Below are 57,671 nucleotides of genomic sequence, written 5' to 3'. Positions count from 1 at the left end.
CCTCCCGATTCCGGAGCATAATTCCCTTCGAAGAGACAATTCTTTAGTGTATACTCTGCAGTGAGCCAAAATAGAATAGCTCCTCCCCTTTTAACTTGAGCAGAATTAGTATCAAGACCTGCTATGTTATTGCGGAACGATGAGTTAGAGATTGTAACATCATGCGCATCTAGAGTACTGAGTGCAGCCCCCCTACCTCCACTTTCATTCCCTAAGAACAGGGAGGAATCTATAGACAAATAGCCCGCCTCTAAGCGAATGCCTCCTGACCAACCACCTCCATTTGAAATAGCGTATGTGGCAGCCCGATTTCTGACGAAAGTACAATTACGAATGAATAAAGAGTCCACTCCATTGCTGTAAATAGCACCTCCTCTACCGTCTCCACTCACACGATTATTCCTGAAATGAACATCATCTAATTCTAGTCTAGCTATGTCCAACGCCATAATGGCTCCGCCATGCGAGTTGAATACTAATGGATTAGATGAATACTTTTTACAGTCTTCTATTACCATATCACTTAACTTCAACTCCGTAGTTAAGGAGCCAGCCGTACCATCAACAAAAAACGCCTGTGAAGTATCTTGTCCATTAATGATTAATGTATCTCCATTATTTAGATAACCATTAATCGTCAGACTATGCAGTATAGGTATTGCATATTCCAAATTGAGCGTAGCATTGCCATTGGCAAAAAGCGCTGGCGAGAAATCAATCACATCTCCAGGCTGGCTATTGAGCACTTCATTACGCAATGAGCCCGGGCCAGCATTGTTGAGATTAGTAACAGTTTGGGCTGTGATAGATGCAGTGGCAAACAAAGCCACAATTGAGAGAAATAGATTCTTCATTAGAGAGTATCAGGAGATTACTCCTCAAAGTTAGGGATATCTACACCGATTCCACCCAACCCCACTTGTACATCCCTTAGACTATCCCACCAAAAAATGCCCCGTCATCACGACGAGGCATTTAACCAAATCAAATAGCACACGTAGTGCCCAACCAATTATCCATCTTGCGTACGGATATGTGGGCAAGTAGCAAATATTATTTTACAATTCGTATAACCAAATGGACGTATTTACGACCAAACGTAAAACAATGTTTGACAAGTTTGTTGAAGAGTCAAATCACATATGTCAAACCCGTCCAAAATCATTATCGGTGAACGGATTAAGTCCATTGTAGAAGAGCGCGGAATGAAAATTTCGCACTTCGCCAAGATGATTAATCGAACCCGACAAAACGTCCACAACATCTTTGGCCGACATACCATTGATACCGAACTCCTGATGGAAATATCGCGCTGTCTCAACCACGATTTCTTCTCGGAGTATTCAAAGGTTCTGCTCGATGGCGACGATGTCAAAGCCGCAGATCAAACCATAACCTACTCAGGAGAAAAGGACGGAAACCACATACACATTCACTTGCCTAAAGGCCCCCAATCTGAGGAAGACAAGGCCAACATCATCGAGGCCATCCAACTTGGAATATCTGCAAAAAGGAAGAAGGCCGATTAGGTGTAATCGACCTTCTAAAGAGACGGGGTACTTTTACCCCTGCGCAAGAGAAATTATTCCTACACAGTCGTAGGCATACGTTTAACACCCACCGACCAACGTAAACTCCGAATCAAAACCCGGTCGTTTACGCGGTTTCTAGTCGACCTGTCTGGCTTGGTCTGTTTGGTCATCATGGTGGTTGTCTTTGAGAACTTTAACTACTCAAATGTACCAATTGAATGGATGCACAAACTGAGCTGAAAACCCTTTATGGCTGATTTTCAGCGTTTTGCAAAATAAAAATACGTAGAAATACGTACGCTTTTTCGTATTTAATGAAGGCTAAATATCCATCTGGATGATGCCTTCACGAAGCGCACAGAGCACAAGACCAATCGTCTTCTTGGTCTCGAATTTTTGATGCAAGTGCGAGATGTGCTTCTCCACCGTACGAGGCGAAATACTCAACTTCTGAGCCATCTCCGCCGCCGTATATTCCCTACTGAGGAGGTTCAATATCTCAACCTCGCGTTCTGTCACCCCATTAAACCTGGAGTTGTTTCTTCGCCTACGCGCTCTAAAGCTGTTCTGAAACAACGATTGCGAAACCTTCGCATTCAAGTAATGCCCCGTTTCACGAACCGTGTGTATGGCTTTTTCAACCTCCGTCGGATCTGCATTCTTCAACAAGAAACCACGTCCGCCAGCCCTAATAAACTCTACGATTATGTCGTTATCATCGTGCTGCGAAAGCCCAATAACGCCAACCTCAGGGTAGTATTCCCCGATTTTCGAAACGGCCTCAATGCCATCCATCTTCGGCATTCGGATATCGGTAACCACAATGTCGCAAGGGGTGCTTTCCAACAAACTCAACAATTGGACTCCGTCTTCAGCCTCTGCAACAACCTCAATGTTGATTAGGTCGTTCAGCAGACTCACAAGCGCGGCTCTCACGAGCTGCTGGTCTTCGGCAAGAATGACTTTGATCTTCTCTGTAGACATGTCGAGTTAGGTGTTCAATGGGACAGTTACACTCAAAGATACCCCCTTTCCGGGAGATGAACTCAGATTTGCCGTGCCGCCTAGGTATTCTGCACGGGAATTGACGTTTCGGGTACCCAGGCCGCTTTCAACCTCATTCATATCGAAGCCCACACCATTGTCTCTAAGGTTCATGTAGATATGATGTCCGTCGGCTTGCACGGAAATATCTAGCTTCGAGGCCTCCGCATACTTTATGGTATTCTGAATAAACTCCTGAACGATGCGGTACAACGCCAAATCCCGATCGATGTCTTTGTACTCCCACTCCTCTGGGGCGTTGAAATCGATTCGAAGCTCCCCAGCCTTCTCCACCTTGTCGAACAAATCATCTAGAGCATCAAGCAATCCGAAACGCTCGAGCACGGGCGGCATCAATTCTCTACTGATTCCGCGCAGCTCTTGTATGGTGTGGTCGATAGATTCAACCGCGTTTGAAATGTTCTCACCCTCTTCGCGTACGAGCGACATGCGCACGACGGTCAATTGTGCATTGATGTGGTCGTGCAGTTCCTCGGCAATTTTCTTTCGTTCGCGTTCACCGCCCTGAATGGAAGCTTCGAGCATTTTTTGCTTTTCTTCAAGAGCAATTTTCGCCTTTTCTTTCTCTGCCTGAATGACTCTTTTGCGGGAAACATTGAGGGCATAGAAAGCAGAAAAGACCACGATGAGAAGAATTAAAACGCCTCCCAAAGTGAGAAATAGAAATTCTATGAGGTCTGAGGAATCTTCCAAAGTGGTTTGAGGTTGGTTTTGTTGATGACGTAGAGGTAGCTAACTATCAAGGCAAAGTATCCTACCACATGAAGAAAGTCTAGTCCTAGATCAATAGACCGACGCATTAACTGATCTTCAATTTGAATAGTGAAGTATCTAATATTCCAATTGGCATAGCCAGCGGCAAAGTAAAAAATCCAAGTCCTGTTGAGTATTGAAATGTACTTGCTCAAGCCAGCGTCGCTTCTGACGACATTGTCTAACTCAAGCATAATCGCAACACCTAAAGCTGCCGGTGCTGCTATTCCAAAGATAAATGTCGTACTCATGATATTGGTTCTGTCAACGCCGTGAATGAACCATACGAATGATAAACAAGCTATCAAGGTGAGTGCAGTAACAGCGAAAGCTACACGAAACAAGGAACGAGTATGAATAAGTAATCCAAAAGTGGCAAAACTTACGAGAAGCGCCACGATAGGATATAAAAATCCTATGATAATCGACCAGCTACCGGAAGCAACCAAGTAGTTCCCGTAAACGTCAAAGCCAATAGAAACAAGAATCGGGAGGATTAACATCCCCCCAATATTCTTGTGCATGTGGTATTGAAATACTGGCAAAAGCAACAAGCTTATCCGCAGTACATTCTTAACCTCAATTAAGAACCGATATGACGCTTCTATGTCCAAGTTGGACTTAGCTACCTAAGGTGTCATCTCCGCAATCAGAAGGACATCTCGTACCATAATCCAAGCACATGTCGTCACCTGCACCATAGTAGTTGTTCCCAGCAGAGTCGCAGCCTACTAAAACAGTACAAAGTGAAAAGTCTTCATTCATACCAAAATAGACACGTACGGCCGTAATTGTACCTTCGGGAGCTGCTCCTTTTAGCTGTTCTATCATTGTAAGGTCGTAGAGCATCGCTTGACAAGCATTCGTCGTCTTCGTTGGATTTGCTTTAAATCTGTCAACCAAAGCTTTCGCCTCGGCTTTTGAAATCATAGAGCCATTAGCCATTAGAGGTAATTTTAAATTTTAGGATAGGTTTTCTAACCGAAGCTAAGGAAATTGACCGACTCACACCGGGTTATCACAAAACAAAAAAGCTCCGCCTTTTCAGACGGAGCTTTTGTTTCAGTGGGCCCAGCAGGACTTGAACCCGCGACCAATTGATTATGAGTCAACTGCTCTAACCAGCTGAGCTATGGGCCCATTTTCGTGTCGGCAAAAATAGGCCTTTTGTCCAGATTTCAATGCATTCTCATTAACCTTCTACAGTTCCGAGAACAATCAACTTTTCTAAGGTAGGCGATACCGAACCTCCTTCAGGCTCCAAAGTGATGGCGAATGCATCCGCAGCTCCTGCTGATTTCATTCTTGCCAAGCCTTCCGAATCATCCAGCGGCAACATGCCCTGGTCTATCGGTTGCCCGTCTACTAAAGTCCACAGTTGGTACTGACTTCCCTCCGGAACTGCTGGCATGTCTACAGACTCCAACAGTACATCCTGTGTTTCTGGGTTCCAGTAGACCAACACCTGAGCTGCTTGGTCACCCGTTGCATTCAGGGTAATTCGCTCCGTTCCTGGATCCGTGAGGATTTCCAAGTTTGAGGCAAGCGCGCTATTCCTAGCTGACAGACTCTCAATCTCCTCCTGAGCAAGCCCCTTCTCTGTGGTAAGTTCTAATATCTCTCCTTCTTGTGTGTTGGCTTTGGTGAGCGCATTCATATACAATCCGCCAAGTCCAATAATCACTACAAGTGATGCTGCAATTCCCCAAGGGAAGTTGCGCTTAGTGCTGTGCTCCTGTGCTACTGCTGGTTCTTCATCGTGAACCACCTGCATTACAGGCTTTTCTGCCACCGGCGCCAAGTCAGCCTCGTCGCGCTCTGGCAAGTTCTCCAAGATTCTGGATTTCAAATCTTGTGGAGGGGTTACAGCGTCGACCATGACCGCATCCGCGAGCTCGTCTTCTATCGTAGCGATGTAAGACGCAATCTCAGGATAGATCTTCGACAGGCACTGAACCTCCCGCTGTTCCTGTTCGGACGTCATTCCGAGGACAAAGTCCTCCAGAATACCAGACCCTATGTATTGTTTAATATCCACCGCTAGTTCCTAATATTTTTCTCAAATCATTCAAAGCCCTACGAGCTCTAGTTTTTACCGTACCTAATGGAATCTCGAGTTCCTTGGAAATCTCATCTTGAGTGTAGCCACCGAAGTAGGCCAATTCCAGTATTTCTCGTTCCTCCTTCCTCAACTGCTTCATGTGCTTCCGCAGTCCGATCGCATCCGTCGATAGCTCCTGTGAACTATTTGTTTCGATGATGTGCGATACGCGTTCATCTCCATTTATTTCATACTTCACGGCCTTAGACCGCAAATAATCAATAGATGTGTTGCGCACGATGTTTAACATCCAAGTGAACAGTCTGCCTTTCGACGGGTCATACTGCGCACCCTTTTTCCAGATCTTGATGAAAGCATCCTGTAAAACATCCTGTGCAGCTGTTTCATCTTGGACGACCTTCAGACATACTCCGTATAGAGCCCCAGAGTAATGGTCATATAAATATTCCATCACACCTCGATCTCCGGCCCGGAGCATACCCACGATCTCTTCTTCACTCTTTCGGGTTTCTCTGGCCATAGCCATTGTCGAATAATTCGTTTGTTGCAATGTGCTCATAGCTGTATCATCTACGGCCACATTGCGGTATTTGGTTTTCCAAGGAAAGGAAATTTTACCACATTTGTTCGGTAAAGCAGAATCGATTCTCTGCTATCACCCGAAAACACTGACATTCCCATGAAAGAAAATATTCTCATCGACCTCGGAGGAATCCTCATCGACCTAGATTTCAACGCGATGCACGACGCTTTTGAAGCGTTGGGTGTACGCGAAGAGCCCGCGAAATCCGACCTCCAGAAGTATGAAACAGGGAAAATGTCAACGGCTGACTTCTACTCACTTTGGCAGACCTCTAACTGGGTCATGAAGTCCGATATCAACCATGCTTGGAACGCGCTTCTTCTCGACATTCCGGAAGAACGAATCGCACTTTTAAAGAAGCTTTCGCGCAAACACCGTCTCTATCTCGTAAGCAATACAAACGAGCTTCATATCAACGCCATTAAGTCACAAATGGGAATCTTCGGGTGGAATCAATTCTCCAAACTGTTCGAAAAGATGTACTTCAGTCACGAAGTCGGCAACCGCAAGCCCAATAAGGCCTTCTTCGAATCCATTCTAAAAGATGCCGGGCTAAGTGCAGAGGATTGCTCTTTCATTGACGACACCAAAGAGCACGTAGATGCAGCCGCTAAACTCGGTATGGACGCACATTATGTAAATCTGGAAGAGGAGACTATCCTCGATCTTGACATAGCTCGATGAGCACGCCATTTGTGCTTTTTGGATGCAGAAAAGCTACCAACTTGTTGTCAGCACCCTCCTTTGGCTCGTCGCTCAACAAGGTGAAGCCCTCACCTTTCAAGCGCGCCATTTCGGCTCTAATGTCCTCAACGGCAAAGGCAACGTGATGCAGGCCTTCCCCCTTTTTCTCCACGTACTTCGCTATGGGTGAATCGGGCTTTGTGGCTTCTAAAAGCTCTACTTTATTGGGACCTGTTTGAAAAAAGGATGTGATTACGCCCTCGCGCTCAACTTCTTCTCGCTTATAAGGCTTCGTGCCGAGGAGTGCGGTGAAGAGTTCTTCGGATTTCTCCAAGTCTTTAACTGCAATTCCCAAGTGCTCGATTTTATCTAGTCCCATCTTTAGTAGTTTATCTCGTTATGCGAAAGATTGCATGTTCACCAAGTTCGCGTAAGCTCCGTCTTTCGACATGAGTTCGTCGTGTGTTCCACGCTCAACGATTTCTCCATCTTGCATCACCAAGATTTCGTCGGCATGCTGTATAGTGCTTAAGCGGTGTGCAATGATGAGCGATGTTCGGTTCGACATCAACTTGTTCAGGGCATCTTGAACGACGCGCTCGCTCTCCGTATCCAATGCTGATGTAGCTTCATCCAGAATAAGGATCGGCGGATCTTCGAGTACGGCGCGGGCGATACTCATTCGCTGGCGCTGGCCGCCAGACAATTTACCGCCTCCTTCGCCAACATTCGTGTCATATCCCTCCTCCATCTTATCGATGAATTCGGTTGCATTCGCCACTTCTGCAGCCTTTCTGATCTCATCATCTGTCGCATCTGGCTTGCCCAATGCGATGTTGGTGCGAATGGAATCATTGAATAGAATGGATTCTTGATTCACAATTCCCATAATCCCGCGTAGGTCGTTCAGCTTCGCATCGCGTATATCTAGCCCATCAATCTTAATGCTACCGGAAGTAACATCCCAAAAGCGCGGAATCAAATTCGAGATGGTGGTCTTCCCCGAGCCCGATGCTCCCACTAGGGCTATGGTTTTGCCCTTTTCGAGATCAAAATTGATGTTCTTCAACACATCGGGACCATCTGCACTGTATCGGAAAGTGACGTTTTCGAGGGAAATCTTATCCTTGAATTCACCGATGTTCACGGCGCCGTCCGACTCAGTAATCGGATTGTGCGCATCTAATATTTCAATAATTCTTTCCGCCGAAGCCGATCCTTTCTGCACGTTATTCAAAGCAGTAGTGAAACTCTTGATAGCGGGGATAATCTGATAGAACAGACCGAGGTAACCTATCAACTCACTCCCAGTAAGTCCGATGCTATTCGTGCTCACGTTATCTCCCAAAATAATCTGCCCTCCATACCAAAGAATAAGGAACATGACCGTTGCCCCCAAGAACTCGTTGATCGGGGAGCCAAGGTCCTTTCTGCGAAGCGCGGAGTTCATCGTTCTCGTGTACTCACCCGACGTGTGCTGGAATCTTCCGTCTTGCGTGCCCTCCGCTCTAAACGCCTTTATGATTCGAAGTCCAGAAAGTGTCTCTTCAAAAATGGAAAGGAGATGTCCGAGTTGGCTTTGCGCTTTTGTGGATTTGCGCTTCAGCGTTTTCCCTACCCACGCCATCATAACACCAGCTATGGGCAGAACGATAAACATGAAGAGGGTGAGTTTTGGACTCAAGAAGATTAGAATGGCGAGGGTTCCGATAATCATCAGGGGATCGCGGACCATCATTTCTAAGGAGGTGAGGAAGCTCCACTGGAGTTCGGTAACATCGGAACTCATGCGGGCTAGTGTGTCACCTTTTCGCTTTTCAGTAAAGTAAGAAATAGGCAGCTCTAATGCCTTGCGGTGAACCGCCACGCGGATGTCATGAATCACCCCGTTTCTGAGTGGTGCAAGTACCCAGAGTGCCAAATAGCGGAATAGGTTCTTGAAGAAGAACATAATTCCACCTACCACACAAATGTAGGCGAGCACCTTGGCTTCGCCTTGGGTGGCGAGAAGCTGACCGAATTCATAGTAGGCCAATTGCTTGATATCAGAGATCCAAGCGGATATTTCGAAGAAGGAATGGATTTCCTCCGGACGTTCTACAACAGGCGCCTCCGTGCCGAAAAGTATTTGGAGAAGTGGAATGATTACACCGATGGATCCGAAAGAAAAGAGGATCATCAAGATGTTGAAAAGTGCATTCACATAAGCTCTCCAAACGTACGGCTTCGCAAAACGGAGAATGCGCAAATAATTTTTCATTGCGGCAAAGGTAAGGGATAGCCAGATAGCTAACGTTCAATCCGTACCTTTGCTTACATGGAAAGTACACGACAAAAAAAGATAGCCCGCTTGCTAGAGCGAGACTTCGGAGAAATCTTCCAGCAACTAGGTAAGAATCACTTTCCTGGCGCACTGCTTTCAGTGACCAAGGTTCGTGTTACTCCCGACCTCGGTATTGCGAGAGTTTACATCTCCATGTTTCCTGTGAACGACAAGGAAACGATGATTGATTGGGTTCGTGACAACAGCGCATCCATCCGCAACGATCTTGCCCAAAGAGCACGTCATCAACTTCGCATCATTCCAGAACTTGAGTTTTATATTGATGATACCTTGGATTACCAGGAGAACATTGACAAGCTCCTGCGCGGCGAAGGTGACAATCCGATAAAGTGAACCTACCGTTTCACATCGCGAGGCGGTATCTCTTTGCCAAAAAGTCTACCAACGCAGTAAACTGGATCACCGGCATATCCGCCCTAGGTGTTCTGGTTGGAACCGCCGCGATGGTGGTCGTCCTCTCCGCCTTTGCCGGCTTAGACAATCTCGTCCGAAGCTTTTACACTTCGTTCGATCCCGACATCAAAATCACACCCGCGGAGGGCAAGTTCGCCGTTTGGAACGACTCACTAGAGAGCATCGTTTTCAGCTTTGATTATGTTGAAACGACGAGCCAAGTGGTCGAAGACAAGGCGCTCTTTCGATTCCGCGAGCGAGAATATATCGCTCAAATCAAGGGCGTGGATGCCAACTATCAAGCTGTCTCCCAAATCGACTCCTTCATCATTCGCGGAAAATACCTCAATCCGGAGTCGGCAGATCCAACCGCCGTATTTGGCTCCGGTGTGGCAAGTTTTATCGGATTGAGAAGTCTTGAAACGATGGACCCAGTGCATGTTTATGTGCCGAAAATGGGCTCGGTAGACCGAATCAATCCCATGGGAAATGTTCGTTTTCAATTGATCTACCCGTCTGGCTTCTTTCAAATTCAACCTGAATTCGACACCAAGTATGTATTCGTTTCTCAGTCCTACGCCCAGCGTCTTTTCGGTTTAAACCCCGACAAAGTTTCAGGCATCGAAATTCGCCTTGCCCCTAAAACCGACCTCGAAGATGCGGTGGAGGATCTTCAAGAAAAGATGGGGGAAGAATGGGTGGTGAAGAATAGAGATGACCTTCAGGTTTCGATTTTCAAGGTTCTCAAATCGGAAGGGCTCATCACCTTCTTGGTACTCACATTTATATTGATTGTAGCCAGCTTCGGGATCTTATCTTCGGTGAACATTCTCATCCTTGAGAAGCGGAAAGATCTTCACACGCTCTGGAGTATGGGTGCGACCGAAAAGCTGCTGCGTCGGATTTTCATGGCCGAAGGCCTGTTGATCTCCCTTGGTGGAGCATCTATAGGCTTCATCTTAGGATTGGTGATCGTCCTGCTGCAAAAGCACGTGGGACTGCTCGCTATGGGCAGTGGCTACATTGTAGAATACTATCCGGTAGAGATTCGCATGGCAGACATGCTACAGATACTCGCCACAATTCTCATTGTGGGTTTGAGCATCAGTTGGCTTGCAGTACGTCGCTTGAAAGTATCGGGACTGTCGCAGAATTAAATCACGGGTTCGCCTACATAGCCCTCTTCGATTTCTCGTAGAATGGCGAATACGTTTTCCGCATCATCCTCAGTAACCAAGCGAGTTCGGTACTCTTTGAAGTTCGGCAAACCTTTGAAATAGCTGGTGTAATGTCGACGCGTTTCATTGATGGCTAGGCGTTCGCCCTTCCAGTCCAATGACATCTCAAAGTGTTTTCTAGCAACGGCTACGCGTTCCGCGATGGTAGGCTTTGGCAGATGTTCTCCGGTCTTCATATAGTGCTTCATCTCATTGAACACCCAAGGATATCCAATAGAAGCGCGACCAATCATAATTCCGTCCACACCGTATCTGTTTCGATACTCAACCGCCTTTTCGGGTGTGTCGATATCGCCATTCCCAAATACAGGAATATTCATGCGCGGGTTGTTCTTCACATCGGCGATGAGTGACCAATCGGCCTCGCCCTTGTACATCTGCTTACGCGTTCTACCGTGAATTGAAATCGCTTTGATTCCCACATCTTGAAGACGTTCGGCCACATCGACGATGTACTTGGTATTCTCATCCCAACCGAGACGAGTTTTTACGGTAACCGGCTTGTCTACCGCCTTTACGATTTCGGCGGTCATTGACACCATTTTAGGAATATCGCGAAGGATACCGGCTCCAGCACCCTTGCAAGAAACCTTCTTCACGGGACAGCCATAGTTGATATCGAGGATATCTGGATTGGCTTCCGCGGCGATTGACGCAGCTTCGCGCATGTTGTCTATATCGTATCCAAAGATTTGAATTCCGATTGGACGTTCGTATTCGAAGATGTCGAGCTTTTGAACACTCTTGGCCGCATCTCGAATCAAGCCTTCGCTCGAGATGAATTCGGTATACATCACGTCAGCTCCATGCTGCTTGCATAGCGCACGAAAAGGCGGGTCACTTACATCCTCCATCGGAGCCAACAAGAAGGGGAATTCTCCCACTTCAACATTCCCTATTTTTACTGCGTCGCTCATGCGGCAAAAGTACGAAAACCTCTGAGCACTAAAATGTTTCGAAAAATCATACAAGCTTCGCCTCCGAATATTCAGGTCTTCCTCGCCTTCACATTCGGCTTGGCTTCCAATCTAATCGTCCTTTCAAGTCTGACTTCATTTCCCGACACAGTAGAAATGAACCTGCTTCGTCAGGCTTTGGGGATGATTACCATCTTCCTAATGCCAGCCCTCATGCTTTTGAATTTGAGGGGGGAAACTCCAAATGAGGCATGGCGACTAATGCCTCGTGCAGATTGGAGGCTAATCTTGCCCGCAGTACTCGTAATGCCACTGTTTATGGATATTGGCGAGTGGCTTTATGTTGAAATAAGCTCGTGGACAAATGTCCCCGAGTGGTGGGTGAGTATGCGTGAGGCGAGCTCGGCGAGTGGAGGTTTCTTCACGGATGTCCTCAATGGCCCCAATTGGGTAGTTGGTTTGGGTGCCTTGCTCATAGTAGTTATCGGTCCAATTGCGGAAGAATTCTTTTTTAGAGGAACCGTTCAGCGCTTGATGACCGCTCAAATTGGCGGAACGAAATCCATCTTGTTAACGGCATTCTTCTTTGCCATGATGCACTTGCAGGTGGATCAATTCGCATCCATTTTCACACTGGGGCTTGTGCTGGGATATCTTTACGATCGCACGCAGTCGTTGTGGACGACCATTGTAGCCCATGTCGTATTTAATGGGGTTTCCTATGCGGTTGAGTTGGGATGGATTGGCTGGCATTCGCCATTATACTTGGCGTTTATTACTGCCGTCTTGGGTGTTGGGGCGTTGCTCATGGCGCGGTCGCTACCGCCGACCCCAGTTCTACCTGAGCCTCCGAAACAATCATGGGATACGAGCGAAGAATAATCTCTTGCACATCGCCCTTTAGGTCATCGAATTCGACACCATACTCTCGCACGGCCATTTCATTGCGCAGCTCGTTGTACGCGGCTGCAATTTCATTTTGAACGGATATATAGGTAGCGTAGGAAGCGTTGCGGTCGGAGGTAATGGAAACTACAGCCTTCTTTGGTGAATCACTCAGGTTCTCCAGGCCATCGCCTTGGCAATAGGTGCAAGTCCCGAGCTTGTTATTGTCTACGAAGGTTTTCACTAGACTTCTCAGGCCATCGAGTTCGAGGTACTCTTGATTTACCATCAGGTCGCCTTTGGAGTTGACGAAAATGGGGAGGATGTTATGATCTGCTATAGGAGCGGTGGGCGTCTCATTGGAAAGCTGAGGAAGCTTCCGTTGCATGCCTACTTCGGATTGCATGGTGGTAACGAGGAGAAAGAAAACGAGGAGCAGGAATGCGATATCCGCGGTGGAGCCTGCGTTGAATGAAGAGGAGCGTCGAGATTTCATAACAGTACATATTTCTGTTACAAGTGCAACTCCTATTCCAAAGGGTGGTCAATCTATACGGATAGAAATAAAAAAGGCCACCAAATTGCTTTGGTGGCCTGTATATGAATGAGAAGAGTTCTTACAAATTACTCTCGATCATACCGGCAGCATCGATGGCTGGCATGGTAGAGTAATTGATCTTCAAGGCTTGTGCCTTTCTCAATTCTTGTTTGATGTCAGAAATCAATCCCATTTTCACCTCGCCGTCGGCTTTGATGGAAACGGTCATAAGCGGCTGTTCTGCTTCGTTAATTTCTTCTCTGGCAACAACAACGAACGTTTGAACGTCATCTACAGTACCTAACTGATCGTCGAGCTGTACACGTGGTTCGGTTCCGTAGAGCGTTTCGTCTCTCGGCGTACCTACGTAGATGTAGGTAACGAGGTCTTTGCGTTCTAGCTTCTGAATTTCTGTTGCTTGTGGTTTATTCACGGCAACTTTCAGAGTCACTTCTCGCATGGTAGTAGCCACCATGAAGAAGAAGAGAAGCATGAAGACGATATCCGGGAGTGACGCTGTTGAAACGGCCGGAGTTTCTCTGACTTTATCCTTTTTAATGTGTGACATGTCTATCCTCCGATTTGAACAGGTTCAGCTTCTGAGATAATTTGCGGATACACATCGGCGATGAAGTCGCGCTGCTCTTCGGTGAGGTCGGCAACCGACTTCCCAAATTTGCGTTGAGACAAACCTTCGCGAAGGTCGTTGTATGCTGCAATTAGCTCATTCGTTACAGTTACATACGTCTTGTAGGACGTACCACGGTCGCTCGACACCGAGATAATCGCCTTGCCGGGATTATCGGATGATGTCGGGTCATTGAAACCTTGACATTCTTCGCAAGAACCGTCGCCATTGTTGTCGATGAAATTCATCGCTGCTTCGCGGAGTTCGGTAAGTTCCATGTACTCCTGCTCAACCAACAAATCGTTGTTAGCGTTGACAACGACTTCGAAGATATTCTTCTTCTTAATCTTGTTGTCTTGCTCGGTTTGCTCCTCGTCGATTGGAGGAAGCTTACGGTTCAAGCCCTTATCAATGTCCATGGTGGTTGTCACCAAGAAGAAAATAAGTAGCAAGAACGCGATGTCGGCCATAGAGCCGGCATTGATTTCTGCGATTTCGCGTTTTTTCCTTGCCATGTCTTATTTACTTAATGATTCGAGCCACTGCTGAGTACAATACAGACACTAGGGTCAGAAGACCGATGATGTAGAATGCATTGAGACCTGCAGAGACATAATAAGCTGTTTCTTCGTCAGTATCGAACATTTCGTGGTTGCTGCCGTCCGCCATGGCGAAAGCGACGATAACCACTACTGCTAGGGTTCCGATTCCGATGAGTGCGTTGCGCAATCCGGCTGGATTGACAACCATATTACCCGCGGCTGCGGCGAGTGCTAGAACAGCGGCCACAATGAGTACACCGAGTGTAATCATCACGGAAGTTTCCACTGGACCAGCGAGTTCAGCATCTTCAGCTCCCGCAAAGGTGAGAACTGGGATGACGCCTACTACGCCCACCACAAGTGCAACAATCATCGAAATCAATTTTGTATTTGATTTCATGATTACTTGGTGTTTTTCTTGTGGAAATCGATCATTAGGTCAAGGAAAGAAATGGAAGCATCTTCCATTTTGTTTACGATGCCGTCAATCATCGCAACGATCAAGTTGTAGAAAATCTGGAGGATGATGGCAACGATCAAACCGAATACGGTTGTAAGGAGTGCCACCTTAATACCACCTGCTACCAATGAAGGGTTGATATCACCCGCTGCTTCAATCGCATCGAATGCCTGGATCATACCGATTACCGTACCCATGAACCCGAGCATCGGAGCCAAAGCGATAAATAGGGAAATCCAAGAAACACCTTTGTCGAGCTTACCTTGCTCAACTGAAGCTACAGAGATGATAGACTTGTCTACCATTTCGATACCCTCGTCGTAGTGATCCAAACCTTCGTAGAAGATAGTGGCAACTGGACCACGCTCTCCGCGGCAAACTTCTTTAGCGGCTTCAACACCACCTGAGTTCAACGCCTCTTCTACCTTGCGGAGAAGTTTCTCGTTGTTTGAAATTGAGAAGGTCAAGTAAAGGATACGCTCGATTACGATAGCAAGACCGAGAATCAAGGCAACCAATACGATGCCCATAAAGCCAGCACCACCTTCAATAAAATATTTGCGGAAAACCTGAGTGTAGGTCAAGTCTTCTGCCATCTCCTCCGTCGCAGCTGCTTCGGCAGGTTCGGAAGCTTCTTCTGTAGCCTCTTCAGCAGCAGCTGTCGAGTCAGTAGTCATTTCCGTAGTTGCTGCCTCTGCTTGCATCGCAGTGTCAGCGTCATTTTGAGCGTTAGCCGTACCGAAGCTCAAGACTCCAGCAAGTACCAACAATGAAAGTACTCTTCTCATTTCAACGTTGATTTAGTATTCAAGTACAAATTAGGGTTTAAAAAGAACTCAGCGGAGAGAGAGGGATTCGAACCCTCGATACGCGTAAACGTATACGCACTTTCCAGGCGCGCTCCTTCAGCCACTCGGACACCTCTCCTATTAAACGACATTTCCACATGGTTCAAACCTGTGGAAATTCGGCGCCAAAATACAAAAAATACGTGGCGTTCAAACCTTAAATCGAACGTTCTCCACAAAGAGATTGCTCAAATTTGTCGCGGAATTCCGAACCTCTCCAACCTTCACCCAAAAGTACCATGCTTTTAGTCAAGGCCGCTTCCAAGGTCATATCCCCGCCACTTATCACGCCAAGTCGGGCCAAATGCGCACCGGCAGCATATTTCCATTGATCCACGCCACCCGCCTTACACTGTGTAACGTTAATGACAACCGTCCCGTTGGAAATTGCCTCACTTATCGCTTCAGCCAACCATGGATCCATCGGTGCATTGCCCGCTCCAAACGTGTGCAGTATCACTCCTTTCCTATTGCCCCTCAGCAACGTATGCTCAATGATGTCTCTATCTAAACCCGGGTAGAAGTGAAGCACCGAAATATTTGTCTCAAGCTCCTTGTGAACCTTCAAAGGCTCTTTCGCTCCTCGCCAAATTCGGTCGTTGTAAATGTGCAAATCCACTCCCGATTCAGCTAGAACAGGGTAATTCGGACTATCATACGCGTCGAAACTCTGAGAGCTGTATTTATACAATCGATTGCCCCTGTGCAGGGTGTATTCAAAATAAACCGCCACTTCTGGAATGACCGGTTTGCCCTCATTATCACGCGCTGAAGCAAGTTCCATTGCCGTAATGATGTTTTCTCTGGCGTCACTGCGCAACATACCAATCGGAAGCTGAGCACCAGTTAAGATCACAGGCTTGGCTACGTTCTCCAACAAGAAACTCAAAGCTGAGGAGGTATAGGCCATGGTGTCCGATCCGTGCAGCAACACAAATCCATCGTACTGATCGTAGTTACTTCCAATGATTTCGGCCATTTCCAACCAATGATGGGGCTTCATCAAGGAAGAATCAATCGGATGTTCAAAGGATCTCGTATCGATTTCACAATTCAATTGTCCGAGCTCCGGAACCTGCTCAAGCAAGTTCTCAAAATTGAATGGCTCGAGCTCACCTCCTGCTCCACGTACCATTCCAATGGTTCCACCGGTATATATCAGCAATATTCTGGTCATGGAAGTCGGAATAACTTTTCTGCGTTCAACGTCGTTTGCTCTGCCACCTCTTTGACCGTCATTCCCATCAACTCGGCAACACGCTGGGCCACTATCGGCACATAGCTGCTCTCATTTCTCTTTCCGCGGTAAGGAACTGGCGCCAAGTACGGGCTATCTGTTTCCAGTATAATTACATCTTTTGAAACATGTGGCAGAACTTTATCTAGACCGCCGTTTTTAAAGGTAGCAACACCGCCAATCCCCAAGTGCATTCCGAGGTCTAAGCAGCGATTCGCCTGTTCTATATTTCCCGTAAAGCAATGCAGGACGCCTTTCAAATTCCCATTTTGCTTTCGCTCCAACGACTCAAAGATCTCGTCAAACGAATCGCGCGCGTGGATGACGATGGGTTTATCGAATTCTAATGCGATGTCTATCTGTTCCTCAAAGGCTTCAACTTGCCAGTCGAGTTTATCTTTTTCCCAGTACAGGTCAATCCCAATCTCACCCACCGCCACAAAGCGGTCGGCTGATTTCTCAAACCAACTTCTTACGGTATCGAGTTGAGCCCTTCGATCTTCGCCAACATGGGTTGGATGAATTCCCATCATGGGAAATGCTCGACCTGGATAATCCTCAACCATCTTCATCATGCGGTCGATGGTATCTACATCAATATTGGGAAGTAAAACTCGTTCCACTCCGGCAACGCGGGCGCGCTCCATCATCTCGGCTCTATCTTCATCAAACTGTTTGTGAAACAGGTGCGTGTGCGTGTCGATGTACTGCATGCGAGCAAAGGTCGAAATAATCTTCACCGAAAAAAGGCAAATAATGCACATCAACGCATAAAACCGCATCCTCATCAAATTCTGTTGAAACTTTATGAGTTTAAATCTTTAACTTAGAAATCAAATCAACTAGCCGAAATGATGAAAAAGACTCTCTTGATATTGTTTTCCACAGTTAGCCTGGGACTATTTGGTCAGAATATTGACTATGAATTTTTGACTAACGGTGGCGCATTGGACGATGTGAACAACTGGGGTGAGGTTGGAAACAATTCGAACCATCCCGTTTCTTTCGCCCTCACTACAGATACCTGGGACATGAATGGCCTTAATGGAATTCTGAACAATTCGCTTTCTATTGCGGGTACCTTTTTAAATTCTTCGGTTACAACGAGTACGTTAACACTATCAGCCAACCTGGATTTCCAAGGAGACGTACAAAATGGAGATAAGTTTACCGGTTCTTACACCAGCGTGAATTATTACTACACTACTAATTCGGTCGATATTCTTCCAGGCACATATTCCTCGGCTTTAGCTCTTCAGACAGGTGTTTCAGGAGTGGCTCAAGGCAACATCACAGTTTCTTTAGATTTAGAGTTGTTTTCTGGGAGTGAGTTAGACATGCAGACATTTACACTCGCAACGAATCGTTCAAATTTGATTGGTGGGGCTGTAAATGGTACGATTAAAACTCAGAACACAACGGCCAGTCCTATTTCTCTCTCGTCAGGTTCATGGATGTCAGCCATTGAGTTTAACGCTCCAGGCAATCAGACAGTACCATCTGGGGAGTACGAAGGTGGTTTAACATTATCTACTGCTGGAACGAAAACTGCTTCGGGTGACATAACTGTTCACACATCTTTAGATGTCGATGCGGTATTCGACATGTCAACTCATCAACTTTTGGATGGAAGCGCAGCTTTTACGGTTAGTGGAACTTCGGCTATTCGAACTCAATCTACAGACAACCCTCCTATCCCTTCAAGTAAGACTTGGGGGACGGTTATCTTCAATGCGTCTTCCGGAGGCCCACAGTACATACCTGGTGGCACGTATGACAATATTGGTGATGCCAGCAATGTCGCAACGGTTTCACACGAAGCTCTAGGAAATATCACAATTAATGATGCATGGCTAGATGTAGGTACGGATATAGACATGGGAACATTTCAGGTGTTAACTGACGGAGATGGATTCTCAGCAACATCTATTGGCACTTACACCATCTCTACACAAAATACCTCCAGCAATCCCATTCCAGACAATATTTCTTGGGGTAACGGTTGTACGATAAATTTCAATTCTTCGGTAGCAGACCAAACCATTCCACCAGGAACGTATTACAACTTGCAATGTGAGAGTAGCTCATCTGGCACACCTCGACACAAAACAACGAGTGGCGCAATTACAGTAAATAACGGTTTAATTATCCTTGGAAGTGATTCTTACTTGGTTCTCAATCATGTATTGACAGACGGCGGAACATTTGGAACTTCGAGCACCGGCACTTACGGAACGCTTGAGATTGGGTCAAGCTCTCCGGCAGGTGCATTCCCCTCTAACAAAACTTGGTACTGTGGGGTGTTTATAGATCAAGCTAGTTATTCTATTCCCGCTTTGACGCTTGTTGATAATGATTTGACCATAGGAGAAAGCTGTAGCTTGGGCGGAAATGTGACCTTCTCTGGCGCAGGTGATTTAGAATTAGGAACCGGATCTGCAGTCACACTCGACTGTGGAAGTAACACAATTGATTTTGGTTCAGGCGGGGCATCGGTGCTCGCTACGTTTGGATCTGGCTCAGTTGTACGAACCTCTGCCACGACCCCTTTTTCAGGAACCATTCTCTTCGGAAGTGGAGTGACACCATCATTTTACGGGAACAACAGCCAGGTCATCCCCGCTGGAACGTATCGTCGAGGTGTGACGCTCGAAGCAAGTACAGGCACTAAAACTCTAAGCGGAAATATTGCATTGGATGGCACCACGACAATCAATACAAACACCGTACTCGCTTGCAGCACTTTCCAGGTTACCGAAGATGACGTAAACAACATTGACTTCATCATTGCTGGGTCTGGGTCGTTCACGACAGACAACACTTCTACGACTCCATTCCCAGCTGATAAAGATTGGTCTTCACTTTCAGAAGTGACGTACCGATCGAGTTCTACTTCACTAGTAGGCGGAACCTATTCGAGCATCTCTATCACAGGATCTGCCAGAACGCTTACCACACAAGGAAATGTCAATATGTCGAGCATTCTCTTTGTCTCTACGAGCAACGCCATTGAAATTGACATAGCAAAGAACACTTACATCAACTGTGAAGGGGTTACAAACACCACTGGAGTTACAGTTGTGAATTTGAAAGCGGATTCCGATGGGTATGGACAACTTAAATGTCGTTCAGTATCTAACAGCGGTACTTCATTAGACTTTACTAAAGAGCAGTACGTAGACCTTTCTACTGCCCGATATTTCCACATGGGATTACCGCTGACGGGAAGTTCGCTAGACGAGTTGAACAACAGCTCGATCATGGTTGGCAATGGCGGTTCGGCTGCTCAAGTAACGACTTGGTATTGGGATGCCTCAACGTCATCTTGGACAGCGGCAGATATTAGCGCAAGCACAACAAACACCCTAGCTTCTAGAGGACAAGCCATTTTTGCTGGAACAACAGGTGATGGAACATTTTTGAGATCAGGTTCGGGAATTATAGACGCAAGCGGGGATGCGGTTGCTGATAACATCACGTATTCATTGGACTACCACGACGGACAAACCTCAAACAATGGACAAGGGGGCTCGGTATCATTCGTTGGTGGATCTGGCGTGAGTGCAACGCAAGGATGGAATTTCGTTTCAAATCCATACCTAGGAAACTACGATTGGCAGGATCAAACGCTACCATCGAATATCTCAAGCGCGATTTATCAATGGGATGGCTCTCAGTGGTTCAGTTACAATACTGGATCACAAACGGGAGATTCTGACGCGAGGTATATTTCCCCGGGCAAGGGATTCTGGATTCAAGCCACAGCAGCTCCAGGTAATCTTGCCTTAGACACCTCCAACATAGATGTCACGGGAAGCTCAAGTTTCTGGAAAGCTCCAGCGGATGGTGTTACACTCACCTTCACAGAAACGAATTCGATGAAGAGCGATAACTCCTATGTGAATTTCATCGCTAATTCAACGCCTGGATTCGACCCAGGCTTGGATGCTTTGAAACTCGTTAATTCGGACAATATTCCTTCCAATTGGATTGAAATGAACTCGAGTGAACACCTCTCTATATGTTCATCCCCCGTTTCAGTCACTAGCTTCCCTGTATCGTTCAGCGATTCGGATAACAATGAGATGATTACCGTTTCTCTTGATTATGCAAATCTAAAATCGTTTACAACAGTTGAAATTGAAGATATCAAAACGGGAAATCGAGTAGAATTGACGAACAATGGTTCATACAGCTTTGTCAATGATATAGGCTATCCGGAACAGAGGTTCATTCTACATTTCTCTGGAAGTACCGTTAATCTTGAAGACGAAGCTGAGGCTCAAAACAGCGTAGCCAATTTCGATGCATACTTCTCAAATGAATCATTTGGAGTATTTGTTGGGGAAGAGTTGATGTATAAAAACTTGACTGTTTCGATTTCTGATTTGACAGGAAAGATGCTGCAGTCTTATACCTTCTCTGTTTCTGAGTCGAATCCGATTCTATTGCACGCACCGTCTATACCAAGCGGAGTTTATGTAATCACATTCACGCAGGAAGGCGAGTTCCTTCAGGCAATTAAATCGATTAAGCCATGAAGTTGAAGACCTTCTCTATACTATCAATGTTCATCCTTTTTGGATTCGTTGCATATGCTCAACCCGGTAATCCGTCCACCCCAGCACCTCTTGGCTTCACAGAGCTTCTAATTGGAGCTGGGTTGGTATATGGAGGCTTTAAAATGAAGAAGAAATCCAATCGATTCTAAAGATCACGGTACAACAAACGAAGCCGCGGCAACGGTCATCTGATTCAAATTAGGATAGACCGTCATTCCCAAATTTGGATCTTCATATTCGTTTGTCCAATACGAGTTGCCATAGCATCTTACATATACCGTTTGGCCTGACTGAAATCCCATAGTTTCCAGAGCACTTTTCCGCAAATTCAGGTTATAAGGAGCAATCTGCGCCTCGATTACCCCCAGAACATTGCTCCATTCGTTATTCGAAACTGTGGAACTTGTGCTAAAGAAATAGGTGAGATACCTCGGGTTTCCATTAGAAGCCGAAGGATTCATCGTTGTAGCAACGGTAACTACCGTATCCACCACGCTAGTGGACAAATTTGTGATGGACGTTGTTGAAAGTTGGCTTAAAGAAGGATTCGGACTTATAAAAGTGACTGCGGCACTGTGATCTATTCCAAATCGTTTGAACGTTCCGTACCCACTCTTCTCAAAAACCAAATCCACCGACCCAAAAGGCACGTCTGTGAATTCATATTTTCCATCGATGTCGGTCGTGGTAGTGAAGTTCGTACCTGTAATACTTACGGTCATCCCATCGTCGTCGGCAGGCTGTGGACCTTCAAGATACAAGTTCACTTCACCCGAGATGTTTCCTTTAGTAGGTGTAGGGTTTGGTGTAGGGTCATCGTCTCTAGAACATGAGGCAAAAACCAGCGCTAAAACAAGTGAGTATCCAACAATCTTCATACGTGCAGTTTTTTAGTGATGTATTAACAAGGTACGATTTTATAGAATTGGATGTACATTGAACTCATGTCCCTTTCCCGACTTCGAAAAGCCGTCTTCATTCCAAGTTTCGCCATCGTGGCCTTTGCTGCAGTCTACAGTCTAGTGCAACCCAGCGCGTTCGTCGCCACCATGCAGAAGCTAAATGCAATTATTCTAAACACATTTGATTGGCTCTTCAGCTCAGCTGCCCTTTTCTTTCTATTGATTGTAGTCGTTTTGTACTTCTCGCCAGCAGGCAGAGTCCGAGTTGGAGGCAGCAAAGCCAAACCTCAACTGACAAAGTTCAGGTGGTTTGCCATTACCTTATCCACCACGATCGCTTCCGGAATTCTTTTCTGGGGTCCCATGGAACCCTTGTACCACTACCATCAGCCTCCACCGGGACTGCACATCACGCCTGCAACTCCAGAAGCAGCCGATTTCGCCATGTCGACCATGTTCATGCATTGGTCATTCATCCCGTATGGAATATACACCCTTGCAGCAGTGGCTTTTGCCATTGGCTATTACAACTTAAAGGGACCATTTGGATTATCGTCATTACTGCGCCCACTAGCTGGAGTGAAAGCCGATAAGCTCGGGAACATTCTGAATGTACTCGCACTTTTCGCTTTGGTAGCGGGAATGGCCGCAAGCTTAGGAGCTGGAATTCTCGTCCTCTCGGGCGGTGTAACTCAACTTACTTCAATTCGTTCCTCGCCATTACTTTTCGGAGTCATTACCATTTTGGTCGTTCTTGCCTTCACAATTTCTGCTACAAGCGGTCTCCAAAAGGGAATTCGGATTCTGTCCACCTGGAACGTTCGTATCTTCATCCTAATAGCTGGGGCGATGCTCTTGCTCGGACCAACAACCGAGATACTCAGGCTCACGGGCAGGGGTGTATCAGAATTCATAACGACTTTCCCAGAGCGGAGTATGATTGGTTTCAGTAGCGAGAATCGTGAATGGGCGGGCGACTGGACCATATTCTACTGGGCAAATTGGCTAGCCTGGACACCCATTACGGCGGTATTTTTAGGCAGGATTTCGCAAGGCAGAACGATACGGGAGGTCATACGATTCAACCTGCTCTATCCCTCACTTTTTGGAATACTCTGGATGGGCATATTTAGCGGTAGCGCACTGGTTTCTGCAAGCGGTTCCGACACGCTTTGGAACATATTAGATTCTGGTGGAAACGCCGGAGAAATCATCTTCGCCCTCTTCGAGCTCTTGCCTATCGCGCAAGTGTTGAGCGTCATCTACCTCATTACATCGTTTTTGTCGTACGTCACGGCCGCTGACAGCAATACTTCGGCTATGTCGGGCATTAGCTCAACAGGAATTTCTCCCCAAAATCAAGAGCCGCCTAAATGGATTCAAGTAACCTGGGGGGCACTGATTGGCATCATTGCCTGGGTGATGATCTCGTTTGGAGGTGGAGAAGACGCGACGGGTTTGGACGGTATTCGGATGCTGTCGAATCTTGGTGGGTTGCCCTCCCTCTTCACAATGATTGCCGTGAGCATCGGCATCGTGTTCTTCATCATCAGAAACAAAAAAAGAGCGACTGAATAGCCGCTCTTTTCCTTGTGTTGGGAATATCGTTTAATAGTAAACGCCCCGATCTTGAACTACGCGTTCGCGGTCGTGGAGCTTAATTTCCTTCATGGCATCTTCAATAATTTCATCAATATCGCTGATGCTCTCGTTGTACGTTTCTCCATTGGTTGCAATGGCATACTCCGTATCGAGCTCCTCTTTGTCTTCAACTACGACGTAAAGTAGGTTCCACAGCTTGTCATCATCATTCCTTCCACGGAAGAAGAACACTTCGGCTGGGAATGGTTTGATATCAATCTTCTCGCTTCGGATGAATGAGATGGTGTCATAACTGCGGTAATAGTTGTTGGCCATGATACTCTTCGCTAGCGCGTCTCTCGAACGATACTGCTCGTCAAGCACATCCAACTTATCCTCTTCAATCAAATATGGGAAGATGTCGTACAGCGCCTTTGGATCCTTTGCAATGTAATTCCAACTTGAATCAGGCACGTCTACATACCCATCGGTTAGCATGAGCATATCGGCCAATATTCGCTTGTTTCTGATGCGCTGAAGTTTCAAATAATGCTCTTGAACGTCTTCATTATCAGCAAAAGGCGAGAGCAAGTTTGAATATACCTCAAGGTCACCATTCATGCTTGCAGGTCGACCATATGCGCTTCTCATTTCATCTGCCGCATGTTGCTTCTTGAGTTCTACTTTCGCGAAGAGCAACAGTGTTTCATATTTATACTGATAATCTGCTCCCTCAACATATCCACTGTCGAGTAAGGTGCTGAGCAACTCGTAGATCTCGCCACGGTAATCTTCAAAATCGGCAAGGGTCATGATATCTGGGTAAATCGACTTAGCCAATTCGAGTGAATCATTGAAACCTGCAAAGAGACTTGAATAGGTATATGAACTTGTGGTAAACGGTGGTTCGTCCAGTATGAGCTGGTTGAATTTGTCGACCCCTTCCTGCATGTTAAACTCGAGGAGGCAATCCAGAATGGAGAACAGATATGCGGATGAATCGAGCTTCTCGTAATAGAATTCGCCCAAGAACTCGATGTGATCTACTCTATTCGCTTCAAGATCAGGAAGCTGATGAAGCAACTGCAATCTTGCCGTACGATCGAAGCCTTCTTGCGTATAATTCTGAACGTATTCCTTGATATAGTCAGCGTCTTCATCTTTGAAATCAACGACGTATACAGACTTGCTAGCCTCAAACACATCCACACTATCGCGACTCTCGAGCGCCGCGAAGAACAGGTCGGATTTACTTTCGGTAATAGGGGTTCCAATTAGGGTGTCGCCTGCTGAGGCGAAGCTATTCAAGGCTGCGGAAGCGAATTGAGATTGATACCCTAGAGAGTCCGACATCGCGTACAGGCTATACACAGCGGAATTCTCTAGAATCATGCGTACTTCTATGAGTCGGCGTGTATTTGTATCGGTCAATGTAAACGCTGCCATCTCCATCAGGTATCCATCGCGCTCCTCACGCGAAAGGATGGAATCTTTTAGGATGACTAATCCCTTGTCCTCGATGAAATCTTCCTTCTTATCTTCCCAGAACTCCTCCGTACTTTCGAATGAACCGTACTTATGAAGAGTGCGCATGCTCACGAGCAATTGCTCTCCGGTTGGAGGATAAGTGAGCATCTTCTCTGTATACTCACCGGTGAAGCTCATGTCCTCATCGTCACTACCGAAACCGCGGTTTTCATACAGGTTTCTAAAGAACGACTCATAGTCATTCAAACGAGCTGGCGATTCGAGGGAAATGTGCAGAACGCTATCCTTTTGAACCGTGAACTCGTCTTGATATTTCCACGGAGAAAAGGAGAAGGAATTGAAGAAACTAGTGCGTGTAGCCTTCGACTCTGAGTCGGTAATAAGCATGACGTACTTAGGGCCTTGAATGTGGACCTCTCCAAAGAGCTTTAGACCTTCTTCGTTGCTCACTTCGAATCGGCTAAAATGCTCACCGTTTTCGTTAACAACTTCGAGTTCATCGATATCGAATTCCTTTTCTTCGGCCATTTTCTCCACTAGGTACTCCAGTTCGAAATCGTCTTCTTCGAGGTAGGCGAAGTCGTGGAATTGGCGCATGCCTACTGCATAATAGTCGCCTTCATCAAACGACTGAGCCCAAAAAGTATAGTGTGGGTTTTCGAATACCCCTTCGTACTGCTCGGTACGAACCACGCCGGGTAGCGACACTTCGAATCCGGCGAATTTGGGACTGTAAAGCGCTTCTTCTGTTGCGGGGTGAAGCTCAATGCTTTGGAAGAAAAGCTCCGGTAACTCAGAATTTGCGAACTCCTTGTTTCCACCGACCTTGAATATGAGCACTTCGAGCTCGGTGAATACAATTTGATAATGTTGATGGTCGCCCATTCGAGTTTCATTGCGGATGTCGAGTGCTGGAAACCCGGAAACTTCGATGGTGTCTTTAGAAAGAATCTTTCCCGGAATATTCTCGAACAGCATGCTATCAATCTTCCCAAAGAAGAACTCGGCATCGCGGTTGTTTAAGTGTCCGAATGTTGGAATTCTACGAAGGCTGTAGAAAGAACCGTTTGCCATATCGGCATACATGTACTCTTGGTATGGAGTACCTAGTAGTTTGGTGAGTGTTCCGGGAACGGTGAGGGTTACGAATCCATCGTCTGATATAAAATCCTGGGTAGGATGTGTATAGATGATATCGTCGATTTCCTCTTTTTTACTGATGCTTGTGGTGGTGATGGCGCGCTCTTCCGCTTCTACCGTGTACCCCATTTCGCGAAGTAGGTTGATGACACCCATATCGCCTGGAAGGTGTGCGGCGCCAACGCCTGTGAACAGAACACCTTCCTTCATGAGAGAATCCATGCCTTCAACCATAATTTGATTGCGGACATCGAGCATGTTAACACGGTAATACTTACTTGGATACAGAACTGTGTTGAGTGTATCGATGAGATCGAGATCTCCCTTGCGGTAGGCGTCTTCCATGAGTGAACCCCAATCGCTAAAATCACCTAGTAAATCGCGTGCTTGGCGTTCCGTAATGTATACGGCATCTTCGTCAGACTTACCCGATTGCAACACTTGAAGGAATGACTCTTTGTAATCTTCGAGTGAAACGATGGTCTTCCCACCTTTCTTTCCCGCTTGAAAGATGAAAAGGTCTAGATAAGTGTTTTCTGCAAAATCTTGATCGTAGGGATTCTTGCGGTACAGAAGATTGTTGAGCATCCCTTGATCTTGAGCCAGGAAGTACTCCCAATCTTGTTGTTGTGGCATCTCGGCAAGGAAGGAGGAATACAGCGGCATGTTGTAGCGGCTGTATCTGCTTTGAATCTCGTAGTAATCGTTATGGAGGGCAGAATTTGTCAGTTCTTCGACCCACATTTCTGGGTTTGTTTCGAGCGCGATGATATCGGCGTTATCGATGGCGTCGAAGAAAGTTTCACTTAGGTGGAACGCAACGCGGTTACTCACATGCATGGTTCCATAGAGGTAGGAAGGCTCTTCGAGTCCGTTACCTGAAATTTTCCATAGAAGCCCTTGGTAGTCTTTTGACACCTGAGCGAATGCTCCAATTGGAAGAATTAGAGCGATAAGAAGTTTTCTTAGCATACTAGGTCTTTTGAGAAGAGGAAGTCTTTTTTGAATGAGCGATTAAAAATAAAACGCAGAAGTTAAGAAATTGGTTTGGATGGGGTGAGACTCGTGGACCTTTGGACCTTTGGACTTATAGACTTTTGGATGGTCGGACTAATAGACTGATGTGCTGACTGAAAGGAAGCATCCCGAGAGGCGCAGCCGATTCGGGAGAGGCTCAGAGGGCTGGAGGTGAGGCACAACAAATCACAATCGGCCAATTAGTTGAGTTAATGGCCGGTTCAGTTTTATTAAGACTCTTGTGCCGCTTTGTCTAGCAACTCGAACTCTTCCCACTTCTTCCAAATAAAAAACAGTCCAACGATACCAGAAAAGAAAAACTGCAACCAGGTCCAATTCACTTTTTTGCTGCGGGCTATATTCTTAAACGACCATAGGATACGCAGTTGAATCCCAAGGGAAGTGAGCATTAGAACTGCTAAAACAGACATCTGCAGATTGTAACTCTGCATATCGGGAAATACCCAGTTTAACTTTTGTGGATTGAAGAAGACGATCACATACCCCATATAAATGAGGTACGGTATGGACAAAAGGACCTTTGAGAGCGTTCTCATGAGAGCGTTTGATGAAGATGTACAGTGAGAGGCAAACTTAGAACTTTAACCTGATCTCCATTTTCCCTCCCAGTCCTTCATTGATTATTCTTTGCAAGGTGGAGAACCTGATATCCTTTAAGTTGTGTTCTAATTTTGAAATGTACGACTTATTAGTACCAGCTAGTTCAGCCAACTGTTGTTGAGTGAGCCCTTTTCGCTCCCTCGCTTGCTGTATCAATACACCAAGTTTGAAGGTGTCATACTCAGTCTCGAACTCTTCCCGCTCTATCGTTCCTTCTGGACCTACATTCTGTTCTATGAAATCATTTAGACTGGTTAGGTCCTTCTTTATATTCTTCATAATACTTTCTTTTTACTTCTTCTGCCTTCAAGATTTCTGACCTAGGCACTTTCTGGTCTTTCTTCTGAAAACCATGTCCTACAACGATAATGTCATCTCTATCGAAAAAACAGAAAACGCGATAGATGTTGGTTCCAACTCGGATTCGGACCTCATAGATGCCAGATGTGCCTCTGAGGCGCTTCAAATATTTCTCGGGAACATTTTCCAATTCGGAAACTATCCGCAATGTCCAAAGAACTTTGTATCGGACCCGTTTCGACTGGACCCTGAAAAACTCTTCGAAGTAGTTCTTGTAGAAATACAATTGTCTTTTACCCATACAAACTTACATCTTGTTGTCTAATTGGACAACATTGAATAAGACAAGGTAGAGCTACTTTAATGTTTAGACTCGAATCTCAAATCAGAAATTCAGTGAAAACACAGAAATCATCAGGTCCGAATAATTCTAAGAAACGTTTACACAGATGGGCTGTGAAACTAGCAGCTGAGCAGCTCTTTCCATACGGGCTGATTAGCCCCTCCCCGGTCTCAAGTTATACAGTAATTGGCCCCTCTGCTGTTTCTCAATAAGACACATCGTAGACAACAAAACGAATCTTCAGGTTAGAGAAAATGTCCACCATTTGTCAACCAAATGTCCCTGATTCGTCCTCTTGAACAGACCATAGTTATCCCTATAAATCTAGAACTTCGCTACAGGGGGCGGGGGTGGAGCCCCTCCGGAGAAAAGAGGGTTAGAGAGTTAGAGGGTTGGAGGGTTGGACGCTAGGCTAGAGTTGAAAGGTTTACATAAATAGGCTTGAGGCTTGGGGCTTGTGGGGAAATCCCGCGAGTCTAAGCCAATGCGGGGGTTAAATGAACTAGCAGACTGTCAGCGAGTTGGAGGGTTGGACGTTAAGCTAGTATTGAAAGGTTGACATCAATAGGCTTGAGACTTGAGGCTTGAGGCTTGGGGCTTGAAAAATCATTAAAAGCTCAATCCTACTGCTTTTTAGATAGCCCTCACTCTACTACTCCACATTAGTTCGCCTTGCGATACAGCAAGAACTATCAGCATCTCTCTTACTTAAATGCTGAGTCAGCCAATTGGATCCAATGGTCGTTTCTACGACATCACCTCCGTCTAACCCTCTGACAGTCCAACAGTCTAACCCTCTGACCCTCCAATAGTCTAACCCTCCAAAAAAAAAATCCCCGTCTACCGACGAGGATTCTCATATCTAGTTTGGAACCAATTTACAATCCCAAAGTCTTCTTCGGATCACCACCCATCAAAATCTCAACCGGATTCTCGAGCGCTTCCTTGATTTTCACCAAACATCCTACCGACTCACGACCGTCAATTACTCGGTGGTCGTAACTCAAGGCTACGTACATAATCGGACGAATCTCAACCTTGCCGTCGATAGCAACCGGACGCTCAACAATGTTGTGCATTCCCAAAATTGCGCTCTGCGGTGGGTTGATAATTGGCGTAGACAACATAGAGCCGAAGACACCGCCATTGGTGATGGTGAATGTGCCGCCGGTCATTTCATCCACAGTGATTTCGCTGTCGCGAACACGAAGCGCCAAACGTTTCACTTCTTTCTCAACTCCTGCAAAGCTCAAGTTCTCCGCATTGCGAATTACTGGCACCATCAATCCACGTGGACCAGAAACTGCGATAGAAATGTCCTGATAATCGAAGGTAACTAGCTCGTCACCATCAATCATACTATTCACCTGCGGGAATTCTTGCAAGGCATAAACCGAAGCAAGTGTGAAGAAACTCATGAATCCGAGTCCAACACCATACTTCTCTTTAAATGCCTCCTTGTACTCGTTGCGAAGATCAAAAATCGGCTTCATGTCAACCTCATTGAAGGTGGTCAACATCGCTGTTTCGTTCTTCACGCTAACGAGGCGTTGCGCCAACTTGCGACGAAGTGCACTCATGCGCTTGCGTTCCGATCCGCGGTTTCCGTTTCCTGGAGAACCCATAGAAACCTCAGCTTTAACAGCGTCGTCTTTCGTGATTCTTCCATCTTTACCGGTGCCCTTCACATCTTTGGCGTCAATTCCCTTTTCGTCGAGAATTTTCTTTGCCGCAGGGGATGGGGTGCCCGTTGCGTATGTTTTGTTTGAATCATCAGAAGATGAAGTCGGACCAGGATTTGGAGCCTCCTCTTTCTTATCCTCTTTCTTCGATTCACTCTTCTCTTCTTTCTTTCCTTCCTTCTTGGATCCGCCTTCCGGAGCAGCTGCGTCGGTATCAATCTTTGCGATAACCTGACCAACTTCTACCACTTCGCCGTCGCCAACGAGAATTTCGATAACCCCGCTCTCTTCAGATGGAAGCGCGAGTGTAGCCTTATCTGAATCGATTTCGGCAATTTCTTGATCTTTCTCCACGTAGTCTCCAGAGGACACTAGCCATTCAGCAATTTCAACCTCTGTGATTGATTCTCCTGGAGATGGGACTTTAAGTTCTACGATCATCTTAATAGTGACTTATACGTCTGTTTATGCGTTGAAAACGGATTCTACAATTTCACGGTGGCGCGCCAAAGCGGTCTTTGACGATCCTGCGGCCGGCGAAGCACTTGCTGCCGGCGAGAACAATTCTAGGCGCTCTGGGAAGTACCACAAAATGAATGTCCATGCACCCATGTTTGCCGGCTCTTCCTGTGCCCAAATCTTTTTCTTCGCTCCCGAGAATCGATTGAGCACTTCGTCAATCTGCTTCTGTGGAAGCGGGTAAAGCTGCTCAAGTCGCACAATGGCCGTGGTCTTGTCTTCACGACTTTCACGCTCGGCGAGCAAATCATAATAAAGCTTACCTGAACAGAAGACGATTTTCTCAATCCTCGAGTCTTCGTTCGGCGAGTCTACGATTACTTCTTCAAACTGACCACCCGTCATTTCTTCCAAAGACGACACGGCCTTAGGGTGACGAAGCAAGCTCTTTGGACTCATCACAACGAGTGGCTTGCGGAACGGTCGGTGCATTTGTCGACGCAATGCGTGGAAGAAGTTTCCTGGCGTAGTAATATTCACCACCTGCATGTTGTACTGTGCACAAAGCTGCAAGAAGCGCTCTAAACGAGCACTTGAGTGCTCTGCACCCTGACCTTCATAACCGTGAGGCAGAAGAAGTACTAAGCCATTTTGAACCTTCCATTTGTCTTCAGCGGCCGACAAAAACTGGTCGATAATAATCTGTGCACCATTGGCAAAGTCACCAAATTGAGCTTCCCAAACGGTTAGCGTTTTTGGACTAGCCATGGCGTATCCGTAATCGAAACCGAGAACGGCATATTCCGAAAGAAGTGAGTTATAAATCGCGAAGCGACCCTCACGTCCTGGTATTTCATTTAGTCGGCAAACTTCCTGCTCGCTGTCTTCCACCTTTACAATTGCGTGGCGGTGAGAGAAGGTACCTCGGGCAACATCTTCACCCGAAATGCGAACATTAAAGCCCTCCATAATCAGACTACCATAAGCCATCAATTCACCCATACCCCAATCAAGCGAGTTGCGCTCAAACACTTGGTTATGTCGATCCTTAAAGAGGCGTGTAATCTTCTTGATAAACTTGAGATCTGAAGGAAGCGTAGTGATTGTCTCTGCAATCGTTTTCAACTCCTCCTCTTCTACTCCAGTCTTCGGCGAAACGTGGAAATCTTCTGGCTTCGACTGGCGGAACTCCTTCCACTCATCGTCCATAAACGGAGTGATAAAGTTGCGCTCAATCTTCTTCGACTCGTCGAAATCTTCTTCGAGCATGGCCTTAAATTCCGACTCCATTTCACTCAAAGCAGAATCATCGAGGTCATTCGATTCCTCTAGCTTCTTGCTGTAGATCTCACGTGGATTCGGGTGCTTCGAAATCTCTTTGTACAACAGCGGCTGGGTGAAACGAGGTTCGTCACCTTCGTTGTGACCATACTTTCGGTAGCATAGGAGATCGATGAATACGTCTTTGTTGAACTTCTGACGGTACTCCGTTGCGAAGCGAATGGCGTGAACCAATGCTTCTGGATCGTCACCGTTCACGTGAAGCACAGGTGCAAGAATCACCTTTGCAATATCGGTACAGTAGGTACTGCTTCGTGCGTCGAGGTAGTTCGTTGTGAAACCAACTTGGTTATTGATAACGATGTGGAGTGTGCCACCCGTGCCATAACCGTTGAGAGTTTCCATTTGAACCACTTCGTACACCACACCCTGAGCAGCGACTGCCGCGTCACCGTGGATCAGGATAGGCATCACCTTGGAGCTATCGCCTTCGTAATCGTTATTGATTTTCGCTCTCGAAATACCTTCAACCACAGGGTCTACAGCCTCTAGGTGAGATGGGTTTGGCGAAAGGTTCAGCTTTACGTCTTTCCCTTTAAGGTGTTTGATAGTCGAATAGCCAAGGTGATATTTCACGTCACCGTCAAACTCATCTTCAACAAACGCCTTGCCCTCAAACTCAGAGAAGATTTGCTTACGCGGCTTTCCGAAGATGTTAGAGAGCACATTGAGTCGACCGCGGTGAGCCATGCCCATAACGAACTCCTCTACACCTTGGTCGGCAGCGTACTCGATGGCAAAATCAAGCGCGGGAATGAGCGACTCAGCACCTTCGATGGAGAAACGCTTCTGACCAACGAACTTGGTATTCAGGAACGCCTCAAACGAAACTGCTTCATTCAACTTGTGTAGAATGCGCATCTTCTCCTGCTTTGAGAAGATGGTTGAATTTTCATTCTGATGAAGCCACTGCTTAATCCAAGAGGTTACTTCCGGCTTACGGATGTACATGTACTCGACGCCAATTGAACGGCAGTACATGTTCTGGAGGTGTTGAACGATAGTTCGAAGTGTAGCAGGGCCCTCAAGACCAACCTCTGTTCCGGCCTGAAACTCGCGATCGAGATCGTCTTTCTCAAGGCCAAAGTTCTCGATGTCGAGCGTAGGCTCGTACTTTCTACGAGAACGAACGGGATTGGTTTCTGTGAAGAGGTGACCGCGTGTACGGTAACCTTGTATAAGGTCCAAAACGAGGAATTCGCGACGTACGTCTTCCAAAGCTTGCTGGTCGACCGTACCCACTGGGTCGTCGCCATACATTTCCTTTGAGAAGTCATACCCCTGGAAAAAGGCGCGCCAACTCGGCTCGATTGAATCTGGGTCCTTCAGGTACTTCTGGTACAGGTCATCAATAAAACCAATGTGTACACTACCTAAGAAGGAGAATCTGTCCATGGGATTTCTCTACAAAAAATTTCCGCCAAAATTACAAATAATAATTTGCACGGCAGTTTCTCGTTTCCACATTTAAAGCCTTAATTTCGTTGATATTCACCGAATATGAAGTCGAGAATTTTTACCACCGTTTTCGTGCTCTTGTCGAGCCTTTCATTCGCCCAGTACTATGAGCCAATGAGCCGACGCAGCGCGAGTTCTTCAGACTCCGCTTCCACTTCCGCAGAGTCTACTACTAACAATGTCCCAACAGATGTAAGTCGAAGAAGTTTCGGACAACGGCTTCTTTATGGAGGAAGCCTACAGCTCAGCTTCGGTTCGGTGACCTATGTGGAGCTCGCTCCTCGCGTGGGATATCTCGTCACCAATGACCTTATCGCCGGTGTTGGCGTGAATTACATCTACGTTCGATACGCCGAAAACATCTCCTACCCCGGCTCTCCAGAAGTGAGTTTCTCACTGTACGGCGGTAACGTTTACAGCACGTACAACCTTCCCATCGGCTTGCCGCTTGCCCTCCACGGCGAATTCGAAGCGATGAACCTTGAGCTTTGGAACCCACAAGAGTTTGAATACCAGCGCGAATGGGTACCTGCCCTCCGTTTAGGCGCGGCGTACGTTCAGCGTATTGGCTCCGGAGGCGGCGTGTATCTGATGGCACTTTACGATGTACTTCACGATCCAAACAGAAGCCTGAATCCATTCTCACCATGGACGTTCCGGATCAGCTTTATGTTCTAAAGCTTTCCCGAGTATTGAAATCTGAAGATGACTTTTTGCGCCTCCCGTTCGGCTATGCGGTGGGCTAAGAGTTCGTACCAATCAGACCAACCTCCCTGTTCCATATCTTCCCGCAACTTCGCTTCGCTAAGGTCAATCCTGTAAAGCAATTCGGGGATTTCACCTGCCGTAATTTGGTACGTGTTGGCAAGGTATTTCTGAATCTCGTGAACGACTTCCTCCCAAGTTTTAGGAATTGTATCCGCGAAGATCTGCTCGCCTAAATCCTTTGAAATCTGATCTAGCCATGCATGAAACACGTCCTCGCGACGCGTAAGGAGTTCTCGTCGATTTCTATGTATCAGGCCGCTCATATGGAGAAGCCAATAGCAAGCTCTAGCAGGATGTGCGGGTAAATTTGGTTGGCTTCAACGACATTGTAGTTCTGCTCACCCTCTAGCCTGTAAACATCCTTCGCCCTGAACCAAACAAGTCCGGCTGTGACATTGGCCGAAACGTAGAACCCCGGATCAATACGCTTCAATCCAAAGGAATAAGTAGCATACCAGTTCTGCTGATCTCTAGCCAGCTCATATGTCCCTTCCGCGTCATCCGCATCGCCGTAGGTACTCGTTGGAAAGGTGATGTCCTTCACCGCAATTCTAGGTCCATGCCACATCACGGTTCGTGTTTCTAGATATAATTGAGCGGCCAAAAAATGACCTTGCGACGGACGCAGGTCGATTTCTAGTGTGCGAATTGGCGAGATGAAATCTCGACCGTGATACTGATACAAGACACCAAACATGGCGTTCTTCCCAATCCGGAAGTCAAAACCAGAATTGAAGCCATAAAGAAGACGAGCTGGATGGATACGGAACGTCACGTAGTTCTTCCTACCCGGTAAGGTCGTGTCGCTTTGAGCTAGGGCTGTCGCGCCAAAACTCATCAACAAAAGAATGAAACATACTTTCCGCATTATGGAAAGTTAAGGTTTGTTCAGATAATTATCGATCAATGGTCTCGCGTGTACAAATACTCCGCAAAGGCTTTCATCTCCGAGATATTCGCACCATGGGCCTCGCATTCTTCAAGCGCATTTAGCGCCATTCGATAGTATGCTTCCATGCGCTGTTCTGCGTAACGCACTGAACCTATTTCGTTGAAGAGCTTCTTAACGGCTTCCACCTTTTGGTCGATACGAGTCTCCTCATCAAGCCACATTTGCAGTTCATCTCTCTCTTCACCTTTAGCGTGTTGCAAAGCATGAATGAGAAGGATGGTCTTCTTGTTCGACCGAATATCACCGCCTACTTGCTTGCCAAACTTCAGCGGGTCGCCAAAAGCATCTAGCAAGTCATCTTTAATCTGAAACGCAGTCCCCAAGTTCAAACCGAAGTTATACGCTTGAACGGCTCCAACATCATCAGCTCCCCCCACGCGTGCCCCAATTTGTAAGGCGGCTCCAAGAAGCACGGAAGTCTTATACTGAATCATTCGGATGTACTCATCTTCGGTCACATCCATTCGCGTCTCAAAATCCATATCCCATTGCTGACCTTCACAGATCTCCAGGGCTGCTTTTGAGAAGACGTCGTTTACCTCACGGAGGATATTGTCCTCAACCTGACCAATGGATTGGTAGGCCTTGACGAGCATGGCGTCTCCGGAAAGAATTCCAATGTTTGAATCCCATCTTTCGTGTACGGTTTGCCTACCTCTACGCAGAGGGGCATCATCCATGATGTCGTCGTGAATAAGTGAAAAGTTGTGAAACAATTCAATGCCAATGGCCGGCTCAAGCGCCTTCTCAGCCTTCGCTCCAAATGCCTCACACGCCAAGAGCGTCAATACAGGACGCAATCGCTTACCGCCGAGCGACAAGATGTAATGAAACGGTTCGTATAAATTGGCTGGATTCTCTCCAAAGTTTCTTCCTTCAATAGCCTCAATAAAAAGCTCTTGAAGTGATTTGAGGTCTCTCATCTATCGGAGAAGTTTTAGCAAATACTCACCATATCCACTTTTCAAAAGAGGGGTGGCAATTTCTTCGAGTTGTTGTGCATTGATGAAGCCCATTTCATACGCCACCTCTTCAATACACCCAATCTTTAATCCTTGTCGATGTTCGATTACCTGAACGAACTGAGCTGCCTGATTAAGCGAGTGGAACGTACCCGTATCTAGCCAAGCAGTTCCTCTATCTAGAATGCCAACTTTCAAGTTGCCACGCTTTAGATATTCTTTGTTGACATCCGTAATCTCGTACTCACCTCTAGCAGAGGGCTTCAAGTTCTTCGCAATATCAACTACATCTTTATTGTAGAAATATAGGCCCGGAACCGCGAAGTCCGACTTTGGGTTCTGAGGTTTCTCTTCGATGGAAATGGCGTTGTAATCTGAATCGAACTCTACTACGCCGTAACGCTCCGGATCGCTTACACGATATGCGAAAACTACCCCGCCATCCGGATTGGCACTGCTGCGAAGCAAATTGCCCATTTGGGTTCCATAAAAGATGTTGTCACCGAGAATGAGGGCTACATCATCATCACCAATGAACTCCTCGCCCAAAACAAAGGCTTGTGCGAGACCATTTGGTTCGTGCTGGACGGTATATTGGAAATTACAGCCGATCCTGCTTCCATCTCCCAACAATTTCTGGAAGAGCGGCATGTCATGCGGAGTGGTAATGATGAGGATGTCTTTAATTCCCGCTTGCATAAGCGTGCTAAGCGGATAATAAATCATCGGTTTGTCGTACACGGGCATCAACTGCTTACTCACCGCGAGCGTCAGTGGATGCAATCTTGTGCCAGAGCCTCCGGCTAGGATAATTCCTTTCATGATTCGGTTTTTTCAGTCTCCTCTTCTTCATCCTCGTCATCAAAGCCTTCGTAAACCTCGATGATGTTCTCGTTGAATGATTTGGCGTTCACCCATTTTTCAACGCTCATTAAGAACGCAGGAAGTATGAGCAAGTTCGCAAACATTGCAAAGAACAAGGTAAGGGAAACCAAAATACCCAATGATACGGTGCCTCCAAAATCTGAGGCAATGAACATGCTAAATCCAAAGAAGAGAACCATGCTCGTGTAGAACATGCTGATTCCCGTTTCATGTATAGCGGATAATACCGCCTTGCCAATCTTCCAGCCGTTGGTTTTCAGTTCCTGACGATACTTCGCGAGGAAGTGCAATGTGTCATCAACCGAAATACCGAAGGCAATAGAGAAGACGAGAATTGTACTCGGCTTAAGCGGAATTCCCAAGAAGCCCATCAAACCAGCCGTCATCAATAATGGAATCAAGTTGGGTACGATGGATATAATCACCATTCTCGCCGAGCCAAACAGGATGGCCATAATGATGGATATAACCGCAATGGCTAAAAGCAAACTTAGAATCAAGTTCTTGATGAGGTATTCTGTGCCAGCTAAGAAGACTACGCTGGCGCCCGTCACCGTAGTTTCGTAGTAATCCGATGGGAAGTACCAATCCAATCGCTCCTCAACCTCTGCCAGCAAAAGTTCCATTTCTGGGGTCGGTAAGTCGGGAACCTGAAGCGTAATTCGCGCTTTCGAACCTGTAGAGTCAACCAAACTTCTCAGAAGTTCATTGTCCGTCTGGTCATCCGGCAAATATTGCACAATCCAACTCCTTTCCTGACTTGTAGGTAAGGAGTACATGCTGGCATTTCCGCCCATGAATGCCTGGCGGCTAAACTTCACAAAGTCGGCAATGGACAGGGAGCGAGAGGTTTGTGGCAGACTGTCAAGCGATGCCTGCAAGTCACTTAAGTCTCTCAAGAACGAGGCTCTTTCCACTCCATTATCCTCCTTGGTGTCGATGATGATTTCCATCGGAACTACCCCATGAAACTTACTTTCGAGGAACTTCAAGTCGAGATATAACGGATCGTTCTCCCCAAAGTCTTCGGTCAAACTTCCCGTTGTGTGAATCTGAACCATCCCCCAAATACCCGAGCCTACAATTACGACGGTCAGCGCATAAATGTACTTACGACGGTGTACGACTGAATTCTGGAGAAACTTCACCATACCCAATACCCAACGCTGATCCAAATGCTTGTAGTGACGCTCTTTTGGAGGAGTCAAGTAGGTGTAAACAATCGGGATGATGATCAGGCTCAAGCAGAACACCACAAGGATGTTCACCGAGGCAACTACCCCAAACTGAACCAGTGTAATACTGTCAGTTAAGATAAAGGCCGCAAAGCCCAAAGCGGTAGTAGTATTCGTAAGGAGGGTAACATTTCCGATTTTGCGAATAACCCGCTGCAGAGCGAGAATTTTATTTCCGTGCAGGCGATATTCAGCGTGGTATTTATTGATGAGAAAGATGGCATTCGGAACGCCAATCACTATCACCAAAGGCGGAATAAGCGAGCTTAGTAGAGATATCTCGTATCCGAAGGAGGAGATCAGGCCGAACGACCAAATCACTCCCAAAACAACCACTATCAGTGATATTCCTGTGGCCCTAATACTCTTCAAAAAGAAAAGTAGAATGATGGCTGTTACCGCAATCGTTAGGAAGATGAACAAGTACACTTCGCGTTCCACCTTTTTGGTGTTGGCCATGCGGATGTACGGCAATCCTGAAACACGAATCTGCGTTCCAGTCATTTCTTCGTAAGCCGCAGTTACCTGCTTAACTTCTTCTACAATTCGTATAATATTCGCGTTGTAAAGCTGGTCTTCGCGAATACGAGCGACCATGAGCTCCACTTCTTCCTTATCATCATACAGCACCCCTCGGTAAAAAGGCAAGCCGGCGAAAATGGCGCGAATGGAATCAACCTTTTCTTGGGTGGATGGAAGAACTTTCATGAGGGAAACCGGCACAAACTCGCCCTTCCCTTCATCTACTGTGAGGTTATACGCCGAAGTTACTCCCAGTATGTTTTCAACCCCATTAATTTTGATCAGCGAATCGGCCAATTGCTGCCAAGCGGCGAGGCCTTCCGGAGTCCAAAAATTCTTTGAACTGGCTCCCAGAACAATGGCATTTCCCGCCTCTCCAAATTCCGTACGGAAATCATCATAAGCGACGCTAATAGGGTCGGTTACGGGCAGAATCCTCGAAAATTTATAGGAAATTTTTACATCCAGAGCCATGTAGCCCATGAACGCCGTAGCCAAAACGACCAGGCTTAACAGTTCAAGTTTGCGGCGAAGTATAAGTCGAGCTATAGTTGTCCACATGGCCGATTGGGGCTGTCGGAAGCAAAGGTAGCTAAATTCAAATACCTGTTAGAACGCGGTACGTAGACTCAACTTAAATGCAAAGTTATCTGAGTACTCACCAGTGTAATACGGGCCAAATCTTTGGTAGAAACCAACTCCCAAACTGCCGAATATCTTGTTGATTTCAAGTCCCGCTTCGTGGTAAATATTCTCAAAGCCCTGGAGGTTCAGACCCAAGTGACGTTCCGCATCATTCAGTTCACCATAGGTTGATCGGTACATCACATCAATTACCGGCTTCCAACCCCAAAGATCGAGCAGGCGATCCTCAAAACTGTGACGCACATCGATCGCAACGTATTGATTAGCCGCAAAAGTGTTGAACGGCATGGTTTCAAAACCGCGAAGGGTGGCTAGTGAATTTGCCAGATCGAATTTGCCAAGTGGGCCACTCGCATTTGCATCCGGACCTGCTAGGAAAGAATATGGCACATCGCCTTGGATGTAAGATCCGGTGAGCGTGAAGGTTGTAGTTCCTGTATACACTCGCTTGATTTGGTGTGCAGCCTTCACGTCAATTCTACGGAAAGGAAAGTTTCTGTCGAACATACCGTCGAAGCTCTCTTCGTACGCAATTCTGAATCGAGGATAGGTCGTTTCAAGTGCACGCAGCCCAAACGGACCCGAAATGTATCTGTCATTTGGAGCATACTCCATTTCCAATCGCGCGAAAGCAACGTTGAAGCCATTCAAAGCGATATCTACATCCTCCGATGTGTAGCGGTATTGATAATCGCCCGACGTAAATCTATTCTGTCGATGGAAACTCACATCTGCTCTCCAGTTTGGCCAGATTCGGTGTGAAATTCCAAAGTAAACATCGCTCACCTCATCAAAGGTTGGAATGAAGAGGAATCGATAATCCGAATTCGTGAAAATGGTTTTTCGTTGGAGGTTGTAGCGCGTGCCGCCCGTTTCAAAGATGTCGAAGTCGTAGCCTCCATAAAGCTTCGTCTCCGATACTCTGTCGAAATATATCTCTCCGAAATAACCGTATTTCCAAACCCCATCTCCAAAGCCATAGGCCACTTTACCACCGACAGAAAAGTGCTCGCTCAGCTTGGGACTAGTTTGCAGCCCTACTCCCAATCGGAATCCTTCGTACACGTTGTACCGCATGATTTGGTCTATGTTGAAATCGAAATACCCCCAGCGAATTTTACCGGTACTCAATGCAAGCAGCCATTTCAACCTTTGATCGATGTTGAACTCCTCACCAATACTGTCTAGTACCTCGTATGTTCGAGTCTCCTTTTCAGTTAAGCTCTCTCCTCGGTACTTATTCCAAAACTCTTCGTCTCTATCCGCCGCATTCGGGTCAATTTCAACCGAAATCCTGTGAATGTCCCGAGATCTCAATTCGGGGTTGATTTGAATATTCTGAAGCTTCGTTCTTCCGATTCCAACCAACTCGCTACCTCCGGAAGTTGATACGGCAACGGCGGAAGACACTCCGTTTTCATCCGACTCAAATCTCCTAAAGTCCATATGCAACTCCTGAGGGAACCATCGGTTTGATTTCTTCTCGTAGAATTGTTGGATTTCAACACCAAATACTCCGTCATCCCCCAGGTCGATTCCCAATAAATCTTGATTGGTCGGGCGTGCAATCACTCGCCTTACGGCCCAATTGTCGGTTGTCACATACAACTCCCCGTCGATTCCTTTGAAACTGTGGCCAGGTTCAGGGAAATACTGGATGACAAAAACGGTGTCTTGACCTTCTAGAATTGTATCCAATGGAGAATACACATATCTGCCAATGGCTCCAGGAGCTACGGGGTTCACCCTTTCGGATCCTAGTATTTTGATGTAGTTATCGTAGAAACTGAAGGACTGCATTTCGGTAGCGAGCAGCACGAAAAGTGGTGTTTGAAGTCCAGAAATCCGCGTCGCCAATACCTTCTCATTATCCCTTGGGGACGCATACTTTCTCTCTGTCACCGATTCCATTAGGAACAAGTGCTGAGATTCCATGAACTTCCGCGTTCGATAACCGCTCGAGTCAATCTTCAAAATACTGTCCTTGTTGACCCCCAGCTGAAGGTTTCCTGTATCCAGAGGTGCATAAATGGTGTCGAAATCCGGAGCTAGAGAATCGCTCATCAACGTAAAAACAAACTTCGAGTAGGTTTCATAGGAGAAGGCGTCTAACGAAGTTGGATTGTTGTAATTCCGATTGTCAATTACGTTTCTGATGATGCGGTGTAGCGGATTCTCTCCTGCTAAAACTTCTACCTCGCCGATGACATTGTCGGATGAGCGCAACTCAAACCTCAACTCAGCCTCACCGGAATAATCAAATCGCTTACTGGTGTAGCCAAACGCACGCACACGGAAATACGAGATATCATCCGTCGATTTGATTTCAAATTTTCCATCGGCGTCTGTCGTAGTTCCTCTATTCTGATCGTTGATTATGATGGCCGCATAGGGGATGCTGTTTCCTGTTTCATCATCTACCACAACTCCTGTGATGGATTGTGCGAATGAGCAGAATGAAAGCGCGAAGAAAAGGAGGGTCAGGTATAAGGTTGGTCTCCTCATGGTTAACGTTTTTGTAAAGGGTAAAGCACAGGGCGGCTTGGTGCCGCATCGTTTTCAAACGGACCTATTTGAAGGTTGAGGAGATAGGTGTCGTCTTGCACCTCTGCGGGTACATGAATCAATTCGGTAATGGTAGCGTTCATGCGAACTTCATCTGGAATATTCCAGAACGCCTTATGAGCGGCAAGCTTGCCTTCGTCCATCTCGCGATCTACGGAAGGCAAGTCGATTAGCAAATGTAAAACGCCGTGGTTGGCCAACTCCTTGGCAGCAATGGCGTCGATATAGGGAGGATTGGTATTCGACCAATTCTTGTGCCTGCGGTCTTCCGTGCTTGTTCTTAGAACTACGGCCTCTGGACGATTATTCACAACTGCTTCCTCGAGCATATCCCAATAAATGACGTGGTCGCCATTTTCGAGTTCGCGAGGCAGTACTGTGATTACACGAGCCAACACGTGATAGGAGTTCACTGCTCGGTCGATGGAATGTACGGTAGGCTCTACGTGTCCAGGTCCCTCTGTATGGGTTCCATGGCTGTGAGGGTTGAAAGCGATGTTTCTGAAGTTCACAGACCCTCCTTCAGCCACTACGCCCACCCAGTTCTCATCTCGTACGGCCTCAATTTCGGCATGATCGAGATACCACGCTCTCGGCCCTGATGTATCGATTGGAACCGAAAGGTCGTGAAACGTGTGGAAGTCGATATCGTAAACAACATTGTCCTTGATGATCTGGGCAGTCATGCGGTTGGTATTTTCCGTGTTAAGCGTGCAGGCAGTTAGCAATGGTAAAGCGAGAAGCCAAGTTTTCATGCGTCCATGAGTTCAACGGTGATTCCGTCCGCCAAAAACATACCATTTTCGGTGAGCACTAATCGGTCACCTTCCCACTTCACATAGTTCTTATCAACCAAGCTTTCGGCAGCACTTAAAAATAGTGACTTATATCGTTCCCCGAAGCGAACTGAAACTTCTTCTAAAGAAATGCCTTCAGCCCTGCGCAGTTGAATCATCATCCATTCATTGTATCGATCCCGCACAGTCAACCGTTCGGTTTCGAACCAACCTTCTCCACTCCCCACTCTTTGTCCGTAAAGGGCGTTGTTTCTTACGTTCCACCTCCTGAGGTCGCCATCGAAGCTATGCGCCCCTGGACCAATACCGAGGTAGGGAACTCCTTTCCAGTAATTGCTATTGTGGACGCTTCGCCAGCCAGGCTTCCCAAAATTCGAAATCTCATAGTGGTCGTATCCGGCACCTATGAGCATCTCTCTCAAAATGAGAAACTGCTGGTGAGCCACTTCTTCATCGGGCTGTTGGGTTCTGCCCTTCTCTATGGCATGTGCTAATGCCGTTTTCTCTTCAACCGTAAGCGCATAGGCTGAAACGTGTGGGATTCCGGCATCGATGGCCATTTGTACGTTGTCTTTCCACCTGCTCGTACTCGAAACGGGAACGCCATAAATCAGGTCGATAGTAATGTTCTCAAATCCTACTTTTTGCGCGAGGCGAATAGACTCTACAGATTTTGATGCGGTGTGATTTCTATTCATCCACATCAATTCGTCTTCAAAAAACGATTGAACGCCCATGCTCAATCGATTCACACCTAAACTGAGCCATCCTTCTAGCTGAGCTTCGTTTACATCTTCCGGATTCACCTCTATGGTTATCTCAGCCGCGGGTTCAACGTCAAACTTTGCTCGAATCAATTCGAGGATAGATTGTAGGTCAGACAACTCCAATGTACTCGGAGTGCCGCCGCCAAAATAGATCGTTTGAATAGGCGCGGGCCATGCGGCTGCCCAATGCTCAATTTCACGCTTCATTCCGGCAACTACAGCATCGTATGTTTTAAAGGATGTGCTGAAATGAAAGTCGCAATAATGGCACGCCTTTCTGCAAAAGGGAATGTGTAAATAGATTCCGCTCATCAAGATGCGATTGGGAGAAGAATTCTAAAGGTAGTTCCAGCTCCAGGTTCAGACTTCACCACGAAAATTCGCCCATCGTGGTAATCCTCAATGATTCTCTGCGCCAAGCTAAGCCCCAATCCCCAGCCACGCTGCTTAGTGGTGAAACCCGGACGGAATATGGCTTTATACTGATTCCTCGGAAGTCCTTTTCCGGTATCTCGAACATCGATTTTCATGCTTCTTCCGGCCTCTTCGAGTGAGATATCAACCTGACCGGCACCTTCGATGGCATCAACGGCATTTCGAATGAGGTTTTCGATTACCCAACTAAAAAGCTGACGGTTAATCGGAAGGACGATTTCGCCTTCTGGCACGGATAGATTGATATCAATCTTCTTACTCGTTCTTGAGCGCAGGTAATCGAGTGATTCTTTCAAGCAATCGATGAGGTCTTCATTCTTTAGCTCTGGAATGGAGCCGATTTTACTAAACCGCGCGGTGATCGTTTCAAGTCGGTCTACATCCTTAAGCATCTCATTCAGCGCGGTTTCGTCGACCCCTTGAGCTCTTAGTAGCTCGATCCAGCCCAACATAGATGAGAGCGGTGTTCCAATTTGGTGGGCGGTTTCCTTCGCCATCCCACTCCAAACCCGCTCTTGTTCGCTGCGGCGAGCGGAACTAAATGCGGCATATGCAATGCCGACAAACACTGCTATCACACCGAGCAGTACCCAAGGGTAGATTCGAAGCTTTTTGAGGAGGATGGATTCTTGGTAATAGACAATGTTCTTTTTCCCTTCGGCAAATTCAATGACGATGGGTTCATTTTCCTCCGCCATTCTAGGTATCAAAGCTTCCAAGTAGCCTGGCCTAGCAGCTTTCTCCTGGTTGATGTTACGTTTTGCGATGATATGACCATCCTGATCTGTGAGAATAATAGGAATAGTAGTATTCCCTTCCATAATCATCCCATACAATGTAAGGTCACCAGTGGCAGCATCAGAGCCAAATAGTTGTACTGCATTCGCCCATATTTTCACCGACCGCTCTTCTCCTTTTCGGAGTTCACTCAAAAAAGATTCAGTGTAAAGTAGCGTTCCGGCACCTATGAGCAAGGCACAAAGAAAGAGAATGAGCTTCCAGGCGTTTTTATTCCTGTGGATATCTGGTCGACGCATGTCCGAAAAATACGTGTTTATCGCGAGTTGCCCTATGGAACGGCGTAAAGCGCAAACAATTGCACTAAATTCGCGTTCACACCCAAGCAATTAGCAGCATTGTGAATTTCATCATCTTCTTTTCCATATCCCTTATCATCTTTGGTTTGATGGATCTTTACGTGTACCAAAGCGTAAAAACAGCATCTTCCAAAAAGTGGGTCCGTCGCTTGTATTGGGCAATCTCCATTTCGGCATACGTGTACATGATACTTTCTGTCCTCACCTTCGATTCTGCCAACGAAAGCAGGAAGGTTTTGAATGGCTTCATGTCGATTATCATGTTGTGGTACATGCCAAAATTCGTGGTGTTAGCCTTCTTGATTCCGGAGGACATCATCCGACTTCCAATTGGGCTTTATCGCAGAATCTTTCACACGGAACGCAGAGAGGTAGGTGAACAGTTCGTCCCAGGTCGTAGGCGATTCATTCACAATGTGGCGCTCGGATTGGCCGCAGTTCCTCTCGCCGGTGTTGTTCACGGAATTTGGAAGGGGAAGTACAACTTTCGCGTCATCAAAAAGACGCTCTTTTTTGAGGATTTACCCGAGGCCTTTGACGGGTTTACCATTACTCAGGTGAGTGATATCCACTCGGGTTCTTTCGACAATCGCGAGAAGATTCAATATGGAATCGACCTGATCAAGGCGCAGAACACGGATCTATTCCTGTTTACGGGAGATATGGTTAACAATCGATCGGAGGAAGTGGTAGCTTGGGTAGATGTATTGAAAGAGATTCGCGCACCGTACGGTCAGTTCGCCGTATTGGGCAACCACGACTACGGAACCTACCGAACTTGGAGCGAGGATGAAGATGAGCAGAAATACCTCGCCAAAGTGGATACGGATAGGCTTGTAGAAATTCAGGAAAATGAAATTGGCTTCCGCAACCTTCGAAACGAGTCGGTGAAAATCGAAAAGGATGGTCAGACCTTCGACCTTGTTGGCGTAGAAAATTGGGGCGAAGGATTCCACCAGGAAGGGGACCTTGACAAGGCGACGGAAGGTTTGGAAGATGACTCATTCAAAATATTGATGAGTCACGACCCAACTCATTTCGATAAGCATGTAAAGACCCACAAGAAGAAGGTACATCTCACACTTTCAGGCCATACGCATGGAATGCAGTTTGGGATAGAAATTCCGGGCTTCATAAAATGGAGTCCCATAAGTTTTCGTTACCCGAAGTGGGCTGGACTTTACGAGGAAAACGGGAAGTACTTGTACGTGAATCGAGGCTTTGGATATCTCGCATATCCAGGTCGGACAGGAATTTGGCCTGAGGTAACTGTTTTTGAACTCAGAAAAAAGTCCGTGTAGCTCCTAAATAGCTAAATTTGAAGCATTAAACGACCCGCTATGAAAACCCTATCTCTCAAGTTACTCGCCTTTTCGCTAGTCATCGTGGCCTCTTCATGTAAGAAAGATGACCCCGAGCCAAGCACTCCTTCTAATCGTGAAAAGCTTTCGGGCAATTGGGAACTCACCGATATTGATGCAAATGGGGTAATCTCTTTTATGGGACAGTCTATTCCGTTTGTAACAACAAATGCCGATATCGACCAGGGTAGTTATTTCGATTTTGAAATGAATCCCGATGAAGTTGAGTACGACGCATCGGCGACCATCACGGTAAGTGCGATTCAGGAATTTGAAATCCCGTATCAGCAGGCAGGTCGAGGCACTTGGGAACTTCAGGGTCGAGATTCACTCTTCGTTACCGAAGATGGACAAACCACTAGTTACGGCATTCTAAGCTGGACAGACAACAGAATGATTCTCCGTTCCAAGCAAGAATTGGACTTTGGGGGTCAGAGTTTCAACGCCACTATTGAAGCCGTAATTGAGCGCTAGGTTATAAACCCAACTTCACTTTTAGGTTAGTGAGCATGTCCTCGGTCATTCGGTCGAGGTCGAACTCATGTTTCCATCCCCAATCTTCGCGGGCGCGTGAATCGTCGATAATACTAGGCCAGGAATCAGCGATGGCTTGACGGAAATCAGGAGCAAAATCAAGCTTGAAATCGGGCATTATCTTTTGAATGGATTCCGCCACATGCTCTGGAGCGAAGGAAATACCGGCCAGATTGTAGCTCGTGCGAACCTTTACTTGATCGGCGGGAGCATCCATCAATCCAACAGTGGCACGAATTGCATCTGGCATGTACATCATTGGAAGCATTGTACCCTTGTCGAGGAAACTCGTGTACTTCCCTTGCTTGAGGGCTTCGTAATAAATTTCCACCGCGTAATCAGTTGTTCCGCCGCCTGGTTCGCTTTTCCATGAAATGATTCCTGGGTATCGAATAGAGCGAACATCAACATTATACTTGTTGAAGTAGTAATTACACCACTGCTCTCCCGCTTGTTTCGAGATACCGTAAACTGTAGAAGGCTCCATGATGGTCTCCTGAGGCGTGTTCATCTTCGGCGTATTAGGTCCGAAGCAAGCAATAGAACTTGGCCAATACACCTTCTTGATGGCTCCGTCCTTTGCGAGGTTCAACACGTGAAAAAGGCTATCCATATTAAGCGCCCACCCCTTTTCGGGCATGCGTTCAGCTGTGGCAGAGAGCATTGCTACGAGGTGATACACTTGGGTTACCCCGTGTTTCTTAACCACCTCCGCAATTCGGTTCCCGTCCATGACATTAATTTCCTCAAAGGGACCAGACTCCATCACATCTGGATGGGCATCTTTGATGTCGGATGCAACAACATTTGCGTTGCCATACGTCTCGCGAAGGTTCATCACGAGTTCGGTACCAATCTGGCCAGAAGCGCCAAGAACGAGAATTACTTCCTTCATACTAATAAGGGGTTAAGCGGGGCAAAGATATTCAACTTCGGTTGCATCCCAACACCTCGGTATAGAAGCCTAGCAGAACTTGCAACATGACTTTCATCAGTGTTTTCCGATGAAATCGGCGTACCTTTGCACCCTGAAATTCAGGATGTCATGGAAGAATCACGCAAACAACCCAAAAGAGCACTGTACAACAAGTACGACCGAGAGGAGCTACAGAAGCGTCTTGACGCTGAGGACTTTACTCGCAGAACTGTTTCTTTCTACCGTTATGTGATTATTGAGAATGTTGAGGAAATGCGCGACCGTTTGTATGCCATGTGGGACGACTTGAATTGTTTAGGTCGGATATACATCGCACGCGAGGGAATCAATGCGCAAATGAACGTACCTGAGCACAACTGGGAAGCATTTGTAAAACAGCTTTACGCTATCGAACAGTTTGCCAATGTGCCTTTCAAAATCGCAGTTGAGGATGATGGAAAGTCTTTCCTCAAGCTCGCGGTAAAGGTTCGAAATCAAATTGTGGCCGACGGACTTCCAGAGACCGAATATGACGTTACGAACGTGGGTCGACATTTGACCGCTCAAGAATGGAATGAGCTCATGGAGTCGGGTGAATCGATCGTGGTTGATATGCGTAACCACTACGAAACGGAGATTGGTCACTTTGAAGGCGCCGTTCTTCCTGATGCGGAAACCTTCCGCGAAGAGCTTCCGGAAGTGCTCGACAAGTTAAAAGGTCAGGAAGACAAGCCAATATTGCTCTACTGTACAGGTGGCATCCGTTGTGAGAAGACCTCTGCATATTTGAAGCATCACGGATTTGAAAACGTGAACCAGCTACACGGTGGCATCATCGATTATGCGCGTCAGATTAAGGAGCAAGAACTTCCGAATAAATTCCGTGGCAAAAACTTCGTTTTCGACGATCGCTTGGGAGAGCATATCTCGGAAGAAGTGATCTCAAAATGTCACCAATGTGGCAAGCCTAGCGACACCCACACCAACTGTAAAAACGTTGCTTGCAACCTACTATTCATTCAATGTGAAGAGTGCGCTGCAGAAAACGAAGGCACATGCTCGAATGAATGTCAGGATATCATCCACCTCCCAGAAGAAGAGCAGGAAGTGATTCGAAAGCAGTGGGCGAAGGAGGGAAGGACGAAGAAGAGGTATAGTAAACCCTGTTAAGATTGCTTCTGCGAAGCAAAAGGATCCCGCTCACGCGGGAAAAGGTTCTTCGCCTTACGGCGAATAAAGGGCCTCGTACCTCGGCAAGCAACGCCTCCCCCTTGCTCAAAGCACCTCACGCGTAGTATCTTACACGCAGCTTCTAAGGCCTCGTACCTCAGCAAGTTCTGCGCTTTTTAAGCTTTGAAAAGGCCTCATCCTTCGGCAAGACAAACGCCATCCTTACGCATAGCGTCTTGCGCGAAGCGCCTTGCTCCACGAGCCTTACGCGTAGCGTCTTACACGAAGTGTTTTGTGCGAAGCACCTTAACGCAGTTTCTTGCGCAAAGCGCCTTACACGCAGTGTCTTGTGCGAAGCACCTTAAACGCAGTTTCTTGCGCGCAGCGCCCCATAAAATCACAAAAAAAGACCCACCGTAAACCGGCAGGCCTTCCTATATCTAACTTGAGGTGCTGTAGAGAAGCGGAAGTAGGTCTGACCCTCTCCCGAGTCGGCTGCGCCTCTCGGGATTCCTCCCTTTTGGTCGGATCATCAGTCCAAGAGTCCAAGAGTCCAACCCTCTAACCCTCTAACCCTCCAATACCTCTAACCCTCCAACACCTCTAGAGCGTTCCTCTATTATCCTGCTCTCTTTCGATTGCTTCAAACAACGCCTTGAAGTTTCCTTTACCGAAGCTTTGAGCTCCTTTACGTTGGATGATTTCGAAGAATAGAGTTGGACGATCAGCAACTGGTTTTGTGAAGAGTTGAAGCAGGTAGCCTTCTTCGTCACGATCAACCAAAATGCCGTGTTCACGCAGAATTGCGATGTCTTCGTCGATATCACCGACGCGTTCAAGAAGATCTTCGTAGTAGTTATCTGGAACGTACAAGAACTCAACGCCGCGGTCTTTCATAGCAGAAACCGTTTTGATGATGTCATCAGTAGCTACTGCGATGTGCTGAACACCTGCACCGTTATAGAAATCGATGTATTCTTCGATTTGGCTCTTCTTCTTTCCTTCTGCTGGTTCGTTGATTGGGAACTTGATGCGACCGTTTCCGTTGGTCATCACTTTTGACATCAAAGCCGTGTACTCGGTAGAAATGTCTTTGTCGTCGAATGAAATCAACTGCGCAAATCCCATCACTTTCGCGTAGAATTCAACCCACTTGTTCATCTCGCCCCAACCTACGTTACCAACCATATGGTCGATGTACTTCAAGCCTGTATCTTCTGGCTTGTAGTGGCTATCCCATGCGCGGTATCCTGGCATAAACGGACCGTCATACTCGCTTCTGTCAACAAATACGTGAACCGTTTCACCGTACGTTTTGATTCCAGAAATAACAACCTTTCCGTTTTCGTCTTCGATGGTTTTTGGTTCGAAAGCAACCTCAGCGCCACGGCCGGTTGTAGTTTCGAAGCTCTTCACAGCATCGTCTACCCAGAGGGCAACGTTCTTCACCCCGTCGCCGTGCTTGTTGATGTGCTCGTTGATCGGGCCATCGGCGCTCATAGGCGAGGTAAGAACTAGGCGAATTTTGCCTTGTTGAAGAACGTAGCTTGTACGGTCCTTCATTCCGGTTTCGAGTCCAGCGTAAGCCACACCCTGAAATCCGAATGCTGTTTTATAGAAGTGTGCTGCTTGCTTGGCGTTTCCCACGAAGAGTTCTACGTGGTCGGTTCCGTTGAGCGGAAGAAAGTCTTCGGCATCTGTGAAGATTTTCTCCAATTTCAAACTGGTAGTATCTGTAGCCATATTCAAAGTTTTGAGCCTTTTCTAAATTTCGTTCAAAGGTACAAAGATGCCGTGGCCTATTCTAGCCACGACTTCCAATAGTCATTCTCTCCAATGTTGAGCGCTTCGGCCGTAATGCGCAACGGCTTGAAGGTGTCAATCATCACAGCGAGTTCCTGTGTTTCGGTCTGACCAATACTGCGCTCATAAGCACCTGGGTGCGGACCGTGCGGAATGCCTGCGGGGTGAAGGGAAATAAAGCCTTTCTCCACGTGGTTTCTCGACATAAAATCGCCATCCACATAGTACAGCACCTCATCGCTATCGATGTTGCTGTGATTGTACGGTGCAGGAATAGCTTCTGGGTGGTAATCGTACATACGCGGTGCGAATGTGCAGATTACGAAGTTCCAACCTTCAAAAGTTTGGTGAACCGGAGGCGGTTGGTGAACACGGCCTGTGATAGGTTCAAAATCGAGGGCTGAGAAGATGTACGGGAAGTTATAACCATCCCATCCTACAACGTCGAATGGATGCGAACCGTAAACAACCTCGTGCATTACATTCTCCTTGCGAATAAACATGCGGAACTCACCGAGTTCATCATGAGTTTCAAGCTCATTTGGAAGGCGGAAATCGCGTTCACAGAACGGGCTGTGTTCGAGAAGCTGTCCGAAGTTATTGCGGTATCTCTTCGGGGTAACGATGGGCGAGAAACTCTCGGTTATGAGTAGACGGTTGTCTTCCGTTTCAAACTCAATTTGGTAAATCATACCGCGTGGAACGACGATGTAATCGGCATAACCGAATTCGAGGTTACCGAGCATGGTGCGAATCTTTCCTTTGCCTTTGTGCACGAAGATCACTTCGTCGGCATCCGCATTCTTGTAGAAGTAATCGCTCATTCCCTTTTTGGGAGCTGCGAGAGTGATGTTTAGATCGTTGTTGAAGAGAACAATCTTCCGACTTTCGAGAAAATCGTCAGCGGGAGTTACATCCCATCCGCGAAGCATGCGCGAGGTGATGTTCTTATCGATAGCAGCTTCGGGAGCTACGTTCTTGGCCTCGCCAATTTGTTTGATCATCGTAGGACGGTGCACGTGGTAAAGCAAAGATGATACACCGCTGAATCCTTCGGTTCCAAACAATTGTTCGTAGTAAAGTCCACCGTCGGGTTTCTTAAACACCGTGTGACGCTTATGTGGAATCTTACCTAATTTATGGTATAGCATGGGTCAGAGATTCTTTGCGGGCAAAGTTAGCCATTTGCATGCGGGCAAATATGACGGATGTCATGCTTCTCGAATTGGGGTATAAAAAAGAAAGGACCTCCGTTTGACGGGAGGTCCATTCAGCAGGCGCGGAATCGCGTTCCATTCTATGGCCGTTTCATCCATTTAATGGAGAAATTTGATTCCGGTGTGCGCAAGACATAAACGCCTGGAGGGAGTCCCGAAATCGGGAGTTGCGTTTGGCCAAATGCACCTACATGACCAGTCGCAACCGTCCTCCCAGTAAGATCCATGACTTCGAGCTCAAAGGCTCTGTCATGAGGGTTTTCAACATATAAGAATTGTAAATCCTGACCTACAACCAACTGTTGAGTGCGGGCAGAATTCTCAGATTGCCCAATTGTGTTGTAGGCCAGGAAGAGTTTATCGATATCGGCACCAATGCTGTCGAGAATATTGTCGAAGGCAGATGTGTCTTCTCGCCCCCAAACGCTGGCATACTTTAGGGTGATTTTTTCGTTCGGTTCCCAAGTGAATGTCCCCATTGAAGCGACCACGCGCTTGTCTTCCGCATCTGCGGGCGATTCGAAGAAGTTAACCGGGTTAGAAGGAAGTGAAAGCAGATCTGGCGAAGCTGTATTCCCTGGGAAAACATAGTGTGAAATACCCATTGCGGCACTCGGGTTATGGCCGTCACCATTTGAGGTTGACCCAAAACCACTCGCATTTTCGATTAAGATGTGCGTCTCATCTCGCCATCTTCCGCGGAGGTAATTGCGAAAATGGATGTCGAGATTTGGGTTCGAATTATGTTGACCAAAGGTGTTGGTGAAGCTCATGGAGCGCATCATGGTGATGGGCTCTACGATTCCGTTGGAAGGATCCTCGGAAATACAGTTTCCAACTTGATCGGAGATGCCATCCACGCATCCATCCCAGTTGTTATCTCTACCGTCGAAGGCATCGGCCGCTGGACCTTCAAGAATCACCATACTCGCCCATGGAGATTCACCAGGAAAGTTTACACCGTTTGCCATGGAGTTCATGGGGTAACTGTAAACCGCGTGGCGAGCGATGTCGGTTCCACTAAGATTCATGGAGGCATAACCCACATCGATATCGGCGAAAACTCCTAGCCACGTGTCGTGGTATGTCTTGTTACTCTTGTTGACGATTTCGAACTCGGTGAAAACGGTTCGATCTTCAATGTCATCCCCATCTAGCATGTAATACCACGCGATACCTTCCATCACAAATGACCAATACTGTGTAAAGCCGCGGTATTGCCAGTCGTTAAAAATGGCAATGGTGCATACATCGCCTTTTATGACTGGGTAATCACCGATCTGGGGTTCGTACACTCCATTGTTATTGACATCCACAAAAGGTGCAAGGTCTTGAGCCTCGGAAAACTGTGCACGCCCATGAGCGGGCCAACTGAGAAGCGGTTCCGGAATAGCGAAATACCAGCCGTTTTTTAGGCTGTCGACCATCCCGGAGGTGACCGTCCAGGTTCGGTTCCAGTAATCGAAGGATGCTGTATCGGAAGAAATAGGGCCGGGAAAGAAGCTCGTTCGATCTTGGCGGTAGGTTTGAACGGAATTGTGATGGATGGTATCGGTACCGTACGAATAACCGCTAAACCAGAGGGATTCTTGGTAGATGTGATTGATGTTATCGCCTCGAACGAGATTGAGATTACCGTCTGCTTGAACCTCGTATCGGGTTCGTTTAAAATCGACGGTGTCGCCTTGAAGAGGTTGTCCCCATCCTAATGCAGGTAGAAACAATAATAGCAGGGTCGCTTTTTTCATAGTGAGTTTGATTGGCAGCAAGGTCAGGTAGCACAATTATTACGGCGATATTTCAGAAAGTGTTGGCTGGGTAACATTATGTGTATAGAAAATAACAGTGAATCGCTACGGTGGGTAGAGGTTTGGGAGGGCCTCACGTGGTGGAGAAAGAGGTTTCTCGCAGAGAATAAAGGAGATAGCGTGGTGGAGAGAGTTCGCAGGGGATCAGCGTACGTGGTTCTCTGCCTTCAGGCGGGCAGGCTGCAAAAGGGCAAGAACAAAATCATCGGAGCGCATAAAAACCGCAAAGTGATGCGCGATGACTTGCGCTGGAATTAAGAGCTGAGGATTGAACTCTATCGCTACTCTGAACTCCCAGCTATTAGGTATGGTGCTTTAGCGCGTGCCGGGCTCGAAGCTTGATCGGGGTTTTATCCTTGTGCGATTCCCCGGAGGGGATAATTCCAATAGCCTCGTGGCTTTAGCCCGAGGGTTGTAGATATAGCGTGGTGGAGAGAGTTCGCAGGGGATCAGCGTACGTGCTTCTCCGCCTGCATGCGGGCAGGCTGAAAAAGGGCAAGAACAAAATCATCGGAGCGCATAAAAAACCGCAAAATGATGCTCGATGACTTGCGCTGAAATTAAGAGCTGAGGATGGAACTATATCGCTACTCCGAATTCCCAGCTATAGGTATGGTGCTTTAGCGCGTGCTGGGTCATTCTATACATAATGTTAATATAAATACGAATGTGTTTTGAGTAGTAATCGAGTGTTGATAATTGAGGCTCTTCTTAACAAGAAGTTAATCTTGGGATAGTCAAGCGAACGTTCATGTTTCAGAACTTGAGCTCACAACTCTAATACCTACTATCATGAATCAGAGACCGTTAGACCTAAGACTGTCTTTGGCATTCGCAGCTATTTTCTTGAGCTTTTCCCTATTCGCTCAAGTGCCAAATGGCTATTACGATGCCGCAAATGGACTTTCCGGAAACAACTTGAAAGCAGCGCTTCATCAAATAATTGATGGCCACACAGAATATCCATACACTAGCTCAAATACAGATGTGTGGGACATCTTGAAAGACGCCGACAAGGACCCAAACAACCCGAACAACGTTATTGGACTTTACTCGGGTTTCTCAATGAATGCAGCGGCCGAATACAATAGCGGGCAAGGCTGGAATCGCGAACACGTATGGGCTAAATCGCGTGGAAACTTCGGAACAACGCTCGGTGCCGGAACGGACTGTCACCACCTTCGCGCAGCGGATATCTCCACCAATTCAGCAAGAAACAATAGAAACTTCGATGAAGCCCCCACTCAATACATTGATGGTTCAGGAAACTACCAGGGAGCCACGGATTCATACACCTCATCTACAGATTGGATTTGGGAACCTCGTGACGAGGTAAAAGGAGATGTTGCACGAATGATCTTCTATATGGTCGTTCGATATGAAGGAACAAATGGAGAGCCTGATTTGGAGCTTACAGACACATGGTTGAGCAACACAGATCAATCTCCACTTCATGGAAAGGCTTCTGTGCTAATGCAGTGGCACCTTGCCGACCCGGTAAGCGCAGAGGAACAGAATCGCAACGATATCATTTACAGCTACCAAGGCAACAGAAACCCGTTTATTGACCATCCCGAATATGCATGCGAGATTTTTCCTGAGTATTGCGACGGGAACAATGGAGGCGGAGGAAATAACGGTGGCGGCGGATCCACCGGTGGAAATGACCTGTTCTTTTCAGAATACATTGAAGGCTCATCCTACAATAAAGCACTAGAGCTAGCAAATACTACAGGAGCAAGCATCGACCTTTCATCATACTCTCTTAAGAAAGAAACCAACGGAGGTGGGTCCTGGGGAAGCGAGTACACTCTATCGGGCACACTTTCCGACGGCGGAGTATTTGTAATCGCTCATAGTTCAGCGGATATATCTATCACAGCAGTCGCCGACGCGACTACAGCTTCGGGAATTGTGACCTTCAATGGGAATGATGTCATTGGACTCTTCAAAAATGGAACTCTAATCGATGTAATTGGCGATTTCGGAAGTTCAGCGACTTATGGCCAAGACGTAACCAAGGTTAGAAATGCCAACGTTACAGGTCCAAACACGACCTACACGACTTCCGAATGGACAGACTATCCATCAAACACGTTTGACTACATCGGAAGTCACAACGGTTCTGGTGGTGGAGGCGGTGGAACCTCTCAACCGACGGAACTGTTTCTCTCGGAATACATGGAAGGTAGTTCAAACAACAAAGCATTAGAAATTGCGAACATCACTTCAAATTCCATTGACCTTTCCGATTACTCTCTGATGAAGCAAACGAACGGAGCGGGAAGCTGGGGAAGCGAACTCAGCTTGTCGGGTTCACTAGCTAGTGGGGACGTTTTTGTAATTGTAAACAGTCAAGCCAAGAAAAACATTCGCAATCGCGCAGATTTAGTTACGGGTTCGGGAATCGTAACCTTCAACGGAAATGACCCCATTGGTTTGTTTAAGAACGGAGTGTTAATCGATATCATCGGGACCTTTGACGGTGGATCGGCGAACTTCGCTCAAGATGTCACCCTCGTAAGAAAAGCAACAATAACAGAACCTACAACAAGCTACGACAGTAATGAGTGGGACAGCTACGCTCAAGACACACGAACATATTTAGGTTCACACAGCACTTCAGCTAAATCACAAGGTGCAATTGAGCGACCGACGTTAGAACTCTATCCCAACCCGGTAAGGGACTTACTTTACTTGCCTTCTGATGCTACAGGACAACTACGGATTATTGATATCGCGGGTAATGTTGTGATTGAACACACAATTGAATCCACAGAATTGGATGTGTCCAGTTTGGAATCTGGGGTTTACATTCTCACCATCGCTTCAAACACGGTTATATCCACTGTACGATTGGTTGTAGAATAAGTCGGTAGAACGTCATTTAGATTAAGCCCTGAACTGAGAGGTTCGGGGCTTTTTTGGTTGAGGGGAGAAAGAGGTTTCTCGCAGAGAATTTGAGAATGTGCGTGGTGGAGGGAGTTCGCAGGGGATCAGCGTAAGTGGTTCTAGCGCCGGTAGGAGGGCAAGCTGCAAAACCGCCAATATCATCTTGGGTGGTGGACTTACTGGCGTGTTTCTCGCAAAATCGCAAAAGGCAAAAACGCGAATAACATCGTGTGTTGTGGATTTACTGGCGTGTTTCTCCCGCCGGTAGTCGGGCAGGCTGAAAAAACACAATAAATCAAATTGTTAGGAGCGGATATCAAAGCGCAAAATCAATGACCTAGCATTGAAACGGTTTGACGCCGTAATCGCCGCTAAGCAATCATGTGCTTTAGTGATTACCACGTCACATATCTAAGGCAATTGCCTAAGTTATCTCGATGTTCATTTTGGGGGCCACCAAGCCCCTCCCCAGTCTCAAGTTCGCGATTTCAATCCAGACTTCTGAAATCTCAAATGACCAAATACCGACAAGCGTTTGAAAACGGAAGTAAACGTTTAAATCACGACTTAGGTCATGGAAATTGATCAATTTGAGAGTGGGGTAGCGGGTGCTACCCCCTGGGGCGACCAGCCCCCTATTCAACACCCAAACTTCGAATACCTCCCTCCAGTCCGACATACTCTCCCTAAACCTGTCAACCAAAATCAGGAAGGGACATCCAATGGTCTAACCCTCC

At 46.8% G+C, this 57,671-nt stretch carries 50 protein-coding genes and 2 tRNA genes (1 of these 52 running past the window's edge); 13 read left to right on the top strand and 39 right to left on the bottom strand.

Features of this window, described 5'->3' with window-relative positions:
• Positions 1 to 854 carry the beginning of a right-handed parallel beta-helix repeat-containing protein gene (locus F8C67_RS12730; RefSeq protein WP_151668240.1) on the bottom strand. The gene continues 1,267 nt to the left of window position 1, outside the view, so 854 of the gene's 2,121 nt are visible here — the first part of the coding sequence; it begins with the start codon at positions 852 to 854; the stop codon falls past the left edge of the window.
• Positions 855 to 1,142: 288 nt separating this feature from the next.
• Between F8C67_RS12730 and F8C67_RS12725 the strand changes: the two genes are divergently transcribed.
• A complete protein-coding gene (locus F8C67_RS12725; protein WP_151668239.1) occupies positions 1,143 to 1,529 on the top strand; it encodes a helix-turn-helix transcriptional regulator in 387 nt (128 codons plus the stop codon).
• Between the two features lie 324 nt (positions 1,530 to 1,853).
• Here F8C67_RS12725 and F8C67_RS12720 read toward each other — a convergent pair whose 3' ends face one another.
• From F8C67_RS12720 to F8C67_RS12690, 7 genes are all read right to left on the bottom strand, one after another.
• Positions 1,854 to 2,516 (bottom strand): response regulator transcription factor, encoded by a 663-nt coding sequence (locus tag F8C67_RS12720; RefSeq protein ID WP_151668238.1) that lies wholly within the window; start codon positions 2,514 to 2,516, stop codon positions 1,854 to 1,856.
• A gap of 6 nt (positions 2,517 to 2,522) precedes the next feature.
• Positions 2,523 to 3,290, bottom strand: coding sequence for a sensor histidine kinase (locus tag F8C67_RS12715; protein ID WP_151668237.1), 768 nt, complete (start codon positions 3,288 to 3,290; stop codon positions 2,523 to 2,525).
• A complete protein-coding gene (locus F8C67_RS12710) occupies positions 3,266 to 3,874 on the bottom strand; it encodes a hypothetical protein (RefSeq protein ID WP_151668236.1) in 609 nt (202 codons plus the stop codon). The genes F8C67_RS12715 and F8C67_RS12710 overlap by 25 nt, the downstream gene beginning before the upstream one ends.
• A 97-nt stretch (positions 3,875 to 3,971) precedes the next feature.
• Complete coding sequence (locus tag F8C67_RS12705; protein ID WP_151668235.1) at positions 3,972 to 4,295, bottom strand: hypothetical protein; 324 nt, start codon at positions 4,293 to 4,295, stop codon at positions 3,972 to 3,974.
• A gap of 121 nt (positions 4,296 to 4,416) precedes the next feature.
• A tRNA-Ile gene (locus F8C67_RS12700) sits at positions 4,417 to 4,490 on the bottom strand.
• A gap of 52 nt (positions 4,491 to 4,542) precedes the next feature.
• Positions 4,543 to 5,388, bottom strand: coding sequence for an anti-sigma factor (locus F8C67_RS12695; RefSeq protein ID WP_151668234.1), 846 nt, complete (start codon positions 5,386 to 5,388; stop codon positions 4,543 to 4,545).
• Positions 5,378 to 5,971, bottom strand: coding sequence for an RNA polymerase sigma factor (locus tag F8C67_RS12690; protein WP_223277566.1), 594 nt, complete (start codon positions 5,969 to 5,971; stop codon positions 5,378 to 5,380). Before F8C67_RS12690 ends, F8C67_RS12695 begins: the two co-directional genes overlap by 11 nt.
• 120 nt (positions 5,972 to 6,091) lie before the next feature.
• Between F8C67_RS12690 and F8C67_RS12685 the strand changes: the two genes are divergently transcribed.
• Positions 6,092 to 6,679 (top strand): HAD-IA family hydrolase, encoded by a 588-nt coding sequence (locus F8C67_RS12685; RefSeq protein ID WP_151668233.1) that lies wholly within the window; start codon positions 6,092 to 6,094, stop codon positions 6,677 to 6,679.
• On the opposite strand, the gene mce is transcribed toward F8C67_RS12685, so the two are convergent.
• Together mce and F8C67_RS12675 are read right to left on the bottom strand one after the other, a co-directional pair.
• Positions 6,651 to 7,058: a methylmalonyl-CoA epimerase gene (gene mce / locus F8C67_RS12680; RefSeq protein WP_151668232.1), complete on the bottom strand. Its 408-nt coding sequence runs from the start codon at positions 7,056 to 7,058 to the stop codon at positions 6,651 to 6,653. The two genes, F8C67_RS12685 and mce, sit on opposite strands and share 29 nt — an antisense overlap.
• Positions 7,059 to 7,076: 18 nt before the next feature.
• Positions 7,077 to 8,939 (bottom strand): ABC transporter ATP-binding protein, encoded by a 1,863-nt coding sequence (locus F8C67_RS12675; RefSeq protein ID WP_151668231.1) that lies wholly within the window; start codon positions 8,937 to 8,939, stop codon positions 7,077 to 7,079.
• Between the two features lie 57 nt (positions 8,940 to 8,996).
• Here F8C67_RS12675 and rbfA point away from each other — a divergent pair, with 57 nt between their 5' ends.
• Both rbfA and F8C67_RS12665 read left to right on the top strand, forming a co-directional pair.
• Positions 8,997 to 9,356, top strand: coding sequence for a 30S ribosome-binding factor RbfA (rbfA, locus tag F8C67_RS12670; protein WP_151668230.1), 360 nt, complete (start codon positions 8,997 to 8,999; stop codon positions 9,354 to 9,356).
• On the top strand, positions 9,353 to 10,573 hold the full coding sequence (locus F8C67_RS12665) for an ABC transporter permease (protein WP_151668229.1): 1,221 nt from the start codon (positions 9,353 to 9,355) through the stop codon (positions 10,571 to 10,573). The genes rbfA and F8C67_RS12665 overlap by 4 nt, the downstream gene beginning before the upstream one ends.
• Here the strand turns inward: F8C67_RS12665 and dusB are convergent.
• A complete protein-coding gene (gene dusB / locus F8C67_RS12660) occupies positions 10,570 to 11,571 on the bottom strand; it encodes a tRNA dihydrouridine synthase DusB (RefSeq protein WP_151668228.1) in 1,002 nt (333 codons plus the stop codon). The two genes, F8C67_RS12665 and dusB, sit on opposite strands and share 4 nt — an antisense overlap.
• Positions 11,572 to 11,604: 33 nt before the next feature.
• Between dusB and F8C67_RS12655 the strand changes: the two genes are divergently transcribed.
• Positions 11,605 to 12,453 carry a CPBP family intramembrane glutamic endopeptidase gene (locus tag F8C67_RS12655; protein ID WP_151668227.1) on the top strand — a complete coding sequence of 283 codons (849 nt, stop codon included), beginning with the start codon at positions 11,605 to 11,607 and terminating at the stop codon, positions 12,451 to 12,453.
• Here the strand turns inward: F8C67_RS12655 and F8C67_RS12650 are convergent.
• The 8 genes from F8C67_RS12650 to F8C67_RS12615 form a co-directional block, all read right to left on the bottom strand.
• Positions 12,377 to 12,952: a biopolymer transporter ExbD gene (locus tag F8C67_RS12650; RefSeq protein ID WP_151668226.1), complete on the bottom strand. Its 576-nt coding sequence runs from the start codon at positions 12,950 to 12,952 to the stop codon at positions 12,377 to 12,379. The genes F8C67_RS12655 and F8C67_RS12650 overlap by 77 nt on opposite strands.
• Positions 12,953 to 13,073: 121 nt before the next feature.
• Entirely contained in the window at positions 13,074 to 13,562 is a 489-nt protein-coding gene (locus F8C67_RS12645; RefSeq protein WP_151668225.1) for an ExbD/TolR family protein, read from the bottom strand.
• 2 nt (positions 13,563 to 13,564) lie between these two features.
• The gene (locus F8C67_RS12640) at positions 13,565 to 14,137 is read right to left on the bottom strand and encodes an ExbD/TolR family protein (protein ID WP_151668224.1); all 573 of its coding nucleotides are present in this window, start codon (positions 14,135 to 14,137) and stop codon (positions 13,565 to 13,567) included.
• Between the two features lie 7 nt (positions 14,138 to 14,144).
• Entirely contained in the window at positions 14,145 to 14,564 is a 420-nt protein-coding gene (locus F8C67_RS12635) for a hypothetical protein (RefSeq protein WP_151668223.1), read from the bottom strand.
• Positions 14,565 to 14,566: 2 nt separating this feature from the next.
• Positions 14,567 to 15,412: a MotA/TolQ/ExbB proton channel family protein gene (locus F8C67_RS12630; protein WP_151668222.1), complete on the bottom strand. Its 846-nt coding sequence runs from the start codon at positions 15,410 to 15,412 to the stop codon at positions 14,567 to 14,569.
• A 52-nt stretch (positions 15,413 to 15,464) separates the two neighbouring features.
• Positions 15,465 to 15,551: transfer RNA gene (locus F8C67_RS12625), tRNA-Ser, on the bottom strand.
• A 78-nt stretch (positions 15,552 to 15,629) separates the two neighbouring features.
• A complete protein-coding gene (locus tag F8C67_RS12620) occupies positions 15,630 to 16,649 on the bottom strand; it encodes an asparaginase (RefSeq protein ID WP_151668221.1) in 1,020 nt (339 codons plus the stop codon).
• Entirely contained in the window at positions 16,646 to 17,422 is a 777-nt protein-coding gene (locus tag F8C67_RS12615; protein WP_151668220.1) for a TatD family hydrolase, read from the bottom strand. The genes F8C67_RS12620 and F8C67_RS12615 overlap by 4 nt, the downstream gene beginning before the upstream one ends.
• 141 nt (positions 17,423 to 17,563) lie before the next feature.
• Here F8C67_RS12615 and F8C67_RS12610 point away from each other — a divergent pair, with 141 nt between their 5' ends.
• Together F8C67_RS12610 and F8C67_RS14345 are read left to right on the top strand one after the other, a co-directional pair.
• On the top strand, positions 17,564 to 21,250 hold the full coding sequence (locus F8C67_RS12610; RefSeq protein WP_151668219.1) for a beta strand repeat-containing protein: 3,687 nt from the start codon (positions 17,564 to 17,566) through the stop codon (positions 21,248 to 21,250).
• Positions 21,247 to 21,420 (top strand): hypothetical protein, encoded by a 174-nt coding sequence (locus tag F8C67_RS14345; RefSeq protein ID WP_170266456.1) that lies wholly within the window; start codon positions 21,247 to 21,249, stop codon positions 21,418 to 21,420. The genes F8C67_RS12610 and F8C67_RS14345 overlap by 4 nt, the downstream gene beginning before the upstream one ends.
• A 3-nt stretch (positions 21,421 to 21,423) precedes the next feature.
• On the opposite strand, the gene F8C67_RS12605 is transcribed toward F8C67_RS14345, so the two are convergent.
• On the bottom strand, positions 21,424 to 22,149 hold the full coding sequence (locus F8C67_RS12605; RefSeq protein WP_151668218.1) for a carboxypeptidase-like regulatory domain-containing protein: 726 nt from the start codon (positions 22,147 to 22,149) through the stop codon (positions 21,424 to 21,426).
• Between the two features lie 66 nt (positions 22,150 to 22,215).
• Between F8C67_RS12605 and F8C67_RS12600 the strand changes: the two genes are divergently transcribed.
• A complete protein-coding gene (locus F8C67_RS12600) occupies positions 22,216 to 23,751 on the top strand; it encodes a BCCT family transporter (RefSeq protein WP_170266455.1) in 1,536 nt (511 codons plus the stop codon).
• Between the two features lie 30 nt (positions 23,752 to 23,781).
• Here F8C67_RS12600 and F8C67_RS12595 read toward each other — a convergent pair whose 3' ends face one another.
• From F8C67_RS12595 to F8C67_RS12570, 6 genes are all read right to left on the bottom strand, one after another.
• A complete protein-coding gene (locus F8C67_RS12595) occupies positions 23,782 to 27,354 on the bottom strand; it encodes a TraB/GumN family protein (RefSeq protein ID WP_151668216.1) in 3,573 nt (1,190 codons plus the stop codon).
• Between the two features lie 275 nt (positions 27,355 to 27,629).
• The gene (locus F8C67_RS12590) at positions 27,630 to 27,956 is read right to left on the bottom strand and encodes a hypothetical protein (RefSeq protein WP_151668215.1); all 327 of its coding nucleotides are present in this window, start codon (positions 27,954 to 27,956) and stop codon (positions 27,630 to 27,632) included.
• Between the two features lie 37 nt (positions 27,957 to 27,993).
• Positions 27,994 to 28,299 (bottom strand): helix-turn-helix domain-containing protein, encoded by a 306-nt coding sequence (locus F8C67_RS12585; RefSeq protein ID WP_151668214.1) that lies wholly within the window; start codon positions 28,297 to 28,299, stop codon positions 27,994 to 27,996.
• The gene (locus F8C67_RS12580) at positions 28,262 to 28,621 is read right to left on the bottom strand and encodes a type II toxin-antitoxin system RelE/ParE family toxin (RefSeq protein WP_151668213.1); all 360 of its coding nucleotides are present in this window, start codon (positions 28,619 to 28,621) and stop codon (positions 28,262 to 28,264) included. The genes F8C67_RS12585 and F8C67_RS12580 overlap by 38 nt, the downstream gene beginning before the upstream one ends.
• 920 nt (positions 28,622 to 29,541) lie before the next feature.
• The gene (gene odhB, locus F8C67_RS12575) at positions 29,542 to 30,786 is read right to left on the bottom strand and encodes a 2-oxoglutarate dehydrogenase complex dihydrolipoyllysine-residue succinyltransferase (protein ID WP_151668212.1); all 1,245 of its coding nucleotides are present in this window, start codon (positions 30,784 to 30,786) and stop codon (positions 29,542 to 29,544) included.
• A gap of 24 nt (positions 30,787 to 30,810) precedes the next feature.
• Positions 30,811 to 33,540, bottom strand: coding sequence for a 2-oxoglutarate dehydrogenase E1 component (locus tag F8C67_RS12570; RefSeq protein ID WP_151668211.1), 2,730 nt, complete (start codon positions 33,538 to 33,540; stop codon positions 30,811 to 30,813).
• 105 nt (positions 33,541 to 33,645) lie between these two features.
• Here F8C67_RS12570 and F8C67_RS12565 point away from each other — a divergent pair, with 105 nt between their 5' ends.
• On the top strand, positions 33,646 to 34,281 hold the full coding sequence (locus tag F8C67_RS12565) for a hypothetical protein (RefSeq protein WP_151668210.1): 636 nt from the start codon (positions 33,646 to 33,648) through the stop codon (positions 34,279 to 34,281).
• Here F8C67_RS12565 and F8C67_RS12560 read toward each other — a convergent pair.
• The 9 genes from F8C67_RS12560 to F8C67_RS12520 form a co-directional block, all read right to left on the bottom strand.
• On the bottom strand, positions 34,278 to 34,634 hold the full coding sequence (locus tag F8C67_RS12560; RefSeq protein WP_151668209.1) for a hypothetical protein: 357 nt from the start codon (positions 34,632 to 34,634) through the stop codon (positions 34,278 to 34,280). The two genes, F8C67_RS12565 and F8C67_RS12560, sit on opposite strands and share 4 nt — an antisense overlap.
• Positions 34,631 to 35,239: a hypothetical protein gene (locus tag F8C67_RS12555; protein WP_151668208.1), complete on the bottom strand. Its 609-nt coding sequence runs from the start codon at positions 35,237 to 35,239 to the stop codon at positions 34,631 to 34,633. Before F8C67_RS12555 ends, F8C67_RS12560 begins: the two co-directional genes overlap by 4 nt.
• A 35-nt stretch (positions 35,240 to 35,274) precedes the next feature.
• Complete coding sequence (locus tag F8C67_RS12550) at positions 35,275 to 36,246, bottom strand: polyprenyl synthetase family protein (RefSeq protein WP_151668207.1); 972 nt, start codon at positions 36,244 to 36,246, stop codon at positions 35,275 to 35,277.
• Positions 36,247 to 37,107 (bottom strand): glucose-1-phosphate thymidylyltransferase RfbA, encoded by an 861-nt coding sequence (gene rfbA / locus F8C67_RS12545; protein WP_151668206.1) that lies wholly within the window; start codon positions 37,105 to 37,107, stop codon positions 36,247 to 36,249. It abuts the gene before it with no gap.
• Entirely contained in the window at positions 37,104 to 39,488 is a 2,385-nt protein-coding gene (locus F8C67_RS12540; protein WP_151668205.1) for an efflux RND transporter permease subunit, read from the bottom strand. Before F8C67_RS12540 ends, rfbA begins: the two co-directional genes overlap by 4 nt.
• A 48-nt stretch (positions 39,489 to 39,536) precedes the next feature.
• Entirely contained in the window at positions 39,537 to 42,077 is a 2,541-nt protein-coding gene (locus tag F8C67_RS12535; protein WP_151668204.1) for a DUF5686 and carboxypeptidase-like regulatory domain-containing protein, read from the bottom strand.
• 2 nt (positions 42,078 to 42,079) lie between these two features.
• Positions 42,080 to 42,823: a cyclase family protein gene (locus tag F8C67_RS12530; RefSeq protein ID WP_151668203.1), complete on the bottom strand. Its 744-nt coding sequence runs from the start codon at positions 42,821 to 42,823 to the stop codon at positions 42,080 to 42,082.
• A 65-nt stretch (positions 42,824 to 42,888) separates the two neighbouring features.
• Complete coding sequence (gene hemW / locus F8C67_RS12525) at positions 42,889 to 44,013, bottom strand: radical SAM family heme chaperone HemW (protein ID WP_151668202.1); 1,125 nt, start codon at positions 44,011 to 44,013, stop codon at positions 42,889 to 42,891.
• Complete coding sequence (locus F8C67_RS12520; RefSeq protein ID WP_151668201.1) at positions 44,013 to 45,173, bottom strand: sensor histidine kinase; 1,161 nt, start codon at positions 45,171 to 45,173, stop codon at positions 44,013 to 44,015. Before F8C67_RS12520 ends, hemW begins: the two co-directional genes overlap by 1 nt.
• Before the next feature lie 101 nt (positions 45,174 to 45,274).
• On the opposite strand from F8C67_RS12520, the gene F8C67_RS12515 reads away from it, so the two are divergent.
• Both F8C67_RS12515 and F8C67_RS12510 read left to right on the top strand, forming a co-directional pair.
• Positions 45,275 to 46,534: a metallophosphoesterase gene (locus F8C67_RS12515; protein ID WP_317132326.1), complete on the top strand. Its 1,260-nt coding sequence runs from the start codon at positions 45,275 to 45,277 to the stop codon at positions 46,532 to 46,534.
• Between the two features lie 39 nt (positions 46,535 to 46,573).
• A complete protein-coding gene (locus F8C67_RS12510) occupies positions 46,574 to 47,068 on the top strand; it encodes a lipocalin-like domain-containing protein (protein ID WP_151668200.1) in 495 nt (164 codons plus the stop codon).
• Position 47,069: 1 nt separating this feature from the next.
• On the opposite strand, the gene F8C67_RS12505 is transcribed toward F8C67_RS12510, so the two are convergent.
• Positions 47,070 to 48,023, bottom strand: coding sequence for an NAD-dependent epimerase/dehydratase family protein (locus F8C67_RS12505; protein WP_151668199.1), 954 nt, complete (start codon positions 48,021 to 48,023; stop codon positions 47,070 to 47,072).
• Between the two features lie 150 nt (positions 48,024 to 48,173).
• Here F8C67_RS12505 and trhO point away from each other — a divergent pair, with 150 nt between their 5' ends.
• Entirely contained in the window at positions 48,174 to 49,214 is a 1,041-nt protein-coding gene (gene trhO, locus F8C67_RS12500; RefSeq protein WP_151668198.1) for an oxygen-dependent tRNA uridine(34) hydroxylase TrhO, read from the top strand.
• A 603-nt stretch (positions 49,215 to 49,817) separates the two neighbouring features.
• Here the strand turns inward: trhO and hppD are convergent.
• The 3 genes from hppD to F8C67_RS12485 all read right to left on the bottom strand — a co-directional run bounded on the left by hppD (position 49,818) and on the right by F8C67_RS12485 (position 53,982).
• On the bottom strand, positions 49,818 to 50,957 hold the full coding sequence (hppD, locus tag F8C67_RS12495; protein WP_151668197.1) for a 4-hydroxyphenylpyruvate dioxygenase: 1,140 nt from the start codon (positions 50,955 to 50,957) through the stop codon (positions 49,818 to 49,820).
• A 56-nt stretch (positions 50,958 to 51,013) separates the two neighbouring features.
• Positions 51,014 to 52,168, bottom strand: a complete 1,155-nt coding sequence (locus F8C67_RS12490) for a homogentisate 1,2-dioxygenase (RefSeq protein WP_151668196.1) — start codon at positions 52,166 to 52,168, stop codon at positions 51,014 to 51,016.
• Between the two features lie 146 nt (positions 52,169 to 52,314).
• Positions 52,315 to 53,982 (bottom strand): T9SS type A sorting domain-containing protein, encoded by a 1,668-nt coding sequence (locus F8C67_RS12485; RefSeq protein ID WP_151668195.1) that lies wholly within the window; start codon positions 53,980 to 53,982, stop codon positions 52,315 to 52,317.
• Between the two features lie 852 nt (positions 53,983 to 54,834).
• Between F8C67_RS12485 and F8C67_RS12480 the strand changes: the two genes are divergently transcribed.
• On the top strand, positions 54,835 to 56,913 hold the full coding sequence (locus F8C67_RS12480; protein ID WP_151668194.1) for an endonuclease: 2,079 nt from the start codon (positions 54,835 to 54,837) through the stop codon (positions 56,911 to 56,913).
• The last annotated feature ends 758 nt before the right edge of the window (positions 56,914 to 57,671 follow it).

Origin of the sequence: Phaeocystidibacter luteus, assembly GCF_008933115.1 — a bacterium.
Taxonomy (GTDB): domain Bacteria; phylum Bacteroidota; class Bacteroidia; order Flavobacteriales; family Schleiferiaceae; genus Phaeocystidibacter; species Phaeocystidibacter luteus.
Note: the sequence above shows the minus strand (reverse complement) of the source record. Positions and strands in the feature narration are given on the sequence as shown.

Bases quoted from the DNA above. Each gene is read 5' to 3' on its own strand.
- hppD (WP_151668197.1), bottom strand. From the start codon at position 50,957: ATGGCTACAGATACTACCAGTTTGAAATTGGAGAAAATCTTCACAGAT.
- F8C67_RS12530 (WP_151668203.1), bottom strand. From the start codon at position 42,823: ATGACTGCCCAGATCATCAAGGACAATGTTGTTTACGATATCGACTTC.
- F8C67_RS12645 (WP_151668225.1), bottom strand. From the start codon at position 13,562: ATGTCACACATTAAAAAGGATAAAGTCAGAGAAACTCCGGCCGTTTCA.
- F8C67_RS12585 (WP_151668214.1), bottom strand. From the start codon at position 28,299: ATGAAGAATATAAAGAAGGACCTAACCAGTCTAAATGATTTCATAGAA.
- F8C67_RS12630 (WP_151668222.1), bottom strand. From the start codon at position 15,412: ATGAGAAGAGTACTTTCATTGTTGGTACTTGCTGGAGTCTTGAGCTTC.
- F8C67_RS12555 (WP_151668208.1), bottom strand. From the start codon at position 35,239: ATGCGGAAAGTATGTTTCATTCTTTTGTTGATGAGTTTTGGCGCGACA.
- F8C67_RS12595 (WP_151668216.1), bottom strand. From the start codon at position 27,354: ATGCTAAGAAAACTTCTTATCGCTCTAATTCTTCCAATTGGAGCATTC.
- F8C67_RS12620 (WP_151668221.1), bottom strand. From the start codon at position 16,649: ATGACCAGAATATTGCTGATATATACCGGTGGAACCATTGGAATGGTA.
- F8C67_RS12490 (WP_151668196.1), bottom strand. From the start codon at position 52,168: ATGCTATACCATAAATTAGGTAAGATTCCACATAAGCGTCACACGGTG.
- F8C67_RS12590 (WP_151668215.1), bottom strand. From the start codon at position 27,956: ATGAGAACGCTCTCAAAGGTCCTTTTGTCCATACCGTACCTCATTTAT.
- F8C67_RS12550 (WP_151668207.1), bottom strand. From the start codon at position 36,246: ATGAGAGACCTCAAATCACTTCAAGAGCTTTTTATTGAGGCTATTGAA.
- hemW (WP_151668202.1), bottom strand. From the start codon at position 44,013: ATGAGCGGAATCTATTTACACATTCCCTTTTGCAGAAAGGCGTGCCAT.
- F8C67_RS12510 (WP_151668200.1), top strand. From the start codon at position 46,574: ATGAAAACCCTATCTCTCAAGTTACTCGCCTTTTCGCTAGTCATCGTG.
- F8C67_RS12540 (WP_151668205.1), bottom strand. From the start codon at position 39,488: ATGTGGACAACTATAGCTCGACTTATACTTCGCCGCAAACTTGAACTG.
- F8C67_RS12480 (WP_151668194.1), top strand. From the start codon at position 54,835: ATGAATCAGAGACCGTTAGACCTAAGACTGTCTTTGGCATTCGCAGCT.
- F8C67_RS12565 (WP_151668210.1), top strand. From the start codon at position 33,646: ATGAAGTCGAGAATTTTTACCACCGTTTTCGTGCTCTTGTCGAGCCTT.
- F8C67_RS12690 (WP_223277566.1), bottom strand. From the start codon at position 5,971: ATGAGCACATTGCAACAAACGAATTATTCGACAATGGCTATGGCCAGA.
- F8C67_RS14345 (WP_170266456.1), top strand. From the start codon at position 21,247: ATGAAGTTGAAGACCTTCTCTATACTATCAATGTTCATCCTTTTTGGA.
- F8C67_RS12635 (WP_151668223.1), bottom strand. From the start codon at position 14,564: ATGAAATCAAATACAAAATTGATTTCGATGATTGTTGCACTTGTGGTG.
- F8C67_RS12655 (WP_151668227.1), top strand. From the start codon at position 11,605: ATGTTTCGAAAAATCATACAAGCTTCGCCTCCGAATATTCAGGTCTTC.
- trhO (WP_151668198.1), top strand. From the start codon at position 48,174: ATGGAAGAATCACGCAAACAACCCAAAAGAGCACTGTACAACAAGTAC.
- F8C67_RS12600 (WP_170266455.1), top strand. From the start codon at position 22,216: ATGTCCCTTTCCCGACTTCGAAAAGCCGTCTTCATTCCAAGTTTCGCC.
- F8C67_RS12610 (WP_151668219.1), top strand. From the start codon at position 17,564: ATGAAAAAGACTCTCTTGATATTGTTTTCCACAGTTAGCCTGGGACTA.
- F8C67_RS12685 (WP_151668233.1), top strand. From the start codon at position 6,092: ATGAAAGAAAATATTCTCATCGACCTCGGAGGAATCCTCATCGACCTA.
- F8C67_RS12520 (WP_151668201.1), bottom strand. From the start codon at position 45,173: ATGCGTCGACCAGATATCCACAGGAATAAAAACGCCTGGAAGCTCATT.
- F8C67_RS12580 (WP_151668213.1), bottom strand. From the start codon at position 28,621: ATGGGTAAAAGACAATTGTATTTCTACAAGAACTACTTCGAAGAGTTT.
- F8C67_RS12720 (WP_151668238.1), bottom strand. From the start codon at position 2,516: ATGTCTACAGAGAAGATCAAAGTCATTCTTGCCGAAGACCAGCAGCTC.
- F8C67_RS12535 (WP_151668204.1), bottom strand. From the start codon at position 42,077: ATGAGGAGACCAACCTTATACCTGACCCTCCTTTTCTTCGCGCTTTCA.
- F8C67_RS12615 (WP_151668220.1), bottom strand. From the start codon at position 17,422: ATGCAGTACATCGACACGCACACGCACCTGTTTCACAAACAGTTTGAT.
- F8C67_RS12705 (WP_151668235.1), bottom strand. From the start codon at position 4,295: ATGGCTAATGGCTCTATGATTTCAAAAGCCGAGGCGAAAGCTTTGGTT.
- F8C67_RS12675 (WP_151668231.1), bottom strand. From the start codon at position 8,939: ATGAAAAATTATTTGCGCATTCTCCGTTTTGCGAAGCCGTACGTTTGG.
- F8C67_RS12650 (WP_151668226.1), bottom strand. From the start codon at position 12,952: ATGAAATCTCGACGCTCCTCTTCATTCAACGCAGGCTCCACCGCGGAT.
- F8C67_RS12710 (WP_151668236.1), bottom strand. From the start codon at position 3,874: ATGCACAAGAATATTGGGGGGATGTTAATCCTCCCGATTCTTGTTTCT.
- rbfA (WP_151668230.1), top strand. From the start codon at position 8,997: ATGGAAAGTACACGACAAAAAAAGATAGCCCGCTTGCTAGAGCGAGAC.
- F8C67_RS12485 (WP_151668195.1), bottom strand. From the start codon at position 53,982: ATGAAAAAAGCGACCCTGCTATTATTGTTTCTACCTGCATTAGGATGG.
- F8C67_RS12505 (WP_151668199.1), bottom strand. From the start codon at position 48,023: ATGAAGGAAGTAATTCTCGTTCTTGGCGCTTCTGGCCAGATTGGTACC.
- F8C67_RS12570 (WP_151668211.1), bottom strand. From the start codon at position 33,540: ATGGACAGATTCTCCTTCTTAGGTAGTGTACACATTGGTTTTATTGAT.
- mce (WP_151668232.1), bottom strand. From the start codon at position 7,058: ATGGGACTAGATAAAATCGAGCACTTGGGAATTGCAGTTAAAGACTTG.
- odhB (WP_151668212.1), bottom strand. From the start codon at position 30,786: ATGATCGTAGAACTTAAAGTCCCATCTCCAGGAGAATCAATCACAGAG.
- F8C67_RS12640 (WP_151668224.1), bottom strand. From the start codon at position 14,137: ATGGCAAGGAAAAAACGCGAAATCGCAGAAATCAATGCCGGCTCTATG.
- dusB (WP_151668228.1), bottom strand. From the start codon at position 11,571: ATGAGCGACGCAGTAAAAATAGGGAATGTTGAAGTGGGAGAATTCCCC.
- F8C67_RS12560 (WP_151668209.1), bottom strand. From the start codon at position 34,634: ATGAGCGGCCTGATACATAGAAATCGACGAGAACTCCTTACGCGTCGC.
- F8C67_RS12605 (WP_151668218.1), bottom strand. From the start codon at position 22,149: ATGAAGATTGTTGGATACTCACTTGTTTTAGCGCTGGTTTTTGCCTCA.
- rfbA (WP_151668206.1), bottom strand. From the start codon at position 37,107: ATGAAAGGAATTATCCTAGCCGGAGGCTCTGGCACAAGATTGCATCCA.
- F8C67_RS12725 (WP_151668239.1), top strand. From the start codon at position 1,143: ATGTCAAACCCGTCCAAAATCATTATCGGTGAACGGATTAAGTCCATT.